Source organism: Candidatus Arsenophonus triatominarum, from assembly GCF_001640365.1.
Taxonomy (GTDB): Bacteria; Pseudomonadota; Gammaproteobacteria; order Enterobacterales; family Enterobacteriaceae; genus Arsenophonus; species Arsenophonus triatominarum.
Genome location: NZ_LWMI01000010.1, coordinates 345,434 through 403,104 on the forward strand (window position 1 = coordinate 345,434; position 57,671 = coordinate 403,104).

General features: G+C 38.2%; 43 protein-coding genes, 39 pseudogenes and 1 riboswitch (2 of these 83 running past the window's edge). Of the genes and pseudogenes, 33 read left to right on the forward strand and 49 right to left on the reverse strand.

Annotated elements, in window-relative coordinates:
* Nucleotides 1-858: the 3' portion of a transposase family protein gene (locus AYJ55_RS10200; RefSeq protein ID WP_063656139.1), read on the forward strand. 42 nt of this gene lie to the left of the window's left edge; 858 of the gene's 900 nt are visible here — the last part of the coding sequence; its start codon lies beyond the left edge, outside the window; the stop codon is at nt 856-858.
* Nucleotides 859-890: 32 nt separating this feature from the next.
* Here AYJ55_RS10200 and AYJ55_RS10205 read toward each other — a convergent pair.
* The 5 genes and pseudogenes from AYJ55_RS10205 to AYJ55_RS25695 form a co-directional block, all read right to left on the reverse strand.
* Nucleotides 891-1,367: pseudogene (locus AYJ55_RS10205) on the reverse strand (transposase family protein); the annotation flags it as partial.
* A 9-nt stretch (nt 1,368-1,376) separates the two neighbouring features.
* A pseudogene (locus tag AYJ55_RS10210) lies at nt 1,377-2,276 on the reverse strand (IS3 family transposase); the annotation flags it as partial.
* A gap of 120 nt (nt 2,277-2,396) precedes the next feature.
* The gene (locus tag AYJ55_RS35860) at nt 2,397-2,603 is read right to left on the reverse strand and encodes a hypothetical protein (protein ID WP_187153220.1); all 207 of its coding nucleotides are present in this window, start codon (nt 2,601-2,603) and stop codon (nt 2,397-2,399) included.
* On the reverse strand, nt 2,558-2,722 hold the full coding sequence (locus AYJ55_RS30670; protein ID WP_187153221.1) for a transposase: 165 nt from the start codon (nt 2,720-2,722) through the stop codon (nt 2,558-2,560). Before AYJ55_RS30670 ends, AYJ55_RS35860 begins: the two co-directional genes overlap by 46 nt.
* 72 nt (nt 2,723-2,794) lie before the next feature.
* Nucleotides 2,795-2,933: pseudogene (locus AYJ55_RS25695) on the reverse strand (helix-turn-helix domain-containing protein); the annotation flags it as partial.
* A gap of 807 nt (nt 2,934-3,740) precedes the next feature.
* Here AYJ55_RS25695 and AYJ55_RS10220 point away from each other — a divergent pair.
* The 8 genes and pseudogenes from AYJ55_RS10220 to AYJ55_RS10250 form a co-directional block, all read left to right on the forward strand.
* Nucleotides 3,741-4,004, forward strand: coding sequence for a hypothetical protein (locus AYJ55_RS10220; protein WP_063656167.1), 264 nt, complete (start codon nt 3,741-3,743; stop codon nt 4,002-4,004).
* A 450-nt stretch (nt 4,005-4,454) separates the two neighbouring features.
* On the forward strand, nt 4,455-4,562 hold the full coding sequence (locus AYJ55_RS25700) for a DUF4224 domain-containing protein (RefSeq protein ID WP_162505448.1): 108 nt from the start codon (nt 4,455-4,457) through the stop codon (nt 4,560-4,562).
* A gap of 320 nt (nt 4,563-4,882) precedes the next feature.
* Nucleotides 4,883-5,161 (forward strand): annotated as a pseudogene (locus tag AYJ55_RS10225) (helix-turn-helix domain-containing protein); the annotation flags it as partial.
* Nucleotides 5,162-5,233: 72 nt separating this feature from the next.
* Nucleotides 5,234-6,102, forward strand: a pseudogene (locus AYJ55_RS10235) (IS3 family transposase); the annotation flags it as partial.
* A gap of 192 nt (nt 6,103-6,294) precedes the next feature.
* Nucleotides 6,295-6,591 (forward strand): annotated as a pseudogene (locus AYJ55_RS25705) (integrase core domain-containing protein); the annotation flags it as partial.
* Nucleotides 6,592-6,599: 8 nt separating this feature from the next.
* Nucleotides 6,600-7,033 (forward strand): annotated as a pseudogene (locus AYJ55_RS28645) (transposase family protein); the annotation flags it as partial.
* A gap of 92 nt (nt 7,034-7,125) precedes the next feature.
* The gene (locus AYJ55_RS10245; protein WP_063656176.1) at nt 7,126-8,025 is read left to right on the forward strand and encodes a transposase family protein; all 900 of its coding nucleotides are present in this window, start codon (nt 7,126-7,128) and stop codon (nt 8,023-8,025) included.
* A 48-nt stretch (nt 8,026-8,073) separates the two neighbouring features.
* Nucleotides 8,074-8,529 (forward strand): annotated as a pseudogene (locus AYJ55_RS10250) (integrase core domain-containing protein); the annotation flags it as partial.
* 47 nt (nt 8,530-8,576) lie between these two features.
* Here the strand turns inward: AYJ55_RS10250 and AYJ55_RS10255 are convergent.
* From AYJ55_RS10255 to AYJ55_RS10265, 4 genes and pseudogenes are all read right to left on the reverse strand, one after another.
* A pseudogene (locus AYJ55_RS10255) lies at nt 8,577-8,809 on the reverse strand (helix-turn-helix domain-containing protein); the annotation flags it as partial.
* Between the two features lie 89 nt (nt 8,810-8,898).
* Nucleotides 8,899-9,237, reverse strand: a pseudogene (locus tag AYJ55_RS35865) (IS701 family transposase); the annotation flags it as partial.
* A gap of 194 nt (nt 9,238-9,431) precedes the next feature.
* Nucleotides 9,432-9,965, reverse strand: coding sequence for an IS630 family transposase (locus AYJ55_RS10260; RefSeq protein WP_162505291.1), 534 nt, complete (start codon nt 9,963-9,965; stop codon nt 9,432-9,434).
* Complete coding sequence (locus AYJ55_RS10265; protein ID WP_063653415.1) at nt 9,889-10,254, reverse strand: IS630 transposase-related protein; 366 nt, start codon at nt 10,252-10,254, stop codon at nt 9,889-9,891. The genes AYJ55_RS10260 and AYJ55_RS10265 overlap by 77 nt, the downstream gene beginning before the upstream one ends.
* Nucleotides 10,255-10,294: 40 nt before the next feature.
* On the opposite strand from AYJ55_RS10265, the gene AYJ55_RS28650 reads away from it, so the two are divergent.
* Complete coding sequence (locus tag AYJ55_RS28650) at nt 10,295-10,573, forward strand: tyrosine-type recombinase/integrase (RefSeq protein ID WP_281181127.1); 279 nt, start codon at nt 10,295-10,297, stop codon at nt 10,571-10,573.
* A gap of 127 nt (nt 10,574-10,700) precedes the next feature.
* On the opposite strand, the gene AYJ55_RS10275 is transcribed toward AYJ55_RS28650, so the two are convergent.
* Entirely contained in the window at nt 10,701-10,952 is a 252-nt protein-coding gene (locus tag AYJ55_RS10275; RefSeq protein ID WP_063656180.1) for a GlsB/YeaQ/YmgE family stress response membrane protein, read from the reverse strand.
* A gap of 301 nt (nt 10,953-11,253) precedes the next feature.
* Between AYJ55_RS10275 and AYJ55_RS10280 the strand changes: the two are divergent.
* A pseudogene (locus AYJ55_RS10280) lies at nt 11,254-12,292 on the forward strand (IS481 family transposase).
* 54 nt (nt 12,293-12,346) lie between these two features.
* Here AYJ55_RS10280 and AYJ55_RS25710 read toward each other — a convergent pair.
* Both AYJ55_RS25710 and AYJ55_RS33000 read right to left on the reverse strand, forming a co-directional pair.
* Complete coding sequence (locus tag AYJ55_RS25710; protein ID WP_162505450.1) at nt 12,347-12,523, reverse strand: tRNA-dihydrouridine synthase; 177 nt, start codon at nt 12,521-12,523, stop codon at nt 12,347-12,349.
* Nucleotides 12,524-12,728: 205 nt separating this feature from the next.
* Nucleotides 12,729-12,971 (reverse strand): annotated as a pseudogene (locus tag AYJ55_RS33000) (tRNA-dihydrouridine synthase); the annotation flags it as partial.
* 174 nt (nt 12,972-13,145) lie between these two features.
* Here AYJ55_RS33000 and AYJ55_RS10290 point away from each other — a divergent pair.
* Nucleotides 13,146-13,473 (forward strand): annotated as a pseudogene (locus tag AYJ55_RS10290) (IS701 family transposase); the annotation flags it as partial.
* Between the two features lie 178 nt (nt 13,474-13,651).
* On the opposite strand, the pseudogene AYJ55_RS35870 reads toward AYJ55_RS10290, so the two are convergent.
* From AYJ55_RS35870 to AYJ55_RS10305, 4 genes and pseudogenes are all read right to left on the reverse strand, one after another.
* Nucleotides 13,652-13,789: pseudogene (locus AYJ55_RS35870) on the reverse strand (transposase); the annotation flags it as partial.
* Nucleotides 13,790-13,801: 12 nt separating this feature from the next.
* The gene (locus AYJ55_RS10295; protein WP_162505291.1) at nt 13,802-14,335 is read right to left on the reverse strand and encodes an IS630 family transposase; all 534 of its coding nucleotides are present in this window, start codon (nt 14,333-14,335) and stop codon (nt 13,802-13,804) included.
* Complete coding sequence (locus tag AYJ55_RS10300) at nt 14,259-14,624, reverse strand: IS630 transposase-related protein (protein ID WP_063653415.1); 366 nt, start codon at nt 14,622-14,624, stop codon at nt 14,259-14,261. Before AYJ55_RS10300 ends, AYJ55_RS10295 begins: the two co-directional genes overlap by 77 nt.
* 36 nt (nt 14,625-14,660) lie before the next feature.
* Nucleotides 14,661-15,191: pseudogene (locus tag AYJ55_RS10305) on the reverse strand (IS982 family transposase); the annotation flags it as partial.
* Nucleotides 15,192-15,306: 115 nt separating this feature from the next.
* On the opposite strand from AYJ55_RS10305, the pseudogene AYJ55_RS35875 reads away from it, so the two are divergent.
* Nucleotides 15,307-15,725: pseudogene (locus AYJ55_RS35875) on the forward strand (transposase); the annotation flags it as partial.
* Between the two features lie 20 nt (nt 15,726-15,745).
* Nucleotides 15,746-16,609: pseudogene (locus AYJ55_RS28655) on the forward strand (ABC transporter permease); the annotation flags it as partial.
* 62 nt (nt 16,610-16,671) lie between these two features.
* Here AYJ55_RS28655 and AYJ55_RS10320 read toward each other — a convergent pair.
* From AYJ55_RS10320 to AYJ55_RS25730, 6 genes and pseudogenes are all read right to left on the reverse strand, one after another.
* A complete protein-coding gene (locus AYJ55_RS10320) occupies nt 16,672-17,382 on the reverse strand; it encodes a Bax inhibitor-1/YccA family protein (protein WP_063656188.1) in 711 nt (236 codons plus the stop codon).
* A 188-nt stretch (nt 17,383-17,570) separates the two neighbouring features.
* Entirely contained in the window at nt 17,571-18,029 is a 459-nt protein-coding gene (moaE, locus tag AYJ55_RS10325) for a molybdopterin synthase catalytic subunit MoaE (protein ID WP_063656189.1), read from the reverse strand.
* Nucleotides 18,030-18,275 carry a molybdopterin synthase sulfur carrier subunit gene (gene moaD / locus AYJ55_RS10330; RefSeq protein WP_063656190.1) on the reverse strand — a complete coding sequence of 82 codons (246 nt, stop codon included), beginning with the start codon at nt 18,273-18,275 and terminating at the stop codon, nt 18,030-18,032. It abuts the gene before it with no gap.
* On the reverse strand, nt 18,272-18,751 hold the full coding sequence (gene moaC / locus AYJ55_RS10335; RefSeq protein WP_063656191.1) for a cyclic pyranopterin monophosphate synthase MoaC: 480 nt from the start codon (nt 18,749-18,751) through the stop codon (nt 18,272-18,274). The genes moaD and moaC overlap by 4 nt, the downstream gene beginning before the upstream one ends.
* Before the next feature lie 32 nt (nt 18,752-18,783).
* Entirely contained in the window at nt 18,784-19,764 is a 981-nt protein-coding gene (gene moaA, locus AYJ55_RS10340; protein WP_063656296.1) for a GTP 3',8-cyclase MoaA, read from the reverse strand.
* Nucleotides 19,754-19,903, reverse strand: a riboswitch (molybdenum cofactor riboswitch). It overlaps the preceding gene by 11 nt.
* A 158-nt stretch (nt 19,904-20,061) precedes the next feature.
* Nucleotides 20,062-20,315, reverse strand: a pseudogene (locus AYJ55_RS25730) (transposase); the annotation flags it as partial.
* Between the two features lie 263 nt (nt 20,316-20,578).
* Between AYJ55_RS25730 and AYJ55_RS35880 the strand changes: the two are divergent.
* Nucleotides 20,579-21,153, forward strand: a pseudogene (locus AYJ55_RS35880) (transposase); the annotation flags it as partial.
* A gap of 30 nt (nt 21,154-21,183) precedes the next feature.
* Here the strand turns inward: AYJ55_RS35880 and AYJ55_RS25735 are convergent.
* A pseudogene (locus AYJ55_RS25735) lies at nt 21,184-21,387 on the reverse strand (transposase); the annotation flags it as partial.
* A 56-nt stretch (nt 21,388-21,443) separates the two neighbouring features.
* On the opposite strand from AYJ55_RS25735, the pseudogene AYJ55_RS10350 reads away from it, so the two are divergent.
* Nucleotides 21,444-22,649, forward strand: a pseudogene (locus tag AYJ55_RS10350) (IS256 family transposase).
* A gap of 32 nt (nt 22,650-22,681) precedes the next feature.
* Here AYJ55_RS10350 and AYJ55_RS35885 read toward each other — a convergent pair.
* The 4 genes and pseudogenes from AYJ55_RS35885 to AYJ55_RS10370 all read right to left on the reverse strand — a co-directional run.
* Nucleotides 22,682-23,356: pseudogene (locus tag AYJ55_RS35885) on the reverse strand (IS982 family transposase); the annotation flags it as partial.
* A gap of 120 nt (nt 23,357-23,476) precedes the next feature.
* Nucleotides 23,477-23,806, reverse strand: a pseudogene (locus AYJ55_RS10360) (transposase); the annotation flags it as partial.
* A gap of 23 nt (nt 23,807-23,829) precedes the next feature.
* Entirely contained in the window at nt 23,830-24,363 is a 534-nt protein-coding gene (locus tag AYJ55_RS10365) for an IS630 family transposase (RefSeq protein ID WP_162505291.1), read from the reverse strand.
* Nucleotides 24,287-24,652: an IS630 transposase-related protein gene (locus AYJ55_RS10370; protein WP_063653415.1), complete on the reverse strand. Its 366-nt coding sequence runs from the start codon at nt 24,650-24,652 to the stop codon at nt 24,287-24,289. The genes AYJ55_RS10365 and AYJ55_RS10370 overlap by 77 nt, the downstream gene beginning before the upstream one ends.
* 167 nt (nt 24,653-24,819) lie before the next feature.
* Here AYJ55_RS10370 and AYJ55_RS10375 point away from each other — a divergent pair, with 167 nt between their 5' ends.
* Complete coding sequence (locus tag AYJ55_RS10375; protein ID WP_245677337.1) at nt 24,820-25,011, forward strand: transposase; 192 nt, start codon at nt 24,820-24,822, stop codon at nt 25,009-25,011.
* A gap of 68 nt (nt 25,012-25,079) precedes the next feature.
* Here AYJ55_RS10375 and AYJ55_RS33005 read toward each other — a convergent pair.
* Nucleotides 25,080-25,226, reverse strand: a pseudogene (locus AYJ55_RS33005) (IS91 family transposase); the annotation flags it as partial.
* Nucleotides 25,227-25,343: 117 nt separating this feature from the next.
* On the opposite strand from AYJ55_RS33005, the gene AYJ55_RS10385 reads away from it, so the two are divergent.
* Complete coding sequence (locus tag AYJ55_RS10385; RefSeq protein WP_063656197.1) at nt 25,344-25,595, forward strand: hypothetical protein; 252 nt, start codon at nt 25,344-25,346, stop codon at nt 25,593-25,595.
* A 73-nt stretch (nt 25,596-25,668) separates the two neighbouring features.
* Here AYJ55_RS10385 and uvrB read toward each other — a convergent pair whose 3' ends face one another.
* From uvrB to AYJ55_RS10400, 3 genes are all read right to left on the reverse strand, one after another.
* On the reverse strand, nt 25,669-27,681 hold the full coding sequence (gene uvrB / locus AYJ55_RS10390; protein WP_063656198.1) for an excinuclease ABC subunit UvrB: 2,013 nt from the start codon (nt 27,679-27,681) through the stop codon (nt 25,669-25,671).
* A 519-nt stretch (nt 27,682-28,200) separates the two neighbouring features.
* Nucleotides 28,201-28,734 carry an IS630 family transposase gene (locus AYJ55_RS10395; RefSeq protein ID WP_342668158.1) on the reverse strand — a complete coding sequence of 178 codons (534 nt, stop codon included), beginning with the start codon at nt 28,732-28,734 and terminating at the stop codon, nt 28,201-28,203.
* Nucleotides 28,658-29,023 (reverse strand): IS630 transposase-related protein, encoded by a 366-nt coding sequence (locus AYJ55_RS10400; protein ID WP_063653415.1) that lies wholly within the window; start codon nt 29,021-29,023, stop codon nt 28,658-28,660. The genes AYJ55_RS10395 and AYJ55_RS10400 overlap by 77 nt, the downstream gene beginning before the upstream one ends.
* A gap of 37 nt (nt 29,024-29,060) precedes the next feature.
* Between AYJ55_RS10400 and AYJ55_RS10405 the strand changes: the two are divergent.
* The 5 genes and pseudogenes from AYJ55_RS10405 to AYJ55_RS25755 form a co-directional block, all read left to right on the forward strand.
* A pseudogene (locus AYJ55_RS10405) lies at nt 29,061-29,854 on the forward strand (helix-turn-helix domain-containing protein); the annotation flags it as partial.
* 37 nt (nt 29,855-29,891) lie between these two features.
* Nucleotides 29,892-30,257: an IS630 transposase-related protein gene (locus tag AYJ55_RS10410; protein WP_063653415.1), complete on the forward strand. Its 366-nt coding sequence runs from the start codon at nt 29,892-29,894 to the stop codon at nt 30,255-30,257.
* A complete protein-coding gene (locus tag AYJ55_RS10415; protein WP_063654041.1) occupies nt 30,254-30,715 on the forward strand; it encodes an IS630 family transposase in 462 nt (153 codons plus the stop codon). Before AYJ55_RS10410 ends, AYJ55_RS10415 begins: the two co-directional genes overlap by 4 nt.
* Nucleotides 30,716-30,735: 20 nt before the next feature.
* A pseudogene (locus AYJ55_RS25750) lies at nt 30,736-30,846 on the forward strand (IS481 family transposase); the annotation flags it as partial.
* 59 nt (nt 30,847-30,905) lie between these two features.
* Nucleotides 30,906-31,536, forward strand: a pseudogene (locus AYJ55_RS25755) (IS982 family transposase); the annotation flags it as partial.
* Nucleotides 31,537-32,015: 479 nt separating this feature from the next.
* Here AYJ55_RS25755 and bioD read toward each other — a convergent pair.
* The 4 genes from bioD to bioB are packed head-to-tail and all read right to left on the reverse strand — an operon-like array spanning nt 32,016 to nt 35,625.
* Entirely contained in the window at nt 32,016-32,708 is a 693-nt protein-coding gene (gene bioD, locus AYJ55_RS10425) for a dethiobiotin synthase (RefSeq protein WP_074168010.1), read from the reverse strand.
* Entirely contained in the window at nt 32,686-33,459 is a 774-nt protein-coding gene (gene bioC, locus AYJ55_RS10430; protein ID WP_063656203.1) for a malonyl-ACP O-methyltransferase BioC, read from the reverse strand. The genes bioD and bioC overlap by 23 nt, the downstream gene beginning before the upstream one ends.
* The gene (gene bioF, locus AYJ55_RS10435) at nt 33,428-34,594 is read right to left on the reverse strand and encodes an 8-amino-7-oxononanoate synthase (RefSeq protein ID WP_063656205.1); all 1,167 of its coding nucleotides are present in this window, start codon (nt 34,592-34,594) and stop codon (nt 33,428-33,430) included. The genes bioC and bioF overlap by 32 nt, the downstream gene beginning before the upstream one ends.
* Nucleotides 34,594-35,625 (reverse strand): biotin synthase BioB, encoded by a 1,032-nt coding sequence (bioB, locus tag AYJ55_RS10440; protein WP_425393793.1) that lies wholly within the window; start codon nt 35,623-35,625, stop codon nt 34,594-34,596. Before bioB ends, bioF begins: the two co-directional genes overlap by 1 nt.
* A gap of 97 nt (nt 35,626-35,722) precedes the next feature.
* Here bioB and bioA point away from each other — a divergent pair, with 97 nt between their 5' ends.
* Complete coding sequence (gene bioA / locus AYJ55_RS10445) at nt 35,723-36,997, forward strand: adenosylmethionine--8-amino-7-oxononanoate transaminase (protein ID WP_063656207.1); 1,275 nt, start codon at nt 35,723-35,725, stop codon at nt 36,995-36,997.
* A 12-nt stretch (nt 36,998-37,009) separates the two neighbouring features.
* On the opposite strand, the pseudogene pgl reads toward bioA, so the two are convergent.
* A pseudogene (pgl, locus tag AYJ55_RS10450) lies at nt 37,010-37,958 on the reverse strand (6-phosphogluconolactonase).
* A gap of 600 nt (nt 37,959-38,558) precedes the next feature.
* Here pgl and AYJ55_RS10455 point away from each other — a divergent pair.
* Nucleotides 38,559-39,125: a 3'-5' exonuclease gene (locus AYJ55_RS10455; protein ID WP_063656208.1), complete on the forward strand. Its 567-nt coding sequence runs from the start codon at nt 38,559-38,561 to the stop codon at nt 39,123-39,125.
* 220 nt (nt 39,126-39,345) lie between these two features.
* Here the strand turns inward: AYJ55_RS10455 and AYJ55_RS34580 are convergent.
* Together AYJ55_RS34580 and AYJ55_RS35135 are read right to left on the reverse strand one after the other, a co-directional pair.
* Nucleotides 39,346-39,471, reverse strand: a pseudogene (locus tag AYJ55_RS34580) (lytic polysaccharide monooxygenase); the annotation flags it as partial.
* Between the two features lie 152 nt (nt 39,472-39,623).
* Nucleotides 39,624-39,737 (reverse strand): lytic polysaccharide monooxygenase, encoded by a 114-nt coding sequence (locus AYJ55_RS35135; protein WP_342668159.1) that lies wholly within the window; start codon nt 39,735-39,737, stop codon nt 39,624-39,626.
* A gap of 1,209 nt (nt 39,738-40,946) precedes the next feature.
* On the opposite strand from AYJ55_RS35135, the gene AYJ55_RS10460 reads away from it, so the two are divergent.
* Nucleotides 40,947-41,765: a pyridoxal phosphatase gene (locus AYJ55_RS10460; RefSeq protein ID WP_063656210.1), complete on the forward strand. Its 819-nt coding sequence runs from the start codon at nt 40,947-40,949 to the stop codon at nt 41,763-41,765.
* A 67-nt stretch (nt 41,766-41,832) separates the two neighbouring features.
* Here the strand turns inward: AYJ55_RS10460 and modC are convergent, their stop codons facing one another.
* The 3 genes from modC to modA are packed head-to-tail and all read right to left on the reverse strand — an operon-like array spanning nt 41,833 to nt 44,374.
* A complete protein-coding gene (modC, locus tag AYJ55_RS10465; RefSeq protein WP_162505458.1) occupies nt 41,833-42,936 on the reverse strand; it encodes a molybdenum ABC transporter ATP-binding protein ModC in 1,104 nt (367 codons plus the stop codon).
* Nucleotides 42,891-43,583, reverse strand: coding sequence for a molybdate ABC transporter permease subunit (gene modB, locus AYJ55_RS10470; RefSeq protein ID WP_063656214.1), 693 nt, complete (start codon nt 43,581-43,583; stop codon nt 42,891-42,893). Before modB ends, modC begins: the two co-directional genes overlap by 46 nt.
* A 17-nt stretch (nt 43,584-43,600) precedes the next feature.
* Nucleotides 43,601-44,374, reverse strand: a complete 774-nt coding sequence (modA, locus tag AYJ55_RS10475) for a molybdate ABC transporter substrate-binding protein (protein WP_063656216.1) — start codon at nt 44,372-44,374, stop codon at nt 43,601-43,603.
* A 477-nt stretch (nt 44,375-44,851) separates the two neighbouring features.
* On the opposite strand from modA, the gene AYJ55_RS10480 reads away from it, so the two are divergent.
* Together AYJ55_RS10480 and AYJ55_RS10485 are read left to right on the forward strand one after the other, a co-directional pair.
* Nucleotides 44,852-45,049 (forward strand): hypothetical protein, encoded by a 198-nt coding sequence (locus tag AYJ55_RS10480; protein ID WP_063656218.1) that lies wholly within the window; start codon nt 44,852-44,854, stop codon nt 45,047-45,049.
* Between the two features lie 167 nt (nt 45,050-45,216).
* Nucleotides 45,217-46,432, forward strand: a pseudogene (locus AYJ55_RS10485) (amino acid permease); the annotation flags it as partial.
* 21 nt (nt 46,433-46,453) lie between these two features.
* Here the strand turns inward: AYJ55_RS10485 and AYJ55_RS10490 are convergent.
* Nucleotides 46,454-47,325: pseudogene (locus AYJ55_RS10490) on the reverse strand (IS982 family transposase).
* A 314-nt stretch (nt 47,326-47,639) separates the two neighbouring features.
* Nucleotides 47,640-47,879, reverse strand: a pseudogene (locus AYJ55_RS10495) (sodium:proline symporter); the annotation flags it as partial.
* Between the two features lie 68 nt (nt 47,880-47,947).
* Here AYJ55_RS10495 and AYJ55_RS28670 point away from each other — a divergent pair.
* The 3 pseudogenes from AYJ55_RS28670 to putA form a co-directional block, all read left to right on the forward strand.
* Nucleotides 47,948-48,127: pseudogene (locus tag AYJ55_RS28670) on the forward strand (IS701 family transposase); the annotation flags it as partial.
* Nucleotides 48,128-48,324: 197 nt separating this feature from the next.
* A pseudogene (locus AYJ55_RS10500) lies at nt 48,325-48,759 on the forward strand (transposase); the annotation flags it as partial.
* A gap of 509 nt (nt 48,760-49,268) precedes the next feature.
* Nucleotides 49,269-53,159, forward strand: a pseudogene (gene putA, locus AYJ55_RS10505) (trifunctional transcriptional regulator/proline dehydrogenase/L-glutamate gamma-semialdehyde dehydrogenase); the annotation flags it as partial.
* 92 nt (nt 53,160-53,251) lie between these two features.
* On the opposite strand, the gene fliZ reads toward putA, so the two are convergent.
* From fliZ to AYJ55_RS10520, 4 genes and pseudogenes are all read right to left on the reverse strand, one after another.
* Nucleotides 53,252-53,767 carry a flagella biosynthesis regulatory protein FliZ gene (gene fliZ, locus AYJ55_RS10510; protein ID WP_063656228.1) on the reverse strand — a complete coding sequence of 172 codons (516 nt, stop codon included), beginning with the start codon at nt 53,765-53,767 and terminating at the stop codon, nt 53,252-53,254.
* A gap of 90 nt (nt 53,768-53,857) precedes the next feature.
* Nucleotides 53,858-54,490 (reverse strand): annotated as a pseudogene (locus AYJ55_RS33010) (RNA polymerase sigma factor FliA).
* A 101-nt stretch (nt 54,491-54,591) separates the two neighbouring features.
* On the reverse strand, nt 54,592-54,729 hold the full coding sequence (locus AYJ55_RS33015) for a hypothetical protein (protein WP_245677323.1): 138 nt from the start codon (nt 54,727-54,729) through the stop codon (nt 54,592-54,594).
* Between the two features lie 128 nt (nt 54,730-54,857).
* Nucleotides 54,858-55,728: pseudogene (locus tag AYJ55_RS10520) on the reverse strand (IS982 family transposase).
* Nucleotides 55,729-56,047: 319 nt separating this feature from the next.
* Between AYJ55_RS10520 and AYJ55_RS10525 the strand changes: the two are divergent.
* Both AYJ55_RS10525 and AYJ55_RS10530 read left to right on the forward strand, forming a co-directional pair.
* Nucleotides 56,048-56,317, forward strand: a pseudogene (locus AYJ55_RS10525) (flagellar biosynthetic protein FliQ).
* 2 nt (nt 56,318-56,319) lie between these two features.
* Nucleotides 56,320-56,939: pseudogene (locus AYJ55_RS10530) on the forward strand (flagellar biosynthetic protein FliR).
* Between the two features lie 155 nt (nt 56,940-57,094).
* Here the strand turns inward: AYJ55_RS10530 and AYJ55_RS10535 are convergent.
* Both AYJ55_RS10535 and AYJ55_RS10540 read right to left on the reverse strand, forming a co-directional pair.
* Nucleotides 57,095-57,628, reverse strand: a complete 534-nt coding sequence (locus AYJ55_RS10535; protein ID WP_342668160.1) for an IS630 family transposase — start codon at nt 57,626-57,628, stop codon at nt 57,095-57,097.
* Nucleotides 57,552-57,671, reverse strand: the 3' portion of a protein-coding gene (locus AYJ55_RS10540; RefSeq protein ID WP_063653415.1) for an IS630 transposase-related protein. The gene runs 246 nt beyond the window's last position; the window shows 120 of its 366 coding nt (coding positions 247-366); the start codon falls outside the window, past its right edge; its stop codon occupies nt 57,552-57,554. Before AYJ55_RS10540 ends, AYJ55_RS10535 begins: the two co-directional genes overlap by 77 nt.

The following is a 57,671-nucleotide window of genomic DNA, read 5'->3' on the forward strand; positions in this document are numbered from 1 at the left end:
AAAGCAATCATTGGATTATCAGTCGAAGAATTGAAAAATTTAGCCGCTGAATTTTCAGCTTGTTATTTGATTTATCGGAAAAAGAATCGAAAAGATCACGAGCGGCAGATGGGTGCAGGGCAGAAAGGATTTATCCCAACCCCATTAGATAAACTGCTTTTTATTTTATTGTATTTAAAATGTTATCCGACCTATGATTTGCAAGGACTTCTTTTTGGTTTAGATAGAACACGGGTATGTCGCTGGGTAAAAATATTATTGCCGGTTTTAGAGATGACCTTGGGGCGAGAATGTGTTTTGCCCGCTCGTCAAATTCGCTCTGCTGAGGAATTTTTTCGCGCCTTTCCTGGAGTTAAAGACGTCTTTATTGATGGGACAGAGCGACCTGTCCAAAAGCCTAAGAATCTGCGTCGGCGAAAAAAAATGTATTCGGGAAAGAAAAGACAGACCACTCGAAAAGGGCTTATTATGACTGACGAAACGAGGAAAATTGGATTTATCCCCGTGATCAAAAATGGGCGCCGTCACGATAAACGCTTACTCGATAAAGTCGATATAATTCGCCATATTCCCCCTGAGGTAACCATCTGGGCCGATACCGGTTTTCAAGGTATAGATAAACAGCATCCTAATACACAAATCCCAAAAAAAGGAACTCGAAAAAGACCTTTATCGCCTGAACAAAAACAAGAAAATAAAATAATCTCGGGCATCCGTATTACGGTTGAACACGCCATCGCGGGTATCAAGCGCCTCGGTTGTATGACCCAAATTTTACGGAATCGTAGACCCTTTATTGATGATACCTTTTTACTCCTTAGTGCCGGTCTTTGGAATTTCCATCTCAGAACAGCCTAAAATTTACTTCAATCACCGAATACCCTTATTTCACTATTAAGCAACACGCTTATTGTGTAAAGCTTACAATGAACGACTTTACTGTAAGTATCAATGTAAGTTTGTTGATAAACACGAGCAACGCCTTTTAAATGACCGACATAAAAAGTATCTTGTGAACCCAGATAACCTGGATGCGCTGTTTCAATCTCACCACAGGCTTCATCATCTTGCGCTTTCTTTTCTAGAGCACTGATTTGTGATTCTGACAGGATAATTCCTTCTGTTGCGATTTTATCTTCAAGCGCTTTTAGGCGTTTTGTAAAATTTTCGAGATTATGGCGCAGCCAAATAGAGCGAACACCACCCCCCGAAATAAAAATGCCTTTTTTTCTTAGTTCATTACTACTGCGGTGTTGACCGTGTGCAGGGTATTCAATCGCATACTCAACTACAGCGCTTTCAATCTGTTCATCTACTCTATTTTTTACGTTAGGCACCCGTCGATTTTGATTAATTAAAGCGTCTATCTGTAGTGGTCAACTAAAATTGGCCACCCTACCTGACTGTTCACGGAACAGTCGCTCTGATTCGTTTGGCGTTAATCCACCGTTATACCAGTGAGGTCTTATATCGCTATAGTAGTGGGTTATGTAGCGAATAATGGCTGACTGAGCAGTACTAAAGCTTTGGTAGCCAGTCGTTGGCACCCATTCGGTCTTCAGACTACGGAAGAATCGTTCCATCGGACTATTATCCCAACAATTCCCTCTGCGACTGATACTTTGGGTCATCTGATAACGCCACAATGCCTGCCTATACTGACGACTGGTATAATGACTTCCCTGATCACTATGGAACATCACCTGTTTGGGATGCCCACGTAGTTCCCAAGCCATTTGTAGTGCTTTGGCTGTTAATTCTGAGTCTGGTGCAAATGACATTGCCCAGCCCACCGGTTTTCGGGCAAACAAATCCAATACCACAGCCAGATAGGCCCATCGTGAGCCTGTCCAAATATAGGTTACATCGCCGCACCAAACCTGGTCAGGCTTTGTAACAGCGAACTGCCTATTGAGCAGATTTGGAATATCAATACGTTCATTTCCACCGCGGTTGTATCTATGTTTTCGCTCTTGGCAACTGACGATGATTAATTCTTTCATCAACTTACCCGCTAACCACCGCCCAAGTTTCACGTTGTGTGTATTGGTAACCATCGTGGCGATAGTCCTTGCGCCAGCAGAGCCGCCACTAACGTTCCACGCTTCGCTGACTAGGCTACGTTTTATCGTCCGCTCAATATCTGGCTCCTTAGGCCGACACCAATAGCGATAACTGCTTCGGTGAACATTAAAAATACGACACAAAGTTTTCACCGGATAAAGCACTCTTAGCTTTTCAACTACCGAAAATTTTTCAGTGAGTCGGACATTAAGCATGTTGCTCAATAGTGAAATAAAGTTGCTTAAAATAAAAACAAGTTAGATACATCTAAAAAATACAAAAATAGTTTATTTTTTTAATCTTGAATAGGTTATTTTTAATGCAAAAATTGATTATTTTATCATCAGTGGCTGGTTTTTTTGTAAGTCATAATTAATTTTGCTATTGAGCAACAGGCTTATTAAGAGCGCAGTAGCCTTTTTTAAGATGTCATTCTCCATTTCCAGCCGGTGGATTTTTTTCTTCATTTCTCTGAACTCAATTTGTTCAGGTGTTAATGGCAGACCAGGCGATGTTTTCCCTTGACGTTCTTTACCCACCGGCTAATCGCTGAAAGACTGACGTTCATGCCTTTCGCGGCTTCCTGGTAGGTGTAATTTTGGTCAAGGACTAATTTGGCGGTTTCACATTTAAATTCAGCAGTAATTATTTTACTCATTTCGGCACCTATAAAAATTATGAGGTAAGCATATCACCTCAACTTAGGTGGCCAAATTTAGTATGCCACTACAATCCCACCATCGTTAACAAGTTCCTGGTAGCGATAAAACGTATCTCGGGATACCCCCATAATCTTACAGGCTTTTGAGACGTTATTAAGCTCTTCAGCGGACTTTATGTTTGATGATAGGATTATTTGTTTGATACATAGAATTACCTTTTATTTAATTATCTAATGATGTTAATTAAAACCGGTAACGCTCTTTTTTAAATCAGAATTGTCAGATTAAGTTAAGACTAATACATTTAATTTGCCCCACTTCGTCAATGGTGTCGTGAGAACAAGGTGGAAGCTAAAGAAATACCGGATATCCGTTATGGTCAGGTAAAGTCATGGCCTGCTGAATCATGGCTACAGGTATACGGTATCAATCTGAAATCGTTATTTGCTAATAGCCAAAGTATTCACTAGAAATTGACAGCTATTTGGTATTTCCGCATCACTAAAAAAAAGACCAGCGCAAGGCTGGCCAACACCAGGGAAAATGTTGCTGTTAACTAACACACAACGCCAACAATGCTACCATAAATAATTCATAAATGATCACTTTTTTATCAACATTTGCATTCATTTAATCAATAAAGCTAAGAATTTTACACTACTATTTTATCAATAACCGGATAAATATTATGAATAACGTCCATAAATACCGAAAAACGTTACATCACGCGAGTTTCGTATTCGTACCAATAAAAAAACGCTCTATTTTTAAGTTTAATTCAGCATAATATATAAATAGACAAAATCTTATAAATTAAAAGCAACTTATTGTAATTTAAACAAATTTATATGTTTTAGTAATTTGCAAATTAACCATTGCTTTTAAGCCATTTCTGGAATTTTATATGCCTGTGCGAAACTCGTGATCATATAAAAGCAGGGATGCAGGTTATTTATCATGGTGAGATGATGAAAATAATTTATTGGTATAGATAATTAACTTCAAGGTCTTAAAGTGAAAGAAGAACATTCGTATGATTTATTGTATTTTGTGAAAAACGAGTTTAAATTTGAATCTAATAATATCGACAAGGTTAGAAAGGAACATGGTAAATTCGGTAGAGTCTGCTTCATATCTACTCAAAAAAGAGATAAGAAAGAATTATTAGAATACTGTGCAGAGACATATTTGTATAATCACAGCGATAATTCTATAAAAACGATATATTTGATTGCTTTTGACCTACATGACATTTGCATAGGGTCAGGCTTTGTTTGATTGCAGCGTAGAAATACCAGAACCCAAAATAACCGTTCATTTAAGAGAATTTATAAAATGATACCCATGGGAGTACTATAACAGAGCATCAAACGGCGCACCGCAATACTCATACTTTCCCATACTAAATCATATCTATCACCTGACAAAGAACGAATATAACCATTCGTACTTAGGCTATATGTTTTTGTGGGGCAATGAACCGCCTGAGAATAGTGTGAGTTTTTCAATGAGGACATAAACGTGAATAATAATTCTATAAGCCTGTTGCCAAATAGTGAACTCACGCTGCTTTAAACAAAAACGACTCACATACACTTCAAAAACACGAGAGTGGTTTGTTTTTTAATCTAAAATGGATTATTTTCAATTTAAAATGTGATTATTTTATAGTCAACTTTTAATTTTTTGATAAATTCTAATTAATGCCCTTATTTAGCAACAGGCTTTATGTTTATTACAGATGAACAAATGAAAGAGTTAACAGGCTATCAGAAACCATCCAAACAATGTAAAGTTTTAGAAGAAGCGGGAATCTTTTTCATTAAAGTGTATTAGTCTTAACTTAATCTGACAACTCTGATTTAAAAAAGAGCCACGAGTTTCGCACAGGCATATAAAATTCCAGAAATGGCTTAAAAGCAATGGCTAATTTGCAAGTTACTAAAACGTATAAATTTGTTTAAATTACAATAAGTTGCTTTTAATTTATAAGATTTTGTCTATTTATATATTATGCTGAATTAAACTTAAAAATAGAGCGTTTTTTTATTGGTGCGAAACTCGTGAGAGCGTTACCGGTTTTAATTAACTATATTAGTCTTAACTTAATCTGACAATTCTGATTTAAATTAGATAATTAAATAAAAGGTAATTCTATGTATCAAACAAATAATCCTATCATCAAACATAAAGTCGGGTTACTTAACCTCGCTGAAGAGCTTAATAACGTCTCAAAAGCCTGTAAGATTATGGGGGTATCCCGAGATACGTTTTATCGCTACCAGGAACTTGTTAACGATGGTGGGATAGACGCTTTAATTAATCAAAATCGACGGGTGCCTAACGTAAAAAATAGAGTAGATGAACAGATTGAAAGCGCTGTAGTTGAGTATGCGATTGAATACCCTGCACACGGACAACACCGCAGTAGTAATGTAGTGGCATACTAAATTTGGCCACCTAAGTTGAGGTGATATGCTTACCTCATAATTTTTATAGGTGCCGAAATGAGTAAAATAATTACTGCTGAATTTAAATGTGAAACCGCCAAATTAGTCCTTGACCAAAATTACACCTACCAGGAAGCCGCGAAAGGCATGAACGTCAGTCTTTCAGCGATTAGCCGGTGGGTAAGAGCCCTTCGTTTAGAACGTCAAGGGAAAACATCGCCTGGTCTGCCATTAACACCTGAACAAATTGAGTTCAGAGAAATGAAGAAAAAAATCCACCGGCTGGAAATGGAGAATGACATCTTAAAAAAGGCTACTGCGCTCTTAATGTCCGACTCACTGAAAAATTTTCGGTAGTTGAAAAGCTAAGAGTGCTTTATCCGGTGAAAACTTTGTGTCGTATTTTTAATGTTCACCGAAGCAGTTATCGCTATTGGTGTCGGCCTAAGGAGCCAGATATTGAGCGGACGATAAAACGTAGCCTAGTCAGCGAAGCGTGGAAGGTTAGTGGCGGCTCTGCTGGCGCAAGGACTATCGCCACGATGGTTACCAATACACACAACGTGAAACTTGGGCGGTGGTTAGCGGGTAAGTTGATGAAAGAATTAATCATCGTCAGTTGCCAAGAGCGAAAACATAAATACAACCGCGGTGGAAATGAACGTATTGATATTCCAAATCTGCTCAATAGGCAGTTCGCTGTTACAAAGCCTGACCAGGTTTGGTGCGGCGAAGTAACCTATATTTGGACAGGCTCACGATGGGCCTATCTGGCTGTGGTATTGGATTTGTTTGCCCGAAAACCGGTGGGCTGGGCAATGTCATTTGCACCAGACTCAGAATTAACCGCCAAAGCACTACAAATGGCTTGGGAACTACGTGGGCATCCCAAACAGGTGATGTTCCATAGTGATCAGGGAAGTCATTAAGCATGTTGCTCAATAGTGAAATAAAGTTGCTTAAAATAAAAACAAGTTAGATACATCTAAAAAATACAAAAATAGTTTATTTTTTAATCTTATATGGGTTATTTTTAATGCAAAAATTGATTATTTTATCATCATTGGCTGGTTTTTTTGTAAGTCATAATTAATTTTGCTATTGAGCAACAGGCTTATTATACCAGTCGTCAGTATAGGCAGGCATTGTGGCGTTATCAGATGACCCAAAGTATCAGTCGCAGAGGGAATTGTTGGGATAATAGTCCGATGGAACGATTCTTCCGTAGTCTGAAGACCGAATGGGTGCCAACGACTGGCTACCAAAGCTTTAGTACTGCTCAGTAAGCCATTATTCGCTACATAACCGACTACTATAGCGATATAAGACCTCACTGGTATAACGGTGGATTAACGCCAAACGAATCAGAGCGACTGTTCCGTGAACAGTCAGGTAGGGTGGCCAATTTTAGTTGACCACTACAATAGACGCTTTAATTAATCAAAATCGACGGGTGCCTAACGTAAAAAATAGAGTAGATGAACAGATTGAAAGCGCTGTAGTTGAGTATGCGATTGAATACCCTGCACACGGTCAACACCGCAGTAGTAATGAACTAAGAAAAAAAGGCATTTTTATTTCGGGGGTGGCGTTCGCTCTATTTGGCTGCGCCATAATCTTGATAATTTTACAAAACACCTAAAAGCGCTTGAAGATAAAATCGCAACAGAAGGAATTATCCTGTCAGAATCACAAATCAGTGCTCTAGAAAAGAAAGCGCAAGATGATGAAGCCTGTGGTGAGATTGAAACAGCGCATCCAGGTTATCTGGGTTCACAAGATACTTTTTATGTCGGTCATTTAAAAGGCGTTGGTCGTGTTTATCAACAAACTTACATTGATACTTACAGTAAAGTCGTTCATTAAAATAGTTGCTGAATAGAGACTTGCATTTTTTGTCACGCTATAGACAATAAAAAGAGGTTTAACTTAGAAAATAACGGTTTGAAATGATCAACAAAGAGCGGTTGTTACGAGATAATCGTTTATGTAAAGCAATCATTGGATTATCAGTCGAAGAATTGAAAAATTTAGCCGCTGAATTTTCAGCTTGTTATTTGATTTATCGGAAAAAGAATCGAAAAGATCACGAGCGGCAGATGGGTGCAGGGCAGAAAGGATTTATCCCAACCCCATTAGATAAACTGCTTTTTATTTTATTGTATTTAAAATGTTATCCGACCTATGATTTGCAAGGACTTCTTTTTGGTTTAGATAGAACACGGGTATGTCGCTGGGTAAAAATATTATTGCCGGTTTTAGAGATGACCTTGGGGCGAGAATGTGTTTTGCCCGCTCGTCAAATTCGCTCTGCTGAGGAATTTTTTCGCGTCTTTCCTGGAGTTAAAGACGTCTTTATTGATGGGACAGAGCGACCTGTCCAAAAGCCTAAGAATCTGCGTCGGCGAAAAAAAATGTATTCGGGAAAGAAAAGACAGACCACACGAAAAGGGCTTATTATGACTGACGAAACGAGGAAAATTGGATTTATCCCCATGATCAAAAATGGGCGCCGTCACGATAAACGCTTACTCGATAAAGTCGATATAATTCGCCATATTCCCCCTGAGGTAACCATCTGGGCCGATACCGGTTTTCAAGGTATAGATAAACAGCATCCTAATACACAAATCCCAAAAAAAGGAACTCGAAAAAGACCTTTATCGCCTGAACAAAAACAAGAAAATAAAATAATCTCGGGCATCCGTATTACGGTTGAACACGCCATCGCGGGTATCAAGCGCCTCGGTTGTATGACCCAAATTTTACGGAATCGTAGACCCTTTATTGATGATACCTTTTTACTCCTTAGTGCCGGTCTTTGGAATTTCCATCTCAGAACAGCCTAAAATTTACTTCAATCACCGAAATACCCTTATTTCACTATTAAGCAACACGCTTATTGTAAGCTTTACACAACAAAAAGCGCGATAACGGCGGCAGATTTATTAAATGACAAGGTTCTCCCTTTTTATTCCCAGCATGGGTTACCAGTGTTACGTATACTGACGGACAGAGACAGTGAGTATTGTGGTAAAGTTGAACATCACGATTATCAACTTTATCTCGCTATCAATGATATTGATCATACAAAAACTAAAGCTCGTTCACCTCAAACTAATGGGATTTGTGAACGCTTTCATAAAACTGTATTACAAGAGTTCTATCAGGTGGCTTTTCGTAAGAAAATCTATAGGGCTTTAGATGAATTACAAGCTGACTTAGATAAATGGTTAGCGGAATATAATAACCAACGCACTCATCAAGGAAAAATGTGTTGCGGTCGAACGCCTATGGCAACTTTACACGATGGAAAACAACTTTGGAGAGAGAAAGATTTAAATCAAATTTAACCTGACAGGTACTGTATAAATAACCGGTAACTGTTAGATTAAGTCTGAGCCACTACAACTACAGCGCTTTCAATCTGTTCGTCTACTCTATTTTTTACGTTAGGCACCCGTCGATTTTGATTAATTAAAGCGTCTATCCCACCATCGTTAACAAGTTCCTGGTAGCGATAAAACGTATCTCGGGATACCCCCATAATCTTACAGGCTTTTGAGACGTTATAAGCTCTTCAGCGAGGTTAAGTAACCCGACTTTATGTTTGATTTGTTTGATACATAGAATTACCTTTTATTTAATTATCTAATGATGTTAATTAAAACCGATAACGCTCTTTTTTAAATCAGAATTGTCAGATTAAGTTAAGACTAATACAGATTATGCCAAAGTAAATTAACTAAAACTATGCCAGCAATAACATCATGTTCATTACCTGAATATTGATAATGGACCATCTCTATTTTTTTACTACGTGTTTTGGCAATCAATGTACCATCGGCAATTAGTACGCAAGGGCTTTTTTTGTCTATAGAAGGTTGAACTAATCGCTATAGGTCTTTAGGTCGAAAACATCTACTTTTTAGCCATCGGCTAACAGTGTCATGAGATAAAGGCGATGAGCTTATTTCTGATAACGCCAAACCAGAGTATCTTACACTGCTTACTTGTAAGAATGTTTTATAGATATTTTTAATGCATGGATAACCGGACAAAATATGAACACCCTAATTTTTTCTTGTTTTTAAATTTATACTTCTTTTTTGGAGATTGCGAAACTCGTGTATGATAATAAACTTTGGGTTGTTCAGCAAAAGACAGAAAATAAAATAGCTATCCCATTAAATATAGAAATTGAGAATATGAAATTAAATGATGTTTTAAATATAGCTAGGCGACTTAATTTTGATTACAGCATATGTATTAAAAACAGGTCATCGATAGTGCATCCTGTTTCCATCTTTTTACGTTTAGCTTGAGACCATTTATGTTCTATAGGATTTAAATCTGGTGAATACACAGGCAAATATTCTATCTGGTGTCCTGCGTTTATAATTGCCTGTTCAATATTCTTACCTTTGTGAAAGCTAGCGTTGTCCATAAAAATAACAGAATTTTCAGGAAGTTCTGGGAGCAATATTTTTGTGATCCAAACATAAAAAACATCACGATTAATATTGCAATCAAATAATCCGATAGCAAAAAGGGTTGTTCCCAATAAAGCGCCAATAACATTTGTTCTTCCCTTAGCACCCCAGTTTTTCAGGCCAAAACAACGGTGACCTTTTGGGGAATAGCCGTGAGTTCGTGGAGTGTCATGTGAAAAACCACTTTCATCAATAAAAACAACAGATTTATCTTTTTTTTCATACTGTTGTCTTTTTTGCTGATGTGCCAGCCTGTCGCTTTCGTTGGTTTTTGGATGGAATAGAGTTTTTTTTATAGGTTAATCCCAGCTTTTTAAGGGATTGCCAAATAGTCTTTTTACAAACACCGAATCGCTCTGCCCGTTCCTTTTGGTAAGCATCTGGATACTGTTCCACATCTTTTGCTAAAGCATTTTTATCGAGCTTCCTCTTACGTGGCGTTGAATTTTTTGGCTCTGGTCGTTTAAGCCAACGTACTAAAGACGCTTTTCCAATACGGAATTGTTTCGCAGTTTCTCGAATTGTTAAACCTTCGGCTTTCCTTACAGATATTACTTTACGTCGAAAATCAATTGTATAACTCATAACACACCTTGTAATCAAAATTAAGTCGCCTAGCTATAATATAAATAAAAATTCTCAATTTGTTATTTCAATAAACGGAAAACAACTTACTACTACAAAAATTTCAGTACAATTTGCAAAAACAAGAGACAAAACAAATTTGTCGTGGGAGGGAACTGCTCCCTCTTTTCATGAAATCCGTAGTTTATCAGCCAGATTATATACTACAAAAATGAGCAGTGAATTAGCTCAAAATTTGCTCGGTCATAAATCAGCGGATATGACAGCAAAATATCAAGATGAAAAAAGTAAAGGATGGAATGAAATAAGTTTATCGTGAGTGAATAGTGAGTTATAGTGATAATTGTTTTGTATCTATTTGATAAATAATCATAAAATAAAAACATAACTGCCAGTTTGCAGTTATGTTTTTATATGAGAAATGCTTATTATCTTTAGATAGTGGGCTATGGGCGACCGATCATTCCGGCGATAAAAAGGACAACGATAGCACCAATTACGGCAACAATAAAACTGCTTAAATTAAAGTCATCCACTTTGCCTTTACCAAAGAAGGTACTGATATAACCGCCGACAACTGCGCCGACAATACCGAGGATAATGGTCATGATAATCCCCATATTGTAAGCACCTGGCATGACCCACTTAGCAATAATACCAGCGATCAAACCAAAAATAACCCAGGACAAAATCCCCATACACACCCTCCGAAATATCCAACATATCAAATAAGTTAAAAAACTAACTTGCTAACATTTCAAATATATGAACACTTTTTAGTAAAGAACCTAACCGCCAGAAATGCAAATAGATAAGCTATTTTTTATCAAAAATTTGTGATAATCATTTTATATTAGTCAATTAGGCGCCTTATAATATGTTGTATTTTATACTGTTTTTTAGTTCATTAGTCTTAACTTAATCTGACAATTCTGATTTAAAAAAGAGCGTTACCGGTTTTAATTAACATCATTAGATAATTAAATAAAAGGTAATTCTATGTATCAAACAAATAATGCTATCATCAAACATAAAGTCGGGTTACTTAACCTTACTGAAGAGCTTCATAACGTATCAAAAGCCTGTAAGATTATGGGTGTATCCCGAGATACTTTCTATTGCTATCAAGAACTTGTTAACGATGGTGGGATCGATGCCTTAATTAATCAAAATCGACGGGTACCTAACGTAAAAAATAGAGTAGATGAACAGATTGAAAGCGCTGTAGTTGAGTATGCGATTGAATACCCTGCACACGGACAACACCGCGGTAGTAATGAACTAAGAAAAAAAGGAATTTTTGTTTCGGGAAGTGGTGTTCGTTCTATTTGGCTACGTCATCATCTTGAAAATTTAAAAAAACGTCTAAAGGCGCTAGAAGATAAAATAGCGACAGAAGGGATTATCCTGTCAGAATCACAAATCAGCGCACTCGAAAAAAAAGTACAGGATATGAGGCCAATGGTGAGATCGAAACAGCACATCAGGGTTATTTGGGGTCACAGGACACTTTTTATGTCGGTCATTTAAAAGGCGTTGGTCGTGTTTATCAACAGACTTACATTGATACTTACAGTAAAGTCGTTCATTGTAAGCTTTACACAACGAAAAGCGGGATAACGGTGGCAGATTTATTAAATGACAAGGTTCTGCCTTTTACACCCAGCATGGATTACCGATTTTACGTATACTGACGGACAGAGGCAGTGAGTATTGCGGTAAAGTTGAGCATCACGACTATCAACTTTATCTCGCTATCAACGATATTGATCATACAAAAACTAAAGCTCGTTCACCTCAAACCAATGGGATTTGTGAACGCTTTCATAAAACTGTATTACAAGAGTTCTATCAGGTGGCTTTTCGCAAGAAAATCTTCGGTAATTTAGCCGAATTACAAGCTGATTTAGACAAATGGTTAGACGAATACAATAACCAACGCACTTATCAAGGAAAAATGTGTTGCGGTCGAACTCCTATGGCAACTTTATATGAGGGAAAACAACTTTGGCGAGAAAAAGATTTAAATCAAATTTAACCTGACAGATACTGTATAAATAACCGGTAAAACTGTTAGATCAAGTCTGAGCTACTACATCGCATAGGCAATTTCAAATGCCAGACAACGATCATCCCAACCTAACCTGACTTTTACTGAAGTAGGTAAATTCGTAGGTACTGCTTCCCTGATCGCCTTAGCAGCCTGATATATCCGCTCAGGATCCTTTAGTAACCTGAGTTCGGGATAAGGATCATAATTTTTTATCACATATTCAAATAGTTAACTAAAAATAATTACATAAAACAGTATTAATTTTGTTTTTTTCATGATTTTAGTAGAGAAGAATAGCTTCTTTTTTAACCTGCTATCACTAAGAATTTTCCTGCTTTTTTTATCTTTTTGATTTTAAAATATTTTTTGATAAATCGGCTATTTTTATTTTCTCGCAACTATCGCTTATCCCGAACTCAGGTTTTAGTAGTGTCTCCCCACCGCCATGGCCATTAACTGTCGGAGACGGGCAGCCACTATTGAAATCCATCCCCCAAGAGCCTAACTCTACTGCTCGTGCCGCATTTTCAGCTAACCATTGCAGATGCTGACCCAGTAATTGAATACGCACTAATGTACCTGATACAGTTTTACTTGCTTGATATAATTCAGGGCAAATTCGATAAAATGTTTTGGTTGGCAATAAACTACACGAGTTTCGCACAGGTATATAAAATTCCAGAAATGGCTTAAAAGCAATGGTTAATTTGCAAGTTACTAAAACGTATAAATTTGTTTAAATTACAATAACTTGCTTTTAATTTATAAGGTTTTGTCTATTTATATATTATGCTGAATTAAACTTAAAAATAGAGCGTTTTTATTGATGCGAAACTCGTGCAAAGACTTATGGCGATTAGTTCAACCTTCTATAGACAAAAAAAGCCCTTGCGTACTAATTGCCGATGATACATTGATTGCCAAAACACGTAGTAAAAAAATAGAGATGGTCCATTATCAATATTCAGGTAATGAACATGATGTTATTGCTGGCATAGGTTTAGTTAATTTACTTTGGCATAATCTAACAACTGTTGAATCAATTCCTATTGATTATCGTATTTATGATAAAGATTCTGATGGAAAAACAAAAAACACGCACTTTTCCGAAATGCTCGCTCTTGCTAAAAGAAGCGGTAGTGATGGATGCCTGGTATTCTAGCCTGCACGAGTTTAGCATCAATAAAAACGCTCTATTTTTAAGTTTAATTCAGCATAATATATAAATAGACAAAACCTTATAAGTTAAAAGCAAGTTATTGTAATTTAAACAAATTTATACGTTTTAGTAACTTGCAAATTAACCATTGCTTTTAAGCCATTTCTGGAATTTTATATACCTGTGCGAAACTCGTGCTTGATATTCGTTATAAAGTTAATTCCCATTGTTTTCAGTTGCTGTTTCAGTGAAGCCGATAAATACCCTTTATCCGCATACAAACAACCAGAAAGATCTTTTATCAGCTCAGGTATAGCTAGGCGACTTAATTTTGATTACAGCATATGTATTAAAAACAGGTCATCGATAGTGCATCCTGTTTCCATCTTTTTACGTTTAGCTTGAGACCATTTATGTTCTATAGGATTTAAATCTGGTGAATACACAGGCAAATATTCTATCTGGTGTCCTGCGTTTATAATTGCCTGTTCAATATTCTTACCTTTGTGAAAGCTAGCGTTGTCCATAAAAATAACAGAATTTTCAGGAAGTTCTGGGAGCAATATTTTTGTGATCCAAACATAAAAAACATCACGGTTAATATTGCAATCAAATAATCCGATAGCAAAAAGGGTTGTTCCCAATAAAGCGCCAATAACATTTGTTCTTCCCTTAGCACCCCAGTTTTTCAGGCCAAAACAACGGTGACCTTTTGGGGAATAGCCGTGAGTTCGTGGAGTGTCATGTGAAAAACCACTTTCATCAATAAAAACAACAGATTTATCTTTTTTTTCATACTGTTGTCTTTTTTGCTGATGTGCCAGCCTGTCGCTTTCGTTGGTTTTTGGATGGAATAGAGTTTTTTTTATAGGTTAATCCCAGCTTTTTAAGGGATTGCCAAATAGTCTTTTTACAAACACCGAATCGCTCTGCCCGTTCCTTTTGGTAAGCATCTGGATACTGTTCCACATCTTTTGCTAAAGCATTTTTATCGAGCTTCCTCTTACGTGGCGTTGAATTTTTTGGCTCTGGTCGTTTAAGCCAACGTACTAAAGACGCTTTTCCAATACGGAATTGTTTCGCAGTTTCTCGAATTGTTAAACCTTCGGCTTTCCTTACAGATATTACTTTACGTCGAAAATCAATTGTATAACTCATAACACACCTTGTAATCAAAATTAAGTCGCCTAGCTATAATGGTTTCCGATCATCTGTGTTTCCTGGTGTAAACCGAAAACTGAGTATTTCCCCCAAATGATTGATAATTACATGAAGTTTAAAACCAAAGAACCAACCTGTTGAGGTTTTTCCTCGTTCAGCTATCCCATAGAAGACTTTATGCCGGCGGATCCGTAAGTTATCACACACAGCTATCGGAGTAGAATCGGCAACCGACAGACCCGTGCACTTTCCCTTAATTGACACAAACAGTGCCGTTAAAGCTAAGGCACTGCGCGGAAGTAACTCTACGCAGCGTGAATATGATGGCAAGTTAGGAAATTCCTTCCTGAGATATAAACGGACATAATAGAGATAAAATACCTTGAATTGGCTGAATCGGAGTTGATGAAACAAAACAACCAGTGTCATCATTTCAGCCAATGGAAGCTGAGTAGACCGTCTACGACGCTTACTACCGTTATTCAGCAAAATTTCATGCATTTTTGGCTCGAAGTCTTTACAAAAATCATCCATCAGGCAATAAAGTTCAGTAAGATTTTCCATAATTGTTTAACAATGCTCTACTCTTTAACCAGATTGTTAGAGTATTTTAACGAAATATGCGCATTCAACTATTTGAATAGCAAGACTTTCACTTTATTTCTTATCCCGAACTCAGGTTAACCATAACAAACAACTGAACAAGTTAGACATCTCAGAAGAAGGAACTCCAATACACTTACGAGGCTACGGTTGGGCGACTGTTTTCAAATTTACAGCCAAAAACGGCCGTATTGATTACTTAGTAACAAACAAAGACAATCCCACCCGTCAATACGTCAAATCTATCATGGATGCCCGTTGGTCTGTTGAAGTTTATCATCGAGAAGTTAATAAACAAAATTGTGGTATTAAACGCTGTCAGGCTCGCACACGAGCCGAGCGCAAAGAAATCATATTTTTCTCGCTATTTCTGCGTGGTTTGAACAACATAAACGTCGTATATCTGAAAAAATAACCCTTTATCAACAAAATTGGCATGTAATCAAAAATGCTATTACTGAGCACATCCGTGTTTTATTAGCGTACCCAAATTAGTTTTGTGCGAAACTCGTGCAATAGCTATATTTAATGCGGATAAAGGCCAAGATTCGATTGAATTGACACAACGATTGGTAAAATCGACGACTTTCTCTAAAGTCTTACTACTCAATAATAATCAACAAGTTGCTGAAACAATCAATAATCGTAAAGCACTTTTAGTGGTACATTTTCCGCAAAATTTTAGTGCTCAGCTGGCACAAGGAAAATCGACGCCGGTTCAACTAATACTTGATGGTAGAAACTCTAATAGTGCCCAAATCGCCGCTAACACAGTTAGCCATGTTATTAAAATTATCAACAACAATTAACAAACCAGCAGATAGCGCATAATAATAGCGAATTAATCATTCATCATTGGTATAACCCTAATCTTGATTACAAATGGTTTATTGTCCCATCCCTGGTAGCATTAATTACTACCATTGGTGTATTAGTCGTCACTTCATTGTTAATTGCCCGTGAACAAGGAACACTCGATCAGTTACTGGTTTCACCTCTGACTCCCTGACAGATCTTTATTGGTAAAGCAGTGCCAGCATTACTTATTGCCACCTTTCAGGCAACATTGGTGCTGATTATTGGGATTTTCTGTTACAAAATTTCATTTTCCGGTTCATTGTTTATACTACGATGACGATTTATGGTTTGTCATTAGTGCGTTTTGGTTTATTGATCTCCGCTATATGCTCAACTCAGCAACAAGCTTTTATTGGTGTATTTGTCTTTATGATGCCGTCAGTATTGCTATCAGATTATGTTTCACCAATAGAAAATATGCCGATTTGGCCGGACTATGGCACAACTTGTGGCCATTGCTAATTATTTCATTATGTACCACAAGCCTGGCTTATTGGTTATTTCGCCGAAAATTTGCCTAAATGGTAAAATAAAAAATCCCGCTAACATTATCAGCAGGATTTTTTTAAAAAAACAGATTAAATTAACGGCGATCGCCTAAAATACGTAACATCATTAAGAACAAGTTAATAAAATCTAAATAGAGTGTCAATGCACCAAGAATAGCATATTTACGCATACCTTCTTGATCACTGCTATCAATTTGGCTGCCCATGTCTTTCAGTTTCTGTGTATCATAAGCCGTCAAACCTGCAAAAATTAATACACCGGCGTAGGTGATAACCAACGTTAAGCCAGAACTTTGCAGCCAAATATTGACCAATGAAGCAATAATTAGCCCGATTAGTGCCATAAATAAGAAACTACCCATACCACTTAAGCTACGTTTGGTTGTATAACCATAAAAACTAAGTGCCCCAAACATAGCAGCAGTGATAAAGAAGGTGCTGGCAACCGAAGCACCAGTGTAGGCAACTAATACTAGAGAAATGGTTAAGCCTGTCAGCGCCGAGTAGAGCATAAACATGGCCGTTGCCAGCGCGCCACTCAATTTGGGCAACAGAAATGATAATCCTATGACTAATGCAAATTCAGCAACAATGAGGCCTATCAATACCCAACTATGCGTCGCCAGATACATAATAATATTACTATTATTAATCCCATACCAAGCAACAAACGCAGTTAATAACAAACCTACCGCCATCCAGCCGTATACTTGCGCCATATAGGTTTGAATACCTGCGCCAGCGCGCTGGACGATCGAATCATTTTGATGTTCAAATCGATCCATTATGATTACCCTCATCACTTGAGTTAAAAAGATAAAGCTATTTAGTAAACTAAATAACTCAGTAAACTTAAGTTAAGTCTATCATAATTTCTGGCTAAAACCATGGTTTGATATGCGCAAATAAGAGAAGGTTTTACATTACTTTTACTTTATTTAGCTAAATTTCAATAAATTCAATAAAAATTGTGTTACCAACGCTGAAATGCGGCTTGATCACTCGGTCTGGCCTCAACCCAACGACTGTTTTGCCCTTGCGCTAAATGCTCTTTTTTCCAAAATGGCACTTTTGTTTTCATATAATCCATAATAAATTCTGCGGCTAAAAAAGCAGTGTTACGATGGACGCTAGTAACTCCAACAAACACGATTTCCTCACCCGGCTGTAAAGTACCAATCCGATGAATAATACAGATACGTTGCAATTGCCAACGACCACGCGCTTCATTGGCAATATCCTGTAACGCTTTCTCTGTCATGACAGGATAATGTTCAAGAGTGAGGGCGTTAATACTATCACCCAAGTTGTGACTACGCACTTTACCTGTGAAAGTAACCACCGCACCATCATCATGACATCGTGCTAACCATTCATATTGTTCACCGACATTAAAATTCGCTTGTTGAATAAGCAATCGTGTATCTGTCATTTATCCTCCCGTTACCGGTGGAAAAAATGCGATTTCATCGCCGGCAGTTAATGGATGATCTGACTGTACAAAGGTATGATTGACCGCAAAAAGCAGTTTTTTGTGTTCTAGTGTTAATGCCCAGCGCTCACCGCGTTGGCTTAATGCATCACGTAATTCTTCTACCGTAGAATAGCGATTTTCTAACTCTAACCTATCAGTGCCTGTCAATTCACGGACTTGGGCAAAAAAAAGCACTTTAATCATGGTGTTACCTTAAAATCAACGGATTTACCACCCGTTTTTTCCAATAATCTAACCGCACTAATCACCATATCTTTCTGCATCGCTTTACACATATCATAAATGGTTAATGCGGCAATTGATGCAGCGGTCAACGCTTCCATTTCAACGCCAGTTTTACCGGATAACCGACAATATGACTCAATTCGAATGTAATTATTGCTTATTTGTGCTTCCAGTAAAACTTCCACTTTACTGAGTAATAGCGGATGGCAAAGCGGGATCAGATCCCACGTCTTTTTGGCGGCCTGAATACCAGCAATCCGCGCAGTAGCAAAAACATCACCTTTATGATGACTACCATTGATAATCATATTAAGAGTCTTAGCATTCATTGTTATAAATGCTTCAGCCCGCGCTTCACGTATGGTTTCCGCTTTAGCAGCCACATCCACCATATGCGCCTCACCCGCTGAGTTGATATGTGTTAATTGAGACATTTTAAGCTCCTTAAGATCGCTAAAAATCGCATTTATCCCCCAATAATTGAAAGATTTGACGTGATACCACTATCTCCTTGATGAAGAAAATGGCTTTCACGTTTTAACTGTAATTCTGCCTGAATACGTGTTTTTAATGCCTCAGATTGGGATGCATCAACCAATAGATCGCGTAAAATAATACTGCGCTCGCCAAACAGACAGAGATGAAGATGACCGATAGGAGAGACCCGTAAGCGATTACAACTTTGACAAAAATTCTTCTCATAAGGCATGATTAAACCAATTTCACCACAGTAATCAGGGTGCTTAAAAACCTGGGCCGGTCCATCAGAACGACAGCGTGGTACTTGCTGCCAATTTTGCTCTAATAAGCGCCGCCGGATCTTTTCGCCTGAGACATGGTGACGACGAAATATTTTACCACTCTCGCCAGTTTTCATTAATTCAATAAATCGTAGTTGTATTGACCGCAATTTGATCCAGTTTATAAAACTCGCTAAATTACTGTCATTGATGTTTTTCATCAACACAACATTGACTTTTATTTTGTCATAACCTGCCTCTAAAGCAGCATCAATCCCTGCCATGACTTGAAAAAATTTATCTTGCCCGGTAATGGCTAAAAACTGCCGCGGATCAAAACTATCAACACTCACATTAATGTCCGTTAAACCTGCATTTTTCCACTGGCTAACATTTTTGGCCAGCCGATAACCATTAGTAGTTACGGCAATTTTTTTGATCGCATGGTTTTGCTTGATGGTAGCAATAATGTCAATAAAATCACGACGCATGGTGGGTTCGCCGCCGGTTAAGCGAATTTTTTCGGTACCAAGCTCAGCGAAAGCTTTAGTCAGAAAAGCAATTTCCTGCAACGATAAAAAGGCTTGATCACCATTCGATTTATATCCATTTGGTAGACAATATGTGCAGCGAAAATTACATACATCCGTTATGGATAGTCTTAAGTAGTAGAATTTACGGGCAAAAGTATCAATAAGTTGAGTCATAATAACGCCTTTCCAAATATGGGAGATGCAGTCATTTCTACCTTGCACCCTGGTGGCTGATAAATGCCACGGCCTTAATACCCTATTTAAATGTTAAGTTCACAAACTTAGGTAAAAAGGCTAGGAGTTGATAACACCACATACAATAATAGCGTAATGTGATGGTTGCTATAAATCTTATTGCTAAATATTTAAAAAAGCGATTAAGCACTCAAATCTATAGGTTGCAATTCAACAAGTTAATCAATTAGCTGAAAATAATGTAATATAACCTGAGTTCGGGATAAGCATTATCAATTATGCTTGAAGATATGTTCCTGCCACCGGCATCTTTGGTTTAGATGGAATTAAACAATATGCAACCCGCCCTGCTAATAAATTCACTACAAAGTTAGCACGTGAGCGGTGCCGCGTATGCTCTCTATCTGACAAAGATTTTTTAACTCATCAAATACCGTTTCAATGACAGAATGATGGCGCGAGATGGCTTTGTCGAAACAAGTCTGTTCAACAGGCTTCATTTTCTTCTTGATATTCGTTATAAGGTTCACGAGTTTCGCAAGCTCCGAAAAAGAAGTATAAAGTTCAAAACCACGAGTTTCGCACAGGCATATAAAATTCCAGAAATGGCTTAAAAGCAATGGTTAATTTGCAAGTTACTAAAATGTATAAATTTATTTAAATTACAATAAGTTGCTTTTAATTTATAAGATTTTGTCTATTTATATATTATGCTGAATCAAACTTAAAAATAGAGCGTTTTTTTATTGGTGCGAAACTCGTGAAAACAAGAAAAAATTAGGATGTTTATATTTTGTCAGTTTATCCATGCATTAAATATATCTACAAAACATTCTTACAAGTAAGCAGTGTGAGATACTCTGGTTTGGCGTTATCAGAAGTAAGCCCATCACCTTTGTCTCATGACACTATTAGTCGATGGCTAAAAAGCAGGTGTTTTCGACCTAAAGACCTGTGGAGATTAGTTGAAACATCTATAGACAGACAAAAAAAACTTGTGTACTAATAGCTGACGATACACTAATTGCCAAAACACGTAGTAAAAAAATAGAGATGGTTCATTATCAGTATTCAGGTAACGAACATGATGTTATTGCTGGCATAGGTTTAGTTAATTTACTTTGGCATAATCTAACAACTGTTGAATCAATTCTTATTGATTATCGTATTTATGATAAAGATTCCGATGGAAAAACAAAAAATACGCATTTTTCCGAAATGCTCGCACTTGCTAAAAAAAGAGGGATCAAGCCTGAAGCGGTAGCGATGGATGCTTGGTATTCTAGCCTGGATAATCTGAAATCAATTCGATCTCATGGTTGGGTTTGGGTAACTACGTTGAGAAAAAATCGGATTGTTAACCGTAATATAACCTGAGTTCGGAATAAGCATTATCAATTATGCTTGAAGATATGTTCCTGCCACCGGTATCTTTGGTTTAGATGGAATTAAACAATATGCAACCCGCCCGGCTAATAAATTCACTACAAAGTTAGCAGGAGAGCGGTGCCGCGTATGCGCTATCTGACAAAGATTTTTTAACTCATCAAATACCGTTTCAATGACAGAACGATGACGCAAGATGGCTTTGTCGAAACAAGTCGGTAGTGTTCAAAAATCTGTGTCATATCTTAAACTCAAAAAAAGAGGTATGACATATGAGAAATCAATCATTTAATTTTGATGAAGCGTTGAAGCAATTACAATCAGGTAAAAATTTACTCGGTACGGATGGAATACTCACACCACTCATAAAACAGCTGACCGAAGCTGCCCTGCAGGCAGAAATAGAACACTACCTATCGACAACGTCAATCGATACGCGTAAAAATGGCTATACTCGAAAAACGGTTAAATCGACATCAGGTCAATTTGAACTGAAAACGCCCAGAGACAGGTCAGGTGCTTTTGAGCCTCAGCTCATTAAGAAAAATCAGACAAAATTATCAGAGGATATTGATAACAAAATCCTATCGTTATTTGCATTAGGCATGAGTTATCGCGATATTCAAAAACATGTTGCAGAATTATATGGACTGGAAATATCAGATGGAGCTATTACGCATATTACTGACAAATTACTCCCTGAATTAAAAGCCTGGCAACAACGCCCTCTGGAGGCGCTCTATCCTTTTGTCTGGCTCGATGCCATTCATTACAAGATAAAACATGATGGTCACTATATCAATAAGGCAATCTACACAGTACTTGGACTAACCACCGATGGGCATAAGGAATTGTTAGGACTCTATATGTCTGAAACAGAAGGAGCACATCATTGGCTGAGCGTTCTGACTGACTTACATAACCGTGGTATACAAGATATTTTAATCGCTTGTGTTGACGGATTAAAAGGGTTTCCAGAAGCGATAGCCAGTATTTTCCCGCAGACAGAAGTTCAGCTATGCGTAGTTCATCAAATTCGCAATAGCTTACGTTATATTGCCAGTTAAAGACCAAAAAGCCTTTATGGCTGATTTAAAGCCGGTTTATCGTGCAGATACTAAAGCGGCTGCTGAGCTTGCCCTTGATGAACTGGAAACGAAATGGGGTGAAAAATACCCGATAGTGCTAGAATCCTGGCGAAGTAAATGGGAGTTGCTCAGTGCTTATTTTCGATACCCTAAAGCCATTAGAAAACCCATTTATACGACCAATGCAGTAGAGGCGGTTCATCGGCAGTTTAGGAAATTAACTAAAACCAAAGGGGCTTTCCTAATGAAAACAGCTTATTAAAATTACTTTATATTGGCATCAATCAGGTATCCAACAAATGGACTATGCCGATTAGTAACTGGGCGTTAACCATTGCTCAATTGTCCATCTATTTTAAAGGGCGCCTAGATGGTATAATCAAAATATAAAATCCCCTGACACAGAATTATGAACACCCTCAACAAGTCTGTTCAACAGGCTTCATTTTCTTCTTGATATTCGTTATAAGGTTAATTCCCATTGTTTTCAGTTGCTGTTTCAGTGAAGCCGATAAATACCCTTTATCCGCATACAAATAACCAGAAAGATCTTTTATCAGCTCAGGTAATATGGTTTCCGATCATCTGTGTTTCCTGGTGTAAGTCGAAAACTAAGTATTTCCCCCAAATGATTGATAATTACATGAAGTTTGAAACCAAAGAACCAACCTGTTGAGGTTTTTCCTCGTTCAGCTATCCCATCGAAGACTTTATGCCTGCGGATCCGTAAGTTATCACACAGCTATCGGAGTAGAATCGGCAACCGACAGATCCGTGCACTTTCCCTTAATTGACTCAAACAGTGCCGTTAAAGCTAAGGCACTGCGCGGAAGTAACTCTACGCAGCGTGAATATGATGGCAAGTTAGGAAATTCCTTCCGGAGATATAAACGGACATGATAGAGATAAAATACCTTGAATTGGCTGAATCGGAGTTGATGAAACAAAACAACCAGTCTCATCATTTCAGCCAATGAAAGCTGAGTAGACCGTCTACGAAGCTTACTACCGTTATTCAGCAAAATTTCATGCATTTTTGGCTCGAAGTCTTTACAAAAATCATCCATCAGGCAATAAAGTTCAGTAAGATTTTCCATAATTGTTTAACAATGCTCTACTCTTTAACCAGATTGTTAGAGTATTTTAACGAAATATGCGCATTCAACTATTTGAATAGCAAGACTTTCACTTTATTTCTTATCCCGAACTCAGGTTATATTACGGTTAACAATCCGATTTTTTCTCAACGTAGTTACCCAAACCCAACCATGAGATCGAATTGATTTCAGATTATCCAGGCTAGAATACCAAGCATCCATCGCTACCGCTTCAGGCTTGATCCCTCTTTTTTTAGCAAGTGCGAGCATTTCGGAAAAATGCGTATTTTTTGTTTTTCCATCGGAATCTTTATCATAAATACGATAATCAATAAGAATTGATTCAACAGTTGTTAGATTATGCCAAAGTAAATTAACTAAACCTATGCCAGCAATAACATCATGTTCGTTACCTGAATACTGATAATGAACCATCTCTATTTTTTTACTATAGCTAGGCGACTTAATTTTGATTACAGCATATGTATTAAAAACAGGTCATCGATAGTGCATCCTGTTTCCATCTTTTTACGTTTAGCTTGAGACCATTTATGTTCTATAGGATTTAAATCTGGTGAATACACAGGCAAATATTCTATCTGGTGTCCTGCGTTTATAATTGCCTGTTCAATATTCTTACCTTTGTGAAAGCTAGCGTTGTCCATAAAAATAACAGAATTTTCAGGAAGTTCTGGGAGCAATATTTTTGTGATCCAAACATAAAAAACATCACGATTAATATTGCAATCAAATAATCCGATAGCAAAAAGGGTTGTTCCCAATAAAGCGCCAATAACATTTGTTCTTCCCTTAGCACCCCAGTTTTTCAGGCCAAAACAACGGTGACCTTTTGGGGAATAGCCGTGAGTTCGTGGAGTGTCATGTGAAAAACCACTTTCATCAATAAAAACAACAGATTTATCTTTTTTTTCATACTGTTGTCTTTTTTGCTGATGTGCCAGCCTGTCGCTTTCGTTGGTTTTTGGATGGAATAGAGTTTTTTTTATAGGTTAATCCCAGCTTTTTAAGGGATTGCCAAATAGTCTTTTTACAAACACCGAATCGCTCTGCCCGTTCCTTTTGGTAAGCATCTGGATACTGTTCCACATCTTTTGCTAAAGCATTTTTATCGAGCTTCCTCTTACGTGGCGTTGAATTTTTTGGCTCTGGTCGTTTAAGCCAACGTACTAAAGACGCTTTTCCAATACGGAATTGTTTCGCAGTTTCTCGAATTGTTAAACCTTCGGCTTTCCTTACAGATATTACTTTACGTCGAAAATCAATTGTATAACTCATAACACACCTTGTAATCAAAATTAAGTCGCCTAGCTATATTGGCGCTTTATTGGGAACAACCCTTTTTGCTATCGGATTATTTGATTGCAATATTAATCGTGATGTTTTTTTATGTTTGGATCACAAAAATATTGCTCCCAGAACTTCCTGAAAATTCTGTTATTTTTATGGACAACGCTAGCTTTCACAAAGGTAAGAATATTGAACAGGCAATTATAAACGCAGGACACCAGATAGAATATTTGCCTGTGTATTCACCAGATTTAAATCCTATAGAACATAAATGGTCTCAAGCTAAACGTAAAAAGATGGAAACAGGATGCACTATCGATGACCTGTTTTTAATACATATGCTGTAATCAAAATTAAGTCGCCTAGCTATATCACCTCAACTTAGGTGGCCAAATTTAGTATGCCACTACAAAATTGACCACCCCATGAGCGAAGTGCCGCAAGCCATAATCTTTACCATGGTTTCCATCACAACAGTTCGGACACTATCAGGGGGTTGGCGATTAAGCCAATTGAGCCAGCGTTGACCAAATTGAAAAACATGACTAAAACGCGGTGACATAAAAGGGACCAAAAGATTGAGAAATAGGTATCGGGTTATACCAGTACTAACAAGCAATGACAAGTCGTCGCCATAGGCGACCATCTTGGTAAAGAACTAAACCAACCCGCTGCCAATATGCAACTAACCGAAAAAATTGCAATGATTGAAAAACACATTTGCCAACAGAAAATTGATGCGGTTATCGTTGGTCCAGTAACCGATACATCAAGCCTACCAGATCGAATCGTGCTCCAAAGAAAACTCGCTGACCAAAATGTCTGTTACCGTCATGATCGAGACTTATTGCGCCAGGCTATTGAAGACATGGCACACAAAATTCATCAACTTAAACCTTTTAACTTATCTCCTTACCCGAATGCCAGATAGCGCCTTGCTTGGCACCCACCCCGCCTTAAAGTGCGTGGTTGCGCCGCACTGCGGATAAAAATTGTCTAATGCTTTAAGAATTAGCAATAAACTGTTCACGTAGCAATTGAATTTGATCGCGTAAACTGGCTGCTTGTTCAAATTCAAGATCTTGTGCATAACGATACATTTGTGCTTCTAACGTCTGAATTTTTAGCTCCAATTCTTTGGCCGAAAGTTTCTGATAATCTTCGATAATCGGTGATACTTGCGGTTGTTTATGTTTACCTTTTGCCGATACCGGTACACCGACTTGTAAAATATCGCCAACTTTTTTATTTAAACCTTTAGGCACAATACCATGCTGTTGATTAAAGGCGATTTGCTTTTCGCGACGACGTTCCGTTTCTTTAATCGCTTTTGCCATTGAATCAGTAACCTTATCGCCATATAAAATAGCTTTACCTTTCAGGTTACGCGCTGCACGCCCAATCGTTTGAATTAATGAACGCTCTGAACGTAAAAATCCTTCTTTATCTGCGTCTAAGATAGCAACTAGTGATACCTCTGGCATGTCCAACCCTTCACGCAACAAGTTGATGCCCACTAAAACATCAAATAAGCCTAATCGTAAATCACGAATAATTTCGACCCGTTCAACGGTATCAATATCTGAATGCAAATAACGAACCTTTATGTCATGTTCTTGCAGATAATCGGTCAAATCTTCTGCCATTCTTTTGGTTAACGTTGTTACTAGCACTCGTTCATTTACCGCTGTACGCAAATTGATTTCAGATAACAGATCATCAACCTGAGTGGCTACCGGACGAACTTCAATTTCGGGATCGAGTAAGCCAGTTGGCCGGACAACTTGCTCAATAATTTCATTCGCCGATTTTTCCAATTCATACTTACCTGGCGTGGCAGAAATATAAATTGTTTGTGGGGAAAGTGCTTCAAATTCCTCAAAACGTAACGGGCGATTATCCAACGCAGAAGGTAAGCGAAAACCATATTCTACCAATGTCTCTTTACGGGAGCGATCACCACGATACATACCGCCAATCTGTGGGATGGTGACATGCGATTCATCAATAACTAATAAACCATCTGCGGGTAAATAGTCAAACAACGTTGGTGGTGGTTCATCAGTTGCACGGCCAGAAAGATAACGTGAATAATTTTCAATACCAGAACAATAACCCAATTCATTCATCATCTCCAAATCAAACTGGGTACGCTGTGTTAACCGCTGCTCCTCAACTAGTTTACTATTTTCCAGTAGTAATTTACGTCTTTGTGCCAATTCAGTTTTAATCTGCTCCATGGCTTCAAGGATACGCTCACGTGGAGTTACATAGTGGGTTTTAGGATAAATGGTAAATCGCGGTACATTATGTTGGATCTGTCCGGTTAAGGGATCAAAAAGCGCTAGCCGTTCTACTTCCTCATCAAATAATTCAACTCGTAACGCATATTGATCTGATTCGGCAGGAAAAATATCAATCACTTCCCCCCTAACTCTAAATGTACCTCGCTGAAATGCTTGATCATTGCGGCTATATTGCAAATCGGCCAGGCGGCGTAAGATAGCTCGCTGATCAATAATCATACCTTTGGTTAAATGAAGCATCATTTTTAGATAGCTATCAGGATCACCTAAACCATAAATCGCTGATACCGAAGCAACAACAATAACATCACGTCTTTCAAGCAGTGCTTTAGTGGCAGAGAGTCGCATCTGTTCAATATGTTCGTTAATAGAAGCGTCTTTTTCAATAAAGGTATCGGAGCTTGGAACATACGCTTCTGGTTGATAATAATCATAATAAGAAACAAAATATTCCACCGCATTGTCAGGAAAAAAAGCCTTCATCTCACTATATAATTGTGCAGCCAACGTCTTATTGTGAGCCATTACCATTACAGGGCGGTTAACCTGCTCAATAACGTTAGCGATAGTGAATGTTTTACCCGATCCGGTGACACCAAGTAAGGTTTGATGAGCCAATCCATCATTAAGACCTTCGATTAATTTCTTTATAGCTGCGGGCTGATCACCGGCAGGTTGAAATTCAGCATGTAATTTGAAGACTTTACTCATCTAACCCTCTCCACTAAAAATATATCTTTATCATACTGGATAAAAAAACAGTTTCATCCACAACCAATTATCTACATATATTTATTATTTTAATAACTTAGTTATCCCCAAGTTTTTTTTACCTTGAATTATATTTTATGCTAATCAGCCAATGTAAAACTTTATTATATATCATTTCAGACTTGATTTTATATAACATATTAATATTTATAAAATTTTACTTTAGAGCCGAGAATGGCATCAACTGCCAGCCAAACCTCATCCCATCTCGGTTAGCATAACTTTTCTAGATCTCACGAGTTTCGCACAGGCATATAAAATTCCAGAAATGACTTAAAAGCAATGGTTAATTTGCAAGTTACTAAAACGTATAAATTTGTTTAAATTACAATAAGTTGCTTTTAATTTATAAGATTTTGTCTATTTATATTATTATGCTGAATTAAACTTTAAAATAACCTGAGTTCGGGATAAGAAATAAAGTGAAAGTCTTGCTATAGCTAGGCGACTTAATTTTGATTACAGCATATGTATTAAAAACAGGTCATCGATAGTGCATCCTGTTTCCATCTTTTTACGTTTAGCTTGAGACCATTTATGTTCTATAGGATTTAAATCTGGTGAATACACAGGCAAATATTCCATCTGGTGTCCTGCGTTTATAATTGCCTGTTCAATATTCTTACCTTTGTGAAAGCTAGCGTTGTCCATAAAAATAACAGAATTTTCAGGAAGTTCTGGGAGCAATATTTTTGTGATCCAAACATAAAAAACATCACGATTAATATTGCAATCAAATAATCCGATAGCAAAAAGGGTTGTTCCCAATAAAGCGCCAATAACATTTGTTCTTCCCTTAGCACCCCAGTTTTTCAGGCCAAAACAACGGTGACCTTTTGGGGAATAGCCGTGAGTTCGTGGAGTGTCATGTGAAAAACCACTTTCATCAATAAAAACAACAGATTTATCTTTTTTTTCATACTGTTGTCTTTTTTGCTGATGTGCCAGCCTGTCGCTTTCGTTGGTTTTTGGATGGAATAGAGTTTTTTTTATAGGTTAATCCCAGCTTTTTAAGGGATTGCCAAATAGTCTTTTTACAAACACCGAATCGCTCTGCCCGTTCCTTTTGGTAAGCATCTGGATACTGTTCCACATCTTTTGCTAAAGCATTTTTATCGAGCTTCCTCTTACGTGGCGTTGAATTTTTTGGCTCTGGTCGTTTAAGCCAACGTACTAAAGACGCTTTTCCAATACGGAATTGTTTCGCAGTTTCTCGAATTGTTAAACCTTCGGCTTTCCTTACAGATATTACTTTACGTCGAAAATCAATTGTATAACTCATAACACACCTTGTAATCAAAATTAAGTCGCCTAGCTATAACGTCTCAAAAGCCTGTAAGATTATGGGGGTATCCCGAGATACGTTTTATTGCTACCAGGAACTTGTTAACGATGGTGGGATAGACGCTTTAATTAATCAAAATCGACGGGTGCCTAACGTAAAAAATAGAGTAGATGAACAGATTGAAAGCGCTGTAGTTAAGTATGCGATTGAATACCCTGCACACGGTCACCACCGCAGTAGTAATGAACTAAGAAAAAAAGGCATTTTTGTTTCGGGGAGTGGCGTTCGCTCTATTTGGCTGCGCCATAATCTCGAAAATTTTACAAAACGCCTAAAAGCGCTTGAAGATAAAATCGCAACAGAAGGAATTATCCTGTCAGAATCACAAATCAGTGCTCTAGAAAAAAAAGCGCAAGATGATGAAGCCTGTGGTGAGATTGAAACAGCGCATCCAGGTTATCTGGGTTCACAAGATACTTTTTATGTCGGTCATTTAAAAGGCGTTGATCGTGTTTATCAACAAACTTTCATTGATACTTACAGTAAAGTCGTTCATTGTAAGCTTTACACAACAAAAAGCGCGATAACGGCGGCAGATTTATTAAATGACAAGGTTCTCCCTTTTTATTCCCAGCATGGGTTACCGGTGTTACGTATACTGACGGACTGTAGTGGTCAACTAAAGCTCGTTCACCTCAAACTAATGGGATTTGTGAACGCTTTCATAAAACTGTATTACAAGAGTTCTATCAGGTGGCTTTTCGTAAGAAAATCTATAGGGCTTTAGATGAATTACATGCTGATTTAGATAAATGGTTAGCGGAATATATAGCTAGGCGACTTAATTTTGATTACAAGGTGTGTTATGAGTTATACAATTGATTTTCGACGTAAAGTAATATCTGTAAGGAAAGCCGAAGGTTTAACAATTCGAGAAACTGCGAAACAATTCCGTATTGGAAAAGCGTCTTTAGTACGTTGGCTTAAACGACCAGAGCCAAAAAATTCAACGCCACGTAAGAGGAAGCTCGATAAAAATGCTTTAGCAAAAGATGTGGAACAGTATCCAGATGCTTACCAAAAGGAACGGGCAGAGCGATTCGGTGTTTGTAAAAAGACTATTTGGCAATCCCTTAAAAAGCTGGGATTGACCTATAAAAAAAACTCTATTCCATCCAAAAACCAACGAAAGCGACAGGCTGGCACATCAGCAAAAAAGACAACAGTATGAAAAAAAAAGATAAATCTGTTGTTTTTATTGATGAAAGTGGTTTTTCACATGACACTCCACGAACTCACGGCTATTCCCCAAAAGGTCACCGTTGTTTTGGCCTGAAAAACTGGGGTGCTAAGGGAAGAACAAATGTTATTGGCGCTTTATTGGGAACAACCCTTTTTGCTATCGGATTATTTGATTGCAATATTAACCGTGATGTTTTTTATGTTTGGATCACAAAAATATTGCTCCCAGAACTTCCTGAAAATTCTGTTATTTTTATGGACAACGCTAGCTTTCACAAAGGTAAGAATATTGAACAGGCAATTATAAACGCAGGACACCAGATAGAATATTTGCCTGTGTATTCACCAGATTTAAATCCTATAGAACATAAATGGTCTCAAGCTAAACGTAAAAAGATGGAAACAGGATGCACTATCGATGACCTGTTTTTAATACATATGCTGTAATCAAAATTAAGTCGCCTAGCTATAATAACCAACGCACTCATCAAGGAAAAATGTGTTGCGGTCGAACGCCTATGGCAACTTTACACGATGGAAAACAACTTTGGAGAGAGAAAAATTTAAATCAAATTTAACCTGACAGGTACTGTATAAATAACCGGTAACTATCAGATCAAGTCTGAGCTACTACACATCATATTCACGCTGCGTAGAGTTACTTCCGCGCAGTGCCTTAGTTTTAACGGCACTGTTTGAGTCAATTAAGGGAAAGTGCATGGGTCTGTCGGTTGCCGATTCTACTCCGATAGCTGTGTGATAACTTACGGATCCGCCGGCATAAAGTCTTCGATGGGATAGCTGAACGAGGAAAAACCTCAACAGGTTGGTTCTTTGGTTTTAAACTTCATGTAATTATCAATCATTTGGGGGAAATACTCAGTTTTCGGTTTACACCAGGAAACACAGATGATCGGAAACCATTACCTGAGCTGATAAAAGATCTTTCTGGTTGTTTGTATGCGGATAAAGGGTATTTATCGGCTTCACTGAAACAGCAACTGAAAACAATGGGAATTAACCTTATAACGAATATCAAGAAGAAAATGAAGCCTGTTGAACAGACTTGTTTCGACAAAGCCATCTTGCGTCATCGTTCTGTCATTGAAACGGTATTTGATGAGTTAAAAAATCTTTGTCAGATAGCGCATACGCGGCACCGCTCTCCTGCTAACTTTGTAGTGAATTTATTAGCCGGGCGGGTTGCATATTGTTTAATTCCATCTAAACCAAAGATACCGGTGGCAGGAACATATCTTCAAGCATAATTGATAATGCTTATCCCGAACTCAGGTTAAAAATAGAGCGTTTTTTTATTGGTGCGAAACTCGTGGATCTAATACACAAGGTTATCCACAGGAATAGTGGATAACTCAAGAAATTCTTTTCAGCATCAATAGTTCACGAGTTTCGCACAGGCATATAAAATTCCAGAAATGGCTTAAAAGCAATGGTTAATTTGCAAGTTACTAAAACGTATAAATTTGTTTAAATTACAATAAGTTGCTTTTAATTTATAAGATTTTGTCTATTTATATATTATGTTGAATTAAACTTAAAAATAGAGCGTTTTTTTATTGGTGCGAAACTCGTGTAGTTGTAAGATTTTCACTTGAGCATTGGCAAAGATTTTTGCCAAAAAAATAATCAGAAAAAAGAAAAATAGCATTTCGTTTGTTGCAGTTAAGCTAATTCAATCAAAATATGGCTAAAGCGGCATAACGCTTTAGCCTAAAAATTACTCCTATTACAGTAGGTTATCTAAATTAACAAATTTGCCAATCGAATGAGATTGCCAATTCGGCAAATGCGGAATAGCGCCTAAACATGGTGCTGACAGCCGTTGCTGTAATGTTAGCAAATAATCCTGCTGATATTGACCCGGTAAAACAATTTCATTAGCCACCCAGCCTGCCAATAATAAGCCACTTTGCTCAATGGCCTGTGCGGTTAGTATTGCATGGTTGATACAACCCAATTTAATGCCAACTGTTAATATCACTGGCAATTGCTGTTGCATAACCCAATCAGCCAAAGTGTGCTCAGCACAAAGCGGTGTATACCATCCACCAGCACCTTCGACAATAATCCAGTCAGCAGATTGTTTTAATTTATTTAATCCTGCATGCATTATCTGCCAATCGATAAGCTCCCCTGTTAGTTGACTAGCAATATGGGGTGACGTTGCTTGAGCAAAAACGATCGGATTAACATCATGGTAATTCAGTTTCACGCTACTATTTTTTCTTAATAACAGGGCATCTGAATTTCTTAAGCCAACGTTTAATTGTTCACTGCCTGAGGCTACCGGTTTATAGCCTGCTGTTTGATAACCGTGATCCGCAGCCGCTTGTAGCATCGCGCAGCTAACGACAGTCTTACCCACATCTGTGTCAGTTCCGGTGAGAAAAAAACATCTATTCACGATATAACATTCCATAAACCAGTTGATAAGTTAAGGGAAATTGCTGATTAATATGAGGATAATGATCAATCAGTTTAGCTAACTGGTTTTTTGTCATTAGACCCTGCTGCTGACGCCCATCAGTTAGATAAGTCGCGCCAATACCTTTTATAGATTGAAGTAAACAAGTAAATGTAGGGTATGTTAAATGCCAGGAACGCTGTTCTAAACTATGTGGCCAATCACGACAAGTCTGCTTAATTTGTTCAAAAGTCATAAAAGAATTAATATGCCGGTTATTATCAACTTTTTGCCAACACTGTTGTAGCTCTTGTAATGAGCCATCGCCTAAAGTAGAAAAAGCAACGACCCCACCCTTTTTAGTAACACGATATAACTCACTTAATGGGGTAGATAAATTACTACACCACTGAATAGCAAGATGACTAAAACAGAGATCAACACTTTCATCGGCGAGTGGTAACCTCTCCATATCGGCCTGGATATAGCTCATAGCCGCCTGCTTTTGTTGAGCTATGGCTAACATTGATGCAGACAGATCGAGGGCAATAACCCGTTTTCCGGCTAACTGCCACTGCGCACTGAAATAGCCGGTACCACAGCCAGCATCCAGCACTGTGTTACCAAGTATTGCAGATAAGCAATCAAACAGATGTTGGCCACTTTGTTGTTGAAATAATGCAATATTGTCGTAATTTTTTGCCGCCCGCCCAAAAGCTTGAGCAATCGCTTGCTTATTCATCGGCGTCGTTGTTAAAGAAGTCATTCAACGTTTCCATTAACTGTGCAATATCGGCTAATTGATGATTAGCCATCAAGGTGATCCTTAATCTTGCACTACCCGCTGGTACCGTTGGCGGCCGAATAGCTTGCACCCAAAATCCTTGCTGGCGTAAAAATTGAGATAACTGTAAACAGCGTTGGTTACTACCAACAATGAGTGGCTGAATTGCGCTAGCGGAATTTAATAGTGGCAATTGATAGTGGTTGGCTAATTGACGAAAATAATCGATATTGCGCTGTAAATTGGCTCTTAATTCATTTGCTTGACGAATTTGTCTAACGGCCTCAGCTAATGCCACAGCTTGAGCCGGAGGCATTGAAGTACTATAAATCAAATGGCGAGCATATTGCAGAAAATAATCAGCGGTGTTTTCATCACAAAGCAATGCCGCACCACTAAGACCAAAAGCTTTACCAAATGTCACCACCAGCAGTTCAGGCTTTATCTTATGCAGATAACAACTACCTCTGCCTTCATGGCCTCTTACGCCAATACCATGGGCATCATCCACTAATAACCACGCTTGCGCTTGCCTCGCCACTGCCTGCAATTGAGCTAAAGGGGCACTATCGCCATCCATACTAAATATACCTTCAGTGGCAACCAGTGTTTTACCAGTATGATTGGTCGCCAAAAAATGCCTTAAGGCGTCAGGTTGATTGTGGGCAAAACGTTGTAATCTAGCTGGCGATAACATCGCGGCTTCCAGTAAGGATGCATGACTGAGTTTATCGGCCACAATATGATCATTTTTGTTCATTAAGGCCGTTATTACACTTTGATTTGCCGCATAGCCGGAAATAAATAACAAAGCATGGGGGTAACCTAACCAATCGGCAAGCTGTTGCTCTAATTGGGCGTGAGCGCAATTAAAACCGATAACATGACCAGAGCTTCCACTACCTGTTCCATATTGGCTTAATCCTGTTTGCCAGGCTTTAATAATTGCCGCATGATGACTTAATCCCAGATAATCATTACTTGAAAAATTGACATACTGCTGTTGATCAAAGATTAGCGTACACGCATCATTTTTTTTTATTAGCTGCCGCTGCCGCCACAATGCTTGCTGCTTGCGCATATCAAGTTGACGAGTTAAAAATGTTGACCAATTCATTATAGTGCCGCGTTATAAAACTGTTCCGTATCCACCTGCATCATAGCTTCTTCCAGCTGCTCAATTTGCTGGCGGTGAGTCAAAGCGGTTTCAATCGGTTGAGGATTAATATTTAGTTTGCAAAAAAGTTGCTGATCTTTATCTTCTTTGGGATTAGCGGCCGTCAATAACTTACAGCCATAAAAGAGGGAGTTAGCCCCGGCCATAAAGCAGAGTGCTTGCATCTGTTCATTCATCTGTTCACGGCCAGCAGAAAGTCGGACGAAAGAGGTTGGCATCATAATACGGGCAATAGCGATGGTTCGAATAAAGTCAAAAGGATCCACATCTTCATTATCTTCAAGGGGCGTGCCTTTTATTTTTATTAGCATATTAATCGGCACACTTTCAGGAGCCTGTGGTAAATTAGCTAATTGAACCAATAGCGCCGCCCGATCAGTAACCTTTTCACCTAAACCAACAATTCCACCAGAACATACCTTCATGCCTGCCTGACGAACTATATCAATCGTATCCAGCCTTTCTTGATAGGTTCGAGTGGTAATAATGCTGCCATAAAATTCAGGTGAGGTGTCTAAATTGTGATTGTAATAATCAAGTCCAGCCTCCGCTAACCGGTGTGCTTGATGATTATTTAATTTACCCAGTGTCATGCAGGTTTCTAAGCCTAACGCTTTGACTTCTTTCACCATGGTTTCGAGATAAGGCATATCGCGTTCATGGGGATTGCGCCAGGCAGCGCCCATACAAAAACGGGTTGAACCGGCTTTTTTGGCTTGTTTAGCCGATTCGAGCACTTGCTGGACTTCTAATAGTCGCTCCGCTTTTAATCCGGTTTTATAGCGAGCACTTTGTGGGCAATATTTGCAATCTTCAGGGCAAGCGCCGGTTTTAATGGAGAGTAAAGTACTAATCTGGATCTGTTGCGGATCAAAATGTTGACGATGAACTTGCTGAGCTTGAAAAAGTAATGCAAAAAAAGGTAAATCAAATAATGCTTGTGCCTGGCTAAGTGTCCATGGTTTTTCCATCTTCACCATTCTCTCTTCTGAAACAAAAAGTATTGCCAGTTTAAATAACTGCGTTATCATGTCAACTAAAATAAGTAAAATTAGTTGACTATGCATAATGAAAATCGACGATCTTAATTTTGATGCGAAACATATTTGGCACCCATACACTTCAATGACGAAACCAATACCGGCTTATCCTGTCGTGCGTGCTTCAGGTGTCGAACTTGAATTAGCTGATGGCAGAAAATTGATTGATGGTATGGCTTCCTGGTGGGCAGCAATTCATGGCTATAACCATCCCGTACTCAATCAAGCCGCTACAGAGCAATTAACGAAAATGTCCCATGTAATGTTTGGTGGCATCACACATCCGGCAGCGACTGCTTTGTGCCGACAATTAATCGATATAACTGATGATAAATTAGAGTGTATTTTTCTGGCTGATTCCGGCTCAGTTGCGGTAGAGGTGTCATTAAAAATGGCATTACAATATTGGCAGGCACGAGGCGAAGCGCGCCACCAGTTTATTGCCTTACAACAAGGATATCATGGTGATACCTTTGGTGCTACGTCAGTTTGCGATCCGGAAAACTCGATGCATAGTCTTTATCGGGGTTATCTACCCGAACATATTTTCGTGCAAGCGCCTCAATGCGGTTTTTATCAGCAATGGCAAGCCGACTCTCTGATCCCATTACAAAAAATACTAACCGAACAGGCCGACAAAATTGCTGCCATTATCGTTGAGCCGATCGTTCAGGGAGCGGGCGGTATGCGAATTTATCACCCTAATTATTTGACGGCAGTGAGAGAATTATGCGATCGCTATAATATTTTGCTAATTGCTGATGAAATCGCCACCGGTTTTGGCCGTACCGGCAAATTATTTGCTTGTCAACATAGCGGCATTGCGCCGGATGTTTTATGTTTAGGTAAAGCGCTAACCGGTGGTTATGTTACTCTGTCAGCCACTCTGACCAGCCGTTCTATCGCAGAGACTATCAGCCTAGGTAAAGCCGGCTGTTTTATGCATGGGCCCACTTTTATGGGTAACCCATTAGCTTGCGCGATCGCTGATGCGAGCATAACATTACTAAGGAATAGCCCATGGCAAAAATGGGTGAAAAACATTGAAACTCAATTGATGGCTGAACTCTACCCATTGCGAGCTCAACCACAAGTTGTTGACGTGCGAGTTTTAGGCGCAATTGGCGTTGTTGAAATAAAAAGCCCCGTCAATGTGCCTGAATTACAACGTCATTTTGTTGCTGAGGGAGTCTGGATCCGGCCATTTGGTAAATTAATTTATCTAATGCCACCCTATATTATTACCGCTGAACAGCTGACTAAGTTAACGCAAGCGATAAAAAAAATAGTCATCAAACTATAAATTAAAAATAATTTAGTTTTCAATTATATGGGTCGTGATCCACATCGGCCCTTTGCCAACTGGATACCGATCTAATGCTTGTAGCACGCCAGTCACCGCATCTATTTTATAAACCGCAATATGATTGGACTTTTGGCCTGCGGCCAGCAAAAAAAGACCGCTTTGATCAATATTGAAGCCACGCGGTTGAGTTTCGGTTGCATAAGCCGCCATCGGCGTTAATTCTAACCCCTCTGTTGTCACCTCGAAGTGGCGTATAATACTGGCAGAACGTTCACTAGCATAAAGATGACGACCATTTGGCGTAATATGGATATCCGCAGCCCAAGGTTTGCATTCCGATCCGGCAGCCAAAATGTCACAATTTTGCTTTTGCTGATAAGGTTCAAATGCAGAATAAACATTAATGGTGGCATCTAACTCATTTAAACAATAAAAAGAGTTCTGGTTGGGCGAAAATGCCAAATGGCGGGGCCCTGCGCCTTTGTTAGTTGTAATCCGATAGGCAACCTGTTCGGTTAAATGTCCATTGCCATTGATGGTATAAACGCGGATCTGATCTTCCGCTAAACAAGGGACAAATAAGTGTGAATTATCAAAACTTAGCCCCAATCCATGGGGATGTTTTAAATCGCCAATAACTTGAATTGGTGATTGAGCGATCCCCTGTTGATCAACCGGTAACACCATTAAATTACCCTGATGGTAAGAGGGAATAAATAACCAGCGACCCTGATTATCAATTTCAATATGGGTTGGCGTGGCGGGAATAGCGGTAATGGCCTGTTGGCTAAGTTTTCCTTCAGCTGAAATAAGATAAGTAATAATCGCAAAATCAGGGCGGATACCAACATAAAGGTGTCGACCATCACGACTAAAATGTCAGTTTGCCCTTTTCATCCATTGACCAAACATGAATTTGCTTGCTTTCTGGACTGGCAACATACACTACCTGTTTCATTGATTAACTCCTCAGAAATGATTCGACAAAATAGCCTCAGTTATCATATCCGATTTGCTGCTAAATAATGACAAAAATAGCCAAACGGTTAATAAAAAAATTTATTCATCAGCTGACTGATGTCACTATGTTGCATGTTTTTATAAATTATCACTGTGTGCTAAAGTTTATATTTACCGATAATAATTTCCTGATTGTTGAGAGCCATTGAATATAGCCTTATTCAACTAAATTTAGTATTCAGATTATCACCAATTAAATTAAACCCTATAAAAATCTGTTGTTAAAAAGTAAAAAATAATATTATATAAATATATAAAATATTTATTTTGTCAATAAAAGCATTTTAACAAAAACGAAACAAAAATTAATATAGGCCATTAAAGATTTAATATAAAATTCACAATATTTTTTACTATAAGCAACATATAAGCTGAGTTTATTTGACCAAGCGCTTTATATAGATTTTTATCAGTCTCGCATAATTAAGTCATAAATAACATCAGAAAGCCGTGAGCAAAATTTTAAAATAATAAACCGAAAATACCAGGATGAACAGATTAACATCACTAAGTGTTAATAAAAAATTAAGGAATAGTAATGAAACCCCGCGAAAATTTAATGGTAGACCTAGAAACCATGGGAATCGGTAGTTGCGCCGCCATTGTAGCAATCGGTGCGGTTTTTTTTGATCCAACAACCGGTGAAACAGGTTCTGCCTTTTATCAAGCTGTCGATCTCTCTTCATCAATGTCTGCCGGTGGAACAGTTAATGGCGAAACCATAAAATGGTGGTTATGCCAATCCAATGAAGCTCGAGCAACGATTGCCAAAAAAAGTTTACCACTAATTGATAATGTTCTGCGTGAATTACATTTCTGGGCGCGCGAAAATGCACAAGAACGGATGGATGGTTTAAAAGTCTGGGGGAAAAGCGCTAATTTTATATTAAGAGGCGCTTATGAAAGATCAAATTTAGCCCCTTTTTGGCATGTCGGTAATGATCGTGATGTACACACTATTATCGATATGGGAATGAACCTTGGCTTTAATCTACAAAATGAGTTGTCAATCGTTAAAACGCAAGATAATGCGCTTAATTGTGCTCTTTATCAAGTGCATCACGTTGCCAATATTTGGCAAAAAATTATCCAACATGAGGAGTGAAAATTTATTCCAGTTAATGAAAATTACTGATGATTAATATCAAATACCAATAAACTCACATTACGCTAAATTATTTGATAAAAGCTAGCTAAGTAGAAATAGCTAGTAATTGATAATAGTAAATATTGCTTAATACAAAAGTTTGCAAATCTGATTTGAAATTATAATATTCGTTACTTCACTCGATAATAATTGCCAGTTAATATTATTTAGCTTGCATATTCACATCGACAACTTGATAAAAGGCATTTACCGTATCAGCAATTGACCAAACACCTAAAACAACTTGATAACCAGTGCGTTGTGGAACATCACAATCAAAATAACACGAGTTTCGCACCGACATATGAAATTCCAGAAATGGCTTAAAAGCAATGGTTAATTTACAAGTTGCTAAAACGTATAAATTTGTTTAAATTACAATAAGTTGCTTTTAATTTATAAGATTTTGTCTATTTATATATTATGCTGAATTAAACTTAAAAATAGAGCGTTTTTTTATTGATGCGAAACTCGTGTAGTAATAAAAAACTCCCATTTTTCTGTTCTGTGTGGCTGTGTTAGCGACCAACGAAAGGTGTTTTTGCCTGAAGTTAGCGGTACTTTTTCCAGCGATCAACACTTTGTTCATTGAGTTTATAAAATGATGAATTATCACCACTGGCTATCTTAACCATCACGAGCACCGCCTTGCGGAAAACCTTTCGGCCCTTCAATAACCTGAGTTCGGGATAAGCGATAGTTGTGAGAAAATAAAAATAGCCGATTTATCAAAAAATATTTTAAAATCAAGAAGATAAAAAAGCAGGAAAATTCTTAGTGATAGCAGGTTAAAAAAGAAGCTATTTTTCTCTACTAAAATCATAAAAAAACCAAAATTAATACTGTTTTATGTAATTATTTTAAATTGACTATTTGAATATGTGATAAAAAATTAGGATCTTTATCCCGAACTCAGGTTTCAATAGACATAAGATCATATTCAACAGCGCCACAATTGTTATTTTCATGTATCCAACATAAAACTGCCCGGCTCTTAGGTTCAAAAATAAAACCATGCTGTGGTTCCGGTTTTGCAGATGCAGTTGCTATATTGGCAGCACACATTAGTGATAACGAAGCTAATAGTAATTTACTTTTGATTTAATACATCCCTTGAATAATTTCTACTTTTAATAATTAACACTATTTTTATATAACATTACTTACAGCAGGGTAAATTATTATGCCGATAAAACTAAAATATCAATTTAATTAATCTATTTTTTGCTTAAAAAATATTTCACTTAAATATAAATAAAATAATATATTTAATAGGATATAAATATAATTTCAGTAAATCTTAGCTAAATTATTCTAACGTTATATTTAATAATAATAAAAATTTTAATTCATAAATAATCCATTTTTATAAAATATAATAAATTAATACCTAATTTATAATCTAACTAAAATATCAGTTAAAAATTAACAACCATCAGCATAATAAATTTAAAAACTAATATTAAAATATACTGTTCAAATAGCAGCACTTATTGTTAAAAAAGGCAATAAATATCGATTTAAAATTAACAACATTGACATTAAATTAATAAAAATGGCCATCTATTAACTCAGAGGGTCAAAAATTTTTCTGCTTATTAATATTCAATTAGGGTAATTATTTATTTTTTCGGGTTTAGTTAACGACTATTATTCGATATGATTAGATTTGGAAAAATTTATCGGTTTGCACCTGTAAGATAAATAATTTACTAAGTTACATTGTTTAAAATTACTACCTAGATTAAATGCTATATCACTATTTAATGAGGGTGATTTATGTCATATCGCGTCATCGCTTTAGATCTCGATGGTACCCTATTGGATCCACATAAACAGATCTTGCCACAATCTTTAGCAGCTATAAACCAAGCTCGTCGCCAAGGGATCAAAGTTATTATTGCTACCAGCCGCCATCACGTTGCTATTCACCCATTTTATCAAGCACTGAATTTGGATACACCGGCAATTTGTTGCAATGGTACTTATCTCTATGACTATCATGCTAAAAAAGTACTGGAATCGGATCCGTTATCAGCAGCAGAAGCGACTAAGGTGGTTGCCTATTTACAAGGTACCAATATCAACCACTTGATGTATGTTGATGACGCCATGCTATATCAACAACATAATGATGCTATTGAACGAACATTGAAATGGGCAGATTCTTTACCTAAAAATCAACGTCCCAATATCCATAAAATTGACAATTTTAATACAGCAATCCAACAGGTTACGGCTATTTGGAAATTTGCCACTTGTACGTCTGATATCGAAAAATTACGTGCTTTTAGCCAAACTATTCAACAAGAGCTGAAGCTTGCTTGCGAGTGGTCATGGTTTGATCAAGTTGATATTGCTAAAAAAGGCAATAGCAAAGGTTTGCGTTTACAACGTTGGGTCGAATCACAAGGTTTAACGATGAAAGATGTGATAGCTTTTGGTGATAATTTTAATGATGTCAGCATGCTAACTGCCGCGGGTCTCGGCGTTGCAATGGGTAATAGCTGTGATGAGGTGAAAAAACATGCTGATATAATTACCGATCAAAATAGCGCGCCAGGGATCGCTCAAGTGATCCAAAAATATGTGCTATAAAGGCTGTAAAGCTATTTGCACAACTGGCTAACAATCTTTGTTCGCAAATATTGCATCATCAATAGAATTAAAGCCGACGAGTTAGCGATAGACTCTTGATTTGGGCATAAACCCATTTACCCGGCTTTATTTCTAGCTCATCTCTTGCCCAGCGCGTGATCCTAGCCCAGATAAAGTGGCTATCTATTGCTAACTTAACATCCACTTGCTCGATGTCATCAATGCACTCCATTACTTTGCCCCTTAATATATTACGAATAGTCGTTTGCGTTGGCTTATGTAAGGTTAAAGAAACGTCTGCGGCATCAATACGGATCCGAACCGATTGACCTAATTGGAATTGCAACTGGGGAAGCCACAATCGTTGATCCGATATAGCAACCGATGTCATCATATAAAGGGTATGATGCTCGATCACCTTAACATTTAAGATACTACTTAATGCATCAGCTTGTAACCAGGGACGTAAAACACTGCTCGACCAAATATCAGCTAACGGCGCGACTGCCTCAATTTTACCTGCTGACATAACAATTACATTATCAGCCAGCCGGACTATTTCATCCAGATTATGACTGACATAGAGAATAGGGATTTGGATATCTTGCGATAACTTTTCCAAATAGGGAAGTAACTCTCTTTTGCGTGGTAAATCTAACGAAGCTAATGGCTCATCCATTAATAATAATTCAGGCGCGGTTAATAATGCGCGGCCAATAGCCACTCGTTGTTTTTCGCCACCTGACAACATAGCTGGCAAGCGCGGCAATAATATTTCAATACCGAGCAATTGAACAATATCATCAAAGTGTGATTTCATTGCGCCAGACATGCCATATTGCAAATTACCTTTAACGCTATAATGTGGAAACAGGCGCACATCTTGAAAAACATAACCCATTTTACGCCTTTCTGGTGGTACAAACAGACCTTTATCCGTATCGACTAAAACCCGATCATTAAAGATAATCTGTCCTTTATCAGGTCTGGTAAGCCCACCTATCATGTTTATCAGGGAGGTTTTGCCAACACCGGAAACGCCAAAAATAGCGGTGATCCCTTGAGTCGAAAGTGTGGTATCGGCATAGAGCGATAAATCCCCTAGCTGGTGTTGTAGACGAAAAGCTAACACATTGCCCCCAAACGTTTTCTGCCACAGCGAGTTAACCATTCAGAAAAAAGTAACGATAGCAAGGCTAAGATGATAGCAATAATACATAAACGAGCTGCAGCTATTTCTGCGCCTGGTGTTTCAATTAGAGTATACATGGCTAATGGAATGGTTCTGGTTTCACCTGGAATATTAGAAACAAACGTAATCGTGGCACCAAATTCACCTAATGAACGAGCAAAAGCCAAAACCATACCAACAATAATTCCCGGTAAGATGAGCGGTAAGGTGATGGTAAAAAAAACCCGTAATGGATTAGCACCCAATGTTCGGGCGGCCTGCTCAAGGCGTCTATCAACCCCTTCCAATGCTAATCTTATTGCTCTAACCAACAATGGAAAAGCGATGATGGCAGAAGCTAAAGCAGCACCTCGCCAACTAAAGGTAAAACTAAATCCAAACCAATCGTATAGCCATTCACCTATTACCCCATGGCGACCAAATGACAGTAAGAGTAGATAACCTACCACTACTGGCGGTAATACTAAAGGTAAATGGATCAGACTATCGAGTAATGTTTTGCCCGGAAAATGACAACGCACCAAGATCCAGGCCATTAATATCCCTAAAGGCAGACTCACCAATACTGCAACACTTGATACTTTTAAGCTTAAAATAATAGCTTGCCACTCATATTCACTTAGCATATGCAAGAATTAATTTCCTATAATGGACTAAAACCATAATGTTTAAATATTGCCGCTGCTGCCGGCGTTTTTAAATAGGCAAAAAAATCGTTAACCTGATTAGTCTGATGATTTTTAACAATTGCCATCGGGTATTCGATAGCGTTATAACTGTTCTCTGGAAATATGCCAACTACTTTAACCTTTTTACTCACCCCCACATCAGAGCCATACACTATGCCTAATGATGCTTCATTCAACTCAACTAATGCCATACCACTGCGAACATTATTGGTTCTAGCTAACATAGTATCAACGGTTTTCCAGGCGCCTAAAGAAACTAGTGCCTGTTTAGCATAGATACCAACAGGGACATGATCAGGATCACCGACGGCAATTCGTTCACCATTGGCAAGTGTGCGCCAATCAGTTTTTTTGCTAATTGTGATTGGTTTTAGTGCTGAATTTATTGGCGCAATAAGAACTAAATTATTACCTAACAAAGTATGGCGACTGGCATTAACCATAAGTTGTTTCTGTTGCACATAATCCATCCATTGTTGATCAGCAGAGATAAAAATATCGGTCGGAGCATCCTGTTCAATTTGTCTGGCTAACGTTGAAGAGGAAGCATATAATGCAATAATTTTAGTATTATGATCCTTTTCATATTGCGTTACGATATCATTTAAGGCATTGGTTAACGATACGGCAGCAAAAACGGTCACTTTATTCTCCGCCGCCCAATTTTGGGCAATGACCAACCAAAAAAGTGCAACCGCTGTCACTATTTTGGCAATATATTTTTTCATCATTGATACCTTTTTCATTATTTTTGTCGTTATATATATCAGGGTGTAACGAATAATGAAAGTCGTATGATATCGATAAAATTAAATTATCTTAGTTAGTTAAAAACAGTGGTAAACAGAATAAATGAGCGGTATAATAATTGCTAAGCATCTGTTGTTAAAAGGTAATTAACAACAAAATAAAAATAATTATATCATCTTGATAGTTAACAAAAAAATCAGCTTAAAATTTCAATTGCTGGAATTAGCTGATAAAAAACCGTTATTTTGCTTATCATTTAAATAAAGTTATTTATACAAATTTTATTTATTAAAGAATATAAAAAATTGGCAATTAATTATTAGAGACCAAGCTAATTAAATCAATATCATCCTCCATCCTGCTATAATTGTGTCACCATAAGTTAAATAATGATATTTTTAAAATAATAACCCGCTAACCCTTGCTGAATAAAAGAAAACAACATTGGACAATCTATGAACGACAAACCATTATCATCGGTAACAAACATAGATCAAGGACAACTCAAACAAGGTTTACAAAATCGCCATATTCAACTGATTGCTATAGGTGGTGCCATAGGCACAGGATTATTTATGGGCTCAGGCAAAGCTATCTCTTTAGCTGGCCCGTCCCTTATTATTATTTATCACGAGTTTCGCACAGGCATATAAAATTCCAGAAATGGCTTAAAAGCAATGGTTAATTTGCAAGTTACTAAAACGTATAAATTTCTTTAAATTACAATAAGTTGCTTTTAATTTATAAGATTTTGTCTATTTATATATTATGCTGAATTAAACTTAAAAATAGAGCGTTTTTTTATTGGTGCGAAACTCGTGTTTATTTAATTATCGGCTTTGTTTTGTTTTTCGTAATGAGGGCCATGGGGGAACTACTCCTTTCCAATTTAAATTATAAATCCTTTAGTGATTTTTGTGCTGAACTATTAGGCCCATGGGCCGGCTTTTTCGTTGGCTGGTACTTATTGGTTTTGTTGGGTGATCACTGCAATCGCAGAAATTGTTGCTATTACTGCCTATATTGGTTACTGGGCACCTGATTTTCCGCCCTGGCTGACCTCATTACTTTGCATACTATTGTTATTAACCCTTAATCTGGTCTCGGTTTCCTTATTTGGTGAAACAGAATTTTAGTTTGCAATTATCAAAATCATTGCCATTGTCTTTTTTATTTTGATTGGCGTAATATTAGTGATTATCGGCTTTAAAACGCCTACCGGTCATATTGCATCCTTCAGCCACCTGTGGAATGATGACATCTTTCCCATGGGCATTAACGATTTTTTTGCCGGTTTCCAATTAGCCATCTTCTCTTTCGTTGGTATTGAAATCGTTGGCGCCACCGCTGCAGAAACGCGCGATCCAAATCGAGTGTTACCAAAAGCGATCAGCGCCATTCCGTTTAGATTTATCGCCTTTTATGTCCTTTCTTTAGTGGTTATTATGTCAGTCACCCCTTGGCGTGAGATTGCTGCCGATAAGAGCCCATTCGTCGAGTTGTTTGTCTTAATTGGTGTGCCGGCTGCGGCCAGTATTGTCAACTTTGTGGTGCTGACTTCAGCCGCTTCCTCTACCAATAGTGGCGTCTTTTCCACCAGCCGGATGTTATTTGGGCTAGCCAAGGAAGCAAATGCCCCCAGCCAATTTAGTCAATTATCGAATAAAGCAGTGCCAGTTAAGGGATTATGTTTTACCTGCTGCTGCCTTAGTATGGCGGTGGTATTGATCTATTTTATTCCCGATGTTATGCGGGTTTTTGTCCTGATCACCACCGTAGCTGCGATCCTTTTTATGTTTATCTGGAGTATGATCCTGTGTGCTTATCTGGCTTATCGCAAAAAACAACCGCATCGACATCAAACTTCGATTTATAAAATGCCAGATGGCATTGTTATGTCTTGGGTTTGCCTACTATTTTTTGTGTTTGTTTTAATATTGCTAACCTTAGAAAAAGATACTCGCCAGGCGCTATTGGCGGTACCCATTTGGTTTACAATGTTACTAATTGGTTATCAAATTGCTAAAAAAACCTGAGTTCGGGATAAGCATTATCAATTATGCTTGAAGAGATGTTCCTGCCACCGGTATCTTTGGTTTAGATGGAATTAAACAATATGCAACCAGCCCTGCTAATAAATTCACTACAAAGTTAGCAGGAGAGCGGTGCTGCGTATGCGCTATCTGACAAAGATTTTTTAACTCATCAAATACCGTTTCAATGACAGAACGATGACGCAAGATGGCTTTGTCGAAACAAGTCTGTTCAACAGGCTTCATTTTCTTCTTGATATTCGTTATAAGGTTAATTCCCATTGTTTTCAGTTGCTGTTTCAGTGAAGCCGATAAATACCCTTTATCCGCATACAAACAACCAGAAAGATCTTTTATCAGTTTAGGTAATGGTTTCCGATCATCTGTGTTTCCTGGTGTAAGTCGAAAACTGAGTATTTCCCCCAAGTGATTGATAATTACATGAAGTTTGAAACCAAAGAACCAACCTGTTGAGGTTTTTCCTCGTTCAGCTATCCCATCGAAGACTTTATGCCGGCGGATCCGTAAGTTATCACACAGCTATCGGAGTAGAATCGGCAACCGACAGACCCGTGCGCTTTCCCTTAATTGACTCAAACAGTGCCGTTAAAGCTAAGGCACTGCACGGAAGTAACTCTACGTAGCGTGAATATGATGGCAAGTTAGGAAATTCCTTCCTGAGATATAAACGGACATAATAGAGATAAAATACCTTGAATTGGCTGAATCGGAGTTGATGAAACAAAACAACCAGTGTCATCATTTCAGCCAATGAAAGCTGAGTAGACCGTCTACGACGGCTTACTACCGTTATTCAGCAAAATTTCATGCATTTTTGGCTCGAAGTCTTTACAAAAATCATCCATCAGGCAATAAAGTTCAGTAAGATTTTCCATCATTGTTTAACAATGCTCTACTCTTTAACCAGATTGTTAGAGTATTTTAACGAAATATGCGCATTCAACTATTTGAATAGCAAGACTTTCACTTTATTTCTTATCCCGAACTCAGGTTAAAAAACGTAAAACTTCTGCTAATTAAACTAAACATGGTGGTTTGCCTAAAACCACCATTTTCAAGTTAACCGATAAAATAGTTAGCGGCTAAAAATAGTATCAAGCCATGAAATCATTGCTGTTGATCGGGTTATATAAAAACGTCGATACATTAGCTTACAAAGCGATAAATTTAGCGCGTCTATTGTTGCGACTTATTGGCTGGCTTTATACTCAGCTTCCGCTTTAATAAAGCGTTTCACTGCACTCTGGCTAGGTCCGGTAGTTAACAGGCTAACGACAACAATGGCGATTGAGGCAAAAATAAAACCGGGAATAATTTCATACAAACCAAACCACTTATATTGCATCCATATCAATACCGTTATGGCACCGACCAGCATACCGGCTAAAGCACCACCGTAGCGATTCATGCGTTGCCACAAGACAGAAACACGAGTTTCGCAATCTCCAAAAAAGAAGTATAAAGTTCAAAACAAGAAAAAATTAGGGTGTTTATATTTTGTTAGTTTATCCATGCATTAAAAATATATATAAAACATTCTTACAAGTAAGCAGTGTAAGATACTCTGGTTTGGCGTTATCAGAAGTAAGTCCATCGCCTTTATCTCATGACACTATTAGCCGATGGCTAAAAAGTAAATGTTTTCAACCTAAAGACCTATGGCAATTAGTTCAACCTTCTACACGAGTTTCGCACCAATAAAAAAACGCTCTATTTTTAAGTTTAATTCAGCACAATATATAAATAGACAAAATCTTATAAATTAAAAGCAACTTATTGTAATTTAAACAAATTTATACGTTTTAGTAACTTGCAAATTAACCATTGCTTTTAAGCCATTTCTGGAATTTTATATGCCTGTGCGAAACTTGTGTTCTATAGACAAAAAAAGCCCTTGCGTACTAATTGCCGATGATACATTGATTGCCAAAACATGTAGTAAAAAAATAGAGATGGTCCATTATCAATATTCAGGTAATGAACTTGATGTTACTGCTGGCATAGGTTTAGTTAATTTACTTTGGCATAATCTAACAACTGTTGAATCAATTCCTATTGATTATCGTATTTATGATAAAGATTCCGATGGAAAAACAAAAAACACGCACTTTTCCGAAATGCTCGCTCTTGCTAAAAAAAGAGGGATCATACCAGAAGCGGTAGTGATGGATGCCTGGTATTCTAGTCTGGATAATCTGAAATCAATTCGCTCTCATGGTTGGGTCTGGGTAACCACGCTGAGGAAAAACAGGATTGTTAACCATAACAAACAACTGAACAAGTTAGACATCTCAGAAGAAGGAACTCCAACACGAGTTTCGCACCAATAAAAAAACGCTCTATTTTTAAGTTTAATTCAGCATAATATATAAATAGACAAAATCTTTTAAATTAAAAGTAACTTATTATAATTTAAACAAATTTATATGTTTTAGTAACTTGCAAATTAACCATTGCTTTTAAGCCATTTCTGGAATTTTATATGCCTGTGCGAAACTCGTGATTTAGTTAAATAATTATAATATTAATTAATTTAATATTTTTTTATTTATGTTTCAGCAATATATAACAATACTTATAATAAAATCTATTTTAATTAATACAAAAATAGATTTATTTCACATTTCTAACACTTTCATTAGTTAACAATATTGCACCAAATTAAAACATAAAGGATATTGTTAAATCACCGACTTCTAACAATCATCAGAAGAATAAGAATGAGTCGCCGCATAACTGCAGTCATTCTTACTGTTGATAAAGTAACCAGATAAGGTATTGAAACAACTTTACAACGCCTGGAGCTTAGATCGATTAGTTAACAGGACAGGCAATATTTAATTATCTTAGACACTTTGATAATGAGGAAGCTATGGTTCAATTCTCGGCTACCAAAGTTAATGAAAAAGAAAATTCATCTAGCGACATCGCAATATGCCCTAAAACAGGAAAACCCTCCTTTTTAAATTTTGCACAGCATATTTTACCTCAATCCGCAAAACGTTCAGCAATCACTGCAGCCTATCGATTACCTGAAACACAGCTATTACCTCTATTATTGCAACAGGCACAGCAACCAGAAAATCAGACACAAGCGGCTTATCAACTAGCCTATCAGCTAGCAAAAAATCTACGCCAGCAAAAAAATAGTGTTGGCCGTTCTGGTTTAGTACAGAGTCTATTACAACAATTTTCTCTCTCGTCGCAAGAAGGGATTGCGCTTATGTGCCTGGCTGAAGCACTGCTGCGCATCCCCGATAACGCTACCCGTGACATATTGATCCGCGACAAAATTAGTGGTGGTGACTGGCAGTCACATATTGGACAGAGTTCATCATTATTTGTTAATGCTGCCACCTGGGGTTTGCTAATTATGGGGAAATTAGTTGCCAGCCATCATGAAAATAAACTTACCAGTGCTCTTAACCGGATCATTAGTAAAAGTGGTGAACCCATTATTCGTCAAGCTGTGAATATGGCAATGCGGCTAATGGGTGAGCAATTTGTCACTGGTGAAACCATCATAAAAGCACTAAGTAATGCGCATAAAATGGAAAATAAAGGTTTTAGCTACTCTTATGATATGTTAGGTGAAGCAGCCTTAACCGATGAAGATGCCAAAACCTACATGGCTGCTTACCAACAAGCGATTAATGCCATTGGTAAAGCTTCCCACGGCAAAAGCATTTATGCCAGTGCCGGAATTTCCATTAAACTGTCTGCGCTCCATCCAAGATATTGCCGGGCTCAATATGAGCGGGTGATGTCTGAGCTTTACCCTCGTCTGTTAACATTAACCTTACAAGCACGTCATTACGATATTGGCATTAATATTGATGCTGAAGAAGCTGATAGATTGGAAATTTCCCTCGATCTGTTAGAAAAGCTGTGTTTCGAACCGCAACTAGCCGGCTGGGATGGAATTGGCTTTGTCATTCAGGCATATCAAAAACGCTGCCCCTATGTTATCGATGAAATTATAGATTTAGCGCAACGCAGTCAGCACCGTTTGATGATCCGACTGGTAAAAGGCGCTTATTGGGATAGTGAAATTAAACGCGCGCAAATAAATGGTCTTGAAGGTTACCCTGTCTATAGCAGAAAAATTTATACTGATGTCAGTTATCTGGCTTGTGCGCGTAAATTGCTGTCGGTGCCCAATTTAATTTATCCCCAATTTGCCACCCATAACGCCCATACCTTAGCCACGATTTATTATATGGCTGGTGAAAATTATTATCCTGGCCAATATGAATTTCAATGTTTACATGGCATGGGCGAAGCGCTATATCAACAAGTTGTCGGCGCCATCGCCGAAGGTAAACTTAATCGCCCCTGTCGTATTTATGCGCCAGTCGGTAGTCATCAAACCTTGTTGGCTTACCTGGTGCGCCGCTTACTGGAAAATGGCGCAAATACTTCATTTGTTAATCAGATTGCCGATCCTAATATTCCATTAGATAAATTGGTGGCTGATCCAGTGCAACAAGTGCTGGCGGCGGCTGAAACGGCAGGCCAACTGGGTTTGCCACACCCACAAATCCCACTGCCTCGTGCGCTATATGGCACCAAGCGCCTCAATGCTATTGGTATTGATTTGACTAACGAACATCACCTGGCGGCACTGGCACAGACCCTACTGACTACCCCACTCTGTTATCAGGTTAAACCTTTACTGGCAGGAGAACCGCCTTCGCCGGATGAAATTTCAGCCCGACAGCCGATCACTAATCCGGCTAATCTTGACAATATCGTCGGCTATGTCCACGAAGCAAGCCTAACCGACGTCGAGCATGCGTTCGAAATTGCTACTAACGCAGCTACTCGCTGGGCGACGACCCCCGTCATAGGACGAGCGGCCATTTTGCAACAAGCGGCTAGCCTGATGGAGCAGCAATTCTCCCGTCTAATTGGCGTATTGATCCGTGAAGCCGGCAAAACCTTTAGTAATGCCATTGCTGAAGTGCGCGAAGCGATCGATTTTTTGCGTTACTACGCCGCACAGATCAGTGAAAATTTCAATAATGAAAGCTATTCGCCACTGGGTGTGGTGGTTTGCATTAGTCCGTGGAATTTTCCACTGGCGATTTTTAGCGGCCAAATCGCTGCCGCTTTAGCGAGCGGTAATAGCGTATTGGCCAAACCGGCAGAGCAGACACCGATTATTGCCATGCTAGCGGTTGAGTTACTGCACCAGGCGGGCATACCCCGTGATGTTCTTCAGCTGCTGCCCGGTAGCGGCGAGCAAGTGGGTACAAAACTGATCAGTGACAAGCGGACAGACGGTGTGATGTTTACCGGTTCAATCCAGGTGGCCAAACTGATCCAGCATAATCTTGCCGGCCGACTCAATGTTCAGCAACAGCCCATTCCACTGATTGCCGAAACCGGTGGCTTAAATGCCATGATTGTTGACTCATCCGCACTGACGGAGCAAGTTGTCAATGATGTTATCATTTCAGCCTTCGATAGTGCCGGTCAGCGCTGCTCTGCCCTACGTATTCTTTGTATCCAGGAAGAGGTCGCTGAACGCACACTGACGATGTTAAAAGGCGCAATGGCCGAATACCGAGTCGGTGATCCTAGCCAGCTGGCAACCGATATTGGCCCTGTCATTGATAGCGAAGCACAGCAGAATATCGAACAACACATTGCACAAATGCGTCAAGCAGGGAAAACCATTTATCAGGCTGAGCAACCTAGCCAACAGGATGATAATCAATGGCAACAAGGCACCTTTGTCCGACCCACCTTAATTGAAATTGACCATTTTAATGAACTGAAAAAAGAAATTTTTGGCCCGGTACTACATATTTTACGCTTTAAGCGCCATCAACTAACCAGCCTGATCAAACAAATTAATGACTCAGGTTATGGCTTAACTTTAGGGCTACATAGCCGTATTGATGAAACTATTGCCGACGTTTGCCAGACGGCCAAAGTAGGTAATATTTACGTTAACCGCAATATGGTCGGTGCAGTGGTTGGGGTACAACCCTTTGGCGGTGAAGGATTATCGGGTACTGGGCCAAAAGCCGGTGGCCCGCTTTATCTCTATCGATTGCTCACCCAAAGGCCAGCTACCATCATTGATAAACTGCTTACGCCACCAGATAATCGCTATCCACTAAAACATTGCCAACCATCATTGCAGCCATTAACTCCCTTTGCTGCCTTCTGTGATTGGGCAAAAAACCGCCATCATGCAACAATTGCTGCTATTATTGACCACTATCAGCAATTGACCGCAACCGGCATCTGCAGTGAGTTGCCCGGTCCAACCGGAGAGCATAATAGTTATAGGCTAGTGCCACGTGGGCGGATTTTATGTCTGGCGGAAACAGAAGCGGATGCAGTGATCCAGCTGGCAGCGGTATTAGCGATGGGATGTCACCTGCTATGGCCAAATAATGCCATCCAGCAGCATTTGCTCGCAGAGTTGCCTGATTTAGTCAACCAGATGATCAGGCTAACTGATAATTGGCAACTAGCCGACTGCCAATTTGATGGAGTTATTTATCATGGCGCTAGCCATCAGTTACAAACCATTTGTCAGGCAGTGGCTGAGCGTGACGGGCCAATTATTTCCGTGCAAGGATATCTATCCGGTGACAACCAGTTATTACTTGAGCGTTTAGTCCATGAACGAGCTGTCAGTGTCAATACTGCGGCGGCCGGCGGCAATGCCAGTTTAATGACACTGGAATAATTTTTCATTGGTAACAATAAAGCCTTAGCGATTTGCTAAGGCTTTATTTATCTAATAACTGTGAAATAATTTAGTTTCTATCCATAGCAACGTTATGCTGAGTGACCAGCCCGCCAGCCTAAGAATTGCTCATATTTACGCAAAGCAATATTGTAATTACTAAAGGCAGAGTCGGTCATTTTATCCTGCATCTGAGCCTGAATTTTTTCAATCTCCAATTCAGCGAGCTGAAATTGCATTTCACTTAACAACTCATCCAGTCGACGTAGCCGCACCACATATTCGCGTACGGTACTATGGCTCATTTCAGTCTCTTTAAACAGATACTGTTTAAACGACATAATATCAAAATAGCCAGTATCACTATTACAATAAATTTTACTACAAAAACGACATAGCGCGGTAAATCTATGCTGTAATTCGGCCCAAGCTTGCCCATCAATCAGCTCGGTCATAGCTGAAATCGCTTCTTTATTCAGAATTTGATCATTAAACACCAATGAAATCCGATCAAGGGTTTTGTTACAGTGTGCGCAGTGAATTTGACTATGTTTATAGTCTTTAATATAACGGCTGAGCGGCCGCTTCTTTTGGTTAGAAACAGACATATTTAGATAAGCCCTGTGTGTAAATCGTAAACAAAAAAATAAAAAATATTATTTATCTGGATTTAAGCGCGCTCGTAGCCGTTTTATCGCCTAGCTATGTAGCTGGAGCTGACGCGGGATTCCCCGACATTCAACACCGCGCCTATTTCCTTCAGGTTCAGATCTTCTTGATAATAGAGCGTCAAAACCATTTTTTCCCTTTTAGGCAAACATTCTATCGCCTTTATAATATTTTTGCGAATCAGTTGCTATTAAAGTTTGCAGCGGATTTCGGCTCATCGTCAACCTCAATAATCCGTTCACAGCTCTCACCATGCACTTCATGCCACTCATCATAAGAGCATAATTGACTATTGTTGCTATCCTGCAATAACTGCTGATACTCCGGCAGACCGATATTCAACTTATCAGCAATCTCCTGCTCGGCCGCCGGCCGGCCTAGCGCTTGCTCAAGCTGCTGCATTACTTTGGCCGCTTCCCGCGCCATACGGCGCACACTACGCGGTACCCAATCGCGGGCGCGTAATTCATCTAACATCGCGCCACGAACCCGTTGCACGGCATAAGTGGTAGCGGTACCTTGCATAGCATTAAACCGCTCTAATGCTTCCAGCAGACCAATACCGCCAGCCTGAATTAAATCATCCAGTCTACGCTAGCCGGTAATCTAACTTGCAGTTTTAATGCCACGAGTTTCGCACAGGCATATAAAATTCCAGAAATGGCTCAAAAGCAATGGTTAATTTGCAAGTTACTAAAACGTATAAATTTGTTTAAATTACAATAAGTTGCTTTTAATTTATAAGATTTTGTCTATTTATATATTATGCTGAATTAAACTTAAAAATAGAGCGTTTTTTTATTGGTGCGAAACTCGTGGCTTCATGACGTACTAAAGGAATATAGCGTTCCAATAGTACATTTTTTTCAATTATCCCATCCTGGGTGTAGAGATCGTTCATCGTAGGCACCTGTCATTGATAACAGGCGCTTATTATCCGAAATTGAGAGGGCAAATAATGGCGTAAATAGTGATATAAAACGGGCTTTTTTTACTTATCTAACCTGAGTTCGGGATAAGCATTATCAATTATGCTTGAAGAGATGTTCCTGCCACAGGTATCTTTGGTTTAGATGGAATTAAACAATATGCAACCCGCCCGGCTAATAAATTCACTACAAAATTAGCAGGAGAGCGGTGCCGCGTATGCGCTATCTGACAAAGATTTTTTAACTCATCAAATACCGTTTCAATGACAGAACGATGACGCAAGATGACTTTGTCGAAACAAGTCTGTTCAACAGGCTTCATTTTCTTCTTGATATTCGTTATAAGGTTAATTCCCATTGTTTTCAGTTGCTGTTTCAGTGAAGCCGATAAATACCCTTTATCCGCATGCAAACAACCAGAAAGATCTTTTATCAGCTCAGGTAATGGTTTCCGATCATCTGTGTTTCCTGGTGTAAGTCGAAAACTGAGTATTTCACTCAAATGATTGATAATTACATGAAGTTTGAAACCAAAGAACCATCCTGTTGAGGTTTTTCCTCGTTCAGCTATCCCATCGAAGACTTTATGCCGGCGGATCCGTAAGTTATCACACAGCTATCGGAGTAGAATCGGCAACCGACAGACCCGTGCACTTTCCTTTAATTGACTCAAACAGTGCCGTTAAAGCTAAGGCACTGCACGGAAGTAACTCTACGTAGCGTGAATATGATGGCAAGTTAGGAAATTCCTTCCTGAGATATAAACGGACATAATAGAGATAAAATACCTTGAATTGGCTGAATCGGAGTTGATGAAACAAAGCAACCAGTGTCATCATTTCAGCCAATGAAAGCTGAGTAGACCGTCTACGACGCTTACTACCGTTATTCAGCAAAATTTCATGCATTTTTGGCTCGAAGTCTTTACAAAAATCATCCATCAGGCAATAAAGTTCAGTAAGATTTTCCATCATTGTTTAACAATGCTCTACTCTTTAACCAGATTGTTAGAGTATTTTAACGAAATATGCGCATTCAACTATTTGAATAGCAAGACTTTCACTTTATTTCTTATCCCGAACTCAGGTTATTTTTAAGTTTAATTCAGCATAATATATAAATAGACAAAATCTTATAAATTAAAAGCAACTTATTGTAATTTAAACAAATTTATACGTTTTAGTAACTTGCAAATTAACCATTGCTTTTAAGCCATTTCTGGAATTTTATATGCCTGTGCGAAACTCGTGTTTATTTCTTATCCCGAACTCAGGTTAATTAGGAGTAAAAATGACACCGGAAACAGTGATGGGGCTTGGTATTGATGGGATGAAAGTTGCTATAGCATTAGCACCACCACTTTTGCTGGCAGCGTTGATCAGCGATTCAATTATTAGTTTATTGCAAGCAGCCACCCAAATTAATGAGATGACCCTCTCTTTCATTCCTAAAATTATCGCTGTTTTTATTACCGCGACAGTAGCCGGCCCATGAATGTTAGAACTATTTATCGAGTATACCCGTCAGTTAATCACTCAACTACCGCAATTTATTGGTTAATGATGATCACTTTTACGACCGATTTTTTTTATATTTATGTTAACCAACTATTTTGGCCATTTGTGCGAATATTAACCCTATTTAGTATTGCACCTTTTTTTGCTGAAAAACAAATTCCTCTCTTTTCTGTCATAGGTTGTTGGATATTAATACAACAAGTTTTAATCGGTTTATTAATGGGACTGACGATGCAAATTGCCTTTGCCATCGTTCGTTATGCATGGGAAATATTAGGCATGCAAATGTGGCTCTCTTTTGCATTATTCGTTGATCCATCAGCCGGCGCCAATATGCCAATTATAGCGCGTTTTGTGAATCTATTATTACTACTATTGTTTCTCTCTTTCGATATTCATCTTTGGCTGTTGTCACTGTTAGCAGATAGTTTTCAAACCATTCCGCTGCTATCATCATCATTAAATAGCAAAAGTTTTATATTAGTTGCCCAATCAGCCGGAATTATTTTTTATTATGGCTTATAGTCGGTTTCCCACTGACACTTTTAATTGGTATTTATTTATTACCGCTGTTAACAACCATTGTGACCAAATATGCCGAGAAAATATTTAATGATATTCTCGGTCAATTAACGCTGATATTGCTTACATTAGCTGGAAAATAATAGTTTTAAAATCGCTTTCTCCGATAACTTTAATTCTTTATTTAATACTAGATCGCTAAATCCGTTTAATTCTATACCATAACCGGTACAAATTTATCTTATTTTTAAATTAATAAAGCCACTTCGCCTGATATAGCTAGGCGACTTAATTTTGATTACAGCATATGTATTAAAAACAGGTCATCGATAGTGCATCCTGTTTCCATCTTTTTACGTTTAGCTTGAGACCATTTATGTTCTATAGGATTTAAATCTGGTGAATACACAGGCAAATATTCTATCTGGTGTCCTGTGTTTATAATTGCCTGTTCAATATTCTTACCTTTGTGAAAGCTAGCGTTGTCCATAAAAATAACAGAATTTTCAGGAAGTTCTGGGAGCAATATTTTTGTGATCCAAACATAAAAAACATCACGATTAATATTGCAATCAAATAATCCGATAGCAAAAAGGGTTGTTCCCAATAAAGCGCCAATAACATTTGTTCTTCCCTTAGCACCCCAGTTTTTCAGGCCAAAACAACGGTGACCTTTTGGGGAATAGCCGTGAGTTCGTGGAGTGTCATGTGAAAAACCACTTTCATCAATAAAAACAACAGATTTATCTTTTTTTTCATACTGTTGTCTTTTTTGCTGATGTGCCAGCCTGTCGCTTTCGTTGGTTTTTGGATGGAATAGAGTTTTTTTTATAGGTTAATCCCAGCTTTTTAAGGGATTGCCAAATAGTCTTTTT

What these genes read in the sequence shown, in the direction of transcription:
- AYJ55_RS33015 (WP_245677323.1), bottom strand. Translation starts at nt 54,729, where the DNA reads ATGAACGATCTCTACACCCAGGATGGGATAATTGAAAAAAATGTACTA.
- AYJ55_RS10375 (WP_245677337.1), top strand. Translation starts at nt 24,820, where the DNA reads ATGGACAACGCTAGCTTTCACAAAGGTAAGAATATTGAACAGGCAATT.
- AYJ55_RS10300 (WP_063653415.1), bottom strand. Translation starts at nt 14,624, where the DNA reads ATGAGTTATACAATTGATTTTCGACGTAAAGTAATATCTGTAAGGAAA.
- modA (WP_063656216.1), bottom strand. Translation starts at nt 44,374, where the DNA reads ATGAAAAAATATATTGCCAAAATAGTGACAGCGGTTGCACTTTTTTGG.
- bioF (WP_063656205.1), bottom strand. Translation starts at nt 34,594, where the DNA reads ATGAATTGGTCAACATTTTTAACTCGTCAACTTGATATGCGCAAGCAG.
- AYJ55_RS10385 (WP_063656197.1), top strand. Translation starts at nt 25,344, where the DNA reads ATGCAACTAACCGAAAAAATTGCAATGATTGAAAAACACATTTGCCAA.
- AYJ55_RS10370 (WP_063653415.1), bottom strand. Translation starts at nt 24,652, where the DNA reads ATGAGTTATACAATTGATTTTCGACGTAAAGTAATATCTGTAAGGAAA.
- bioC (WP_063656203.1), bottom strand. Translation starts at nt 33,459, where the DNA reads ATGACTTCTTTAACAACGACGCCGATGAATAAGCAAGCGATTGCTCAA.
- AYJ55_RS10320 (WP_063656188.1), bottom strand. Translation starts at nt 17,382, where the DNA reads ATGGATCGATTTGAACATCAAAATGATTCGATCGTCCAGCGCGCTGGC.
- AYJ55_RS25700 (WP_162505448.1), top strand. Translation starts at nt 4,455, where the DNA reads ATGTTTATTACAGATGAACAAATGAAAGAGTTAACAGGCTATCAGAAA.
- moaE (WP_063656189.1), bottom strand. Translation starts at nt 18,029, where the DNA reads ATGACAGATACACGATTGCTTATTCAACAAGCGAATTTTAATGTCGGT.
- AYJ55_RS10410 (WP_063653415.1), top strand. Translation starts at nt 29,892, where the DNA reads ATGAGTTATACAATTGATTTTCGACGTAAAGTAATATCTGTAAGGAAA.
- moaA (WP_063656296.1), bottom strand. Translation starts at nt 19,764, where the DNA reads ATGACTCAACTTATTGATACTTTTGCCCGTAAATTCTACTACTTAAGA.
- AYJ55_RS10415 (WP_063654041.1), top strand. Translation starts at nt 30,254, where the DNA reads ATGAAAAAAAAAGATAAATCTGTTGTTTTTATTGATGAAAGTGGTTTT.
- bioA (WP_063656207.1), top strand. Translation starts at nt 35,723, where the DNA reads ATGAAAATCGACGATCTTAATTTTGATGCGAAACATATTTGGCACCCA.
- AYJ55_RS10245 (WP_063656176.1), top strand. Translation starts at nt 7,126, where the DNA reads ATGATCAACAAAGAGCGGTTGTTACGAGATAATCGTTTATGTAAAGCA.
- moaC (WP_063656191.1), bottom strand. Translation starts at nt 18,751, where the DNA reads ATGTCTCAATTAACACATATCAACTCAGCGGGTGAGGCGCATATGGTG.
- modB (WP_063656214.1), bottom strand. Translation starts at nt 43,583, where the DNA reads ATGCTAAGTGAATATGAGTGGCAAGCTATTATTTTAAGCTTAAAAGTA.
- bioD (WP_074168010.1), bottom strand. Translation starts at nt 32,708, where the DNA reads ATGGAATGTTATATCGTGAATAGATGTTTTTTTCTCACCGGAACTGAC.
- moaD (WP_063656190.1), bottom strand. Translation starts at nt 18,275, where the DNA reads ATGATTAAAGTGCTTTTTTTTGCCCAAGTCCGTGAATTGACAGGCACT.
- uvrB (WP_063656198.1), bottom strand. Translation starts at nt 27,681, where the DNA reads ATGAGTAAAGTCTTCAAATTACATGCTGAATTTCAACCTGCCGGTGAT.
- AYJ55_RS10275 (WP_063656180.1), bottom strand. Translation starts at nt 10,952, where the DNA reads ATGGGGATTTTGTCCTGGGTTATTTTTGGTTTGATCGCTGGTATTATT.
- modC (WP_162505458.1), bottom strand. Translation starts at nt 42,936, where the DNA reads ATGGTTAACTCGCTGTGGCAGAAAACGTTTGGGGGCAATGTGTTAGCT.
- AYJ55_RS10455 (WP_063656208.1), top strand. Translation starts at nt 38,559, where the DNA reads ATGAAACCCCGCGAAAATTTAATGGTAGACCTAGAAACCATGGGAATC.
- AYJ55_RS10480 (WP_063656218.1), top strand. Translation starts at nt 44,852, where the DNA reads ATGAACGACAAACCATTATCATCGGTAACAAACATAGATCAAGGACAA.
- AYJ55_RS30670 (WP_187153221.1), bottom strand. Translation starts at nt 2,722, where the DNA reads ATGAGTAAAATAATTACTGCTGAATTTAAATGTGAAACCGCCAAATTA.
- fliZ (WP_063656228.1), bottom strand. Translation starts at nt 53,767, where the DNA reads ATGTCTGTTTCTAACCAAAAGAAGCGGCCGCTCAGCCGTTATATTAAA.
- bioB (WP_425393793.1), bottom strand. Translation starts at nt 35,625, where the DNA reads ATGGAAAAACCATGGACACTTAGCCAGGCACAAGCATTATTTGATTTA.
- AYJ55_RS10460 (WP_063656210.1), top strand. Translation starts at nt 40,947, where the DNA reads ATGTCATATCGCGTCATCGCTTTAGATCTCGATGGTACCCTATTGGAT.
- AYJ55_RS10400 (WP_063653415.1), bottom strand. Translation starts at nt 29,023, where the DNA reads ATGAGTTATACAATTGATTTTCGACGTAAAGTAATATCTGTAAGGAAA.
- AYJ55_RS10265 (WP_063653415.1), bottom strand. Translation starts at nt 10,254, where the DNA reads ATGAGTTATACAATTGATTTTCGACGTAAAGTAATATCTGTAAGGAAA.